Raw genomic sequence first — 57,671 nt, forward strand, 5'->3', positions numbered from 1 at the left:
CCATGGATCCGGTGGTGTTGACGCCCGATCAGGATGGGGCGCTGCGGTGGCCGGGTATGGGAGAGTAAACCACATATTTAGAGGAGTAAGCCTTGGGATGATTCTCAGGGCTTTTATTGTGCGCACAATGCGCAGAAAGGAATGTTTTTTTATGAAACTGAGACTTGTTAAACAGGGAGATTTCTTGGGAACGAAGTGTGATTTTTATACAGATGAAAGCGGAAACATTTTTATGAGTAGGACACAGGTGGGATATGCTTTACAGTATAGGCAACCTCAGCATGCAATCCTGATGGTACATCAAAGACATAAAGATAGGCTGGATAAATTTTCTATCGAAGTAAAGGGGTCACAGTTTGATACCCCTTATTTTAACAAGGACAAATCAGCCTCCGTTTGGATGTATAAAGAGCGCGGAATATATGAGGTATGCCGTTGGTCCAATCAGAAGGTGGCCGATGATTTCAACGATTGGGTGTATGATGTTATTCTCTCTATCAAGGAGAACGGCTATTACATAGCATCCGAAAAAGACGAGAAGTGGCTGGGCATCCGACAGGAGACAAAGGAAGTGCGAAAGGCTGAGACAGATCAGATAAAACTGTTTGTGGAGTATGCCCGAAAGCAGGGAAGCCAGCACGCGGATCGATACTATGTGCTACTGACGAAGCTTATTAACAATAGGCTGGGCATAGAGAGCGGTGGCCGGGATGAGGCAGACCAAAGAATGCTGATGCATCTAAAGTCTCTGGAAACGGTGGTAGAGCTGCACCTGACCACGCTGATGACGGAGGGGCTACCGTATAAGGAAGTGTACCAGGGCGTGAAGAGGTTCATTGAAGCGCTATAGAGCTAAGAGATAGGCGGGCGCCCGGATGTAGGGGGTAACAGAGGAGATGGGCCTAGCCCATAGGACCAGACCCATCCATATATAAAATATTTGAGGGGATGTAGATGATGTACATCTGCAAAAACATTATATCGACTAAATATGGACAAAGTATGAACAGGGAAAGTCGGTCCAGATGAACAGAGTCTGCCTTTTGAAATGTCCATAAAAATATCTTTGGTAACGAAAAACGCCTCTTGGCGCCCCACCCTACAGCTGACGACATTACATTCCGCTTAAACGTTAATTTGGTTACTCAAGTATATGCGTGAACTGAATAGAAATTGAAATAAGAAAAAATGAATGGGGAAAAATCCCGAAAAAAGCGTTTATATATAAAAATGGTGGGGAGGCATAAAGTCATGATTGAGGGAGCTTATGTACAATATCAGTCTGTCAGGGCAGCGGAGGACATGTTTAGCGAAATGAGATTACTCATAAATGAGATTACAATGAGGAATGTCCATTTCATTAGTGATGAAACTGCCGCTACTGTTTTGGAGCTGGCTCTTAAGATAGAGGAGGTGGAAGGCGAAGCGTAAGGAAAGGAGGCGCTAGAGATGTGGTGCCTGTTCCAGAAAAGAGGAGGGCCAGCAATGTCATGTTGGCCCTTAAAGAAGTGTATGAAAAGCACGAATGCTACATACGTAATCAATATAATAAAATATTATGAATAAAGTATGAACAAATAAAAGGGACCTGACAAAATGCCAGGTCCTGAATGTAGGAAAGTACGTGGACAGCGAGCATAGCTGTCCTCATATAAGTAAAGTTATCAATCAAATATGGATAGAATATGAACAAAGAATAAATAAAGGATAAAATGTTAGTGCGGAGCTGGGTGAGCGGTTCCGCCTAAATGATGGCCGACACTTGGAAAACGTAGCAATTATATAAATTTAAGTTAGACAGCTATTAGCAACAAATCTTTTAAAAACTACGTAAAAACGTAGGTCTATACATGCACTCTGCGTGTAAACAACCCATACTATATTTAGATTTACAACCACATAATTTGATTATCTGTAACGGCACGGTAAAACTAATCGATTTTGACCATGCTGCAAGCTGCCTGGATGCAAACCAGGAGGAGCAGCGTTACGGTACGGTGGGATGCGCTGCTCCCGAACAATATACATCTGACGGGATATTAGATCAAAGGACTGATGTCTATGCCATTGGTGCAGTCCTCCGTTTTATGCTGACCGGAACCCTGAAGCAGGGAGTATTTGCACCCCAAATAGTTACAGAACCGTTACAAAGTATAATTGAAAAATGTATGGAGCCTAATATGGACAGGCGGTATGAAAGCGCTAAGGAACTGAATTCAGTCCTGCGCCGCCTGTGTATCAGGGAATTGACCGTTAACAACGATCACAGGGCAGGTCCATCTCTTATTATAAACCTGGCGGGCGTGAGACCCGGAGCGGGTATTACCCATCTGTCATTGGGGCTGCTGCATTTTCTGACAATACAGGGCTATGAAGTACTGTACGAAGAGCATAACCGGTCCCAGGCAGTGCGGACATTGGCCCGGCAGGTGAATGCACGGCCGGACAGGCGGGGGATTTATTCAGTGAACGGCTGTTTTATGAAGCCATGGTACGGTCCGGCGGTCCGTTTGGAGGAGCCCCTTGATTTTTCTGTAGTGCTGAGGGACTATGGGACAGATTGGAAGCTCCTTTTGGAGGAATCCGCCCGGGATCATGTCCTTGTCACCGCGGTCACAGACAGTGCCTGGGAAGCATGTTATATACAAAGGGCTGTCTCGGCACTGATGGACCAGCAGGACCTTTATAAGGGCAAAAAGGCGGTTTTTATATTCCGCCATGCAGGACAGGGGTATTCGGGGAGAAGGTTTCACATCCGGGATTGGAACGGTCTGCTCAAACAGTCTTTGTTATACAGATCACCGGAATATAGGGATCCTTTCAGCCGGGACAGGAGTACCCAGCTGTTTTTCAGATCCTTATGGGACGGCATATCCGGCGAAGCCGGAACGGAGCGGAGCAAAAGGGGCTGGTTAAAGGGATGGGACACTGCAAAAGGGGCCGTTTTAAGGGCGGCCGGAACCCTGAGGCCAGATGCAGGATCATCGGGATCATCGGAGCGGGAAGGGGAACGGGGGTAACCCACCTCAGTGTGCTGGCAGCTAATTATCTGTCCAGCTCCCTGCAGCGCAGGACTGCAGTCATTGAGTGGAACGATCATGGAAGCTTTTTCCAGATAAAAGCCACGTTCAGGGACAGCTTGGAAAAAAGGGCGGGTTCTGCGGATTACGGATACAAAATTTTCGGGGTTGCATATTATATGCAGGGAGACCCGCGTGTACTGGCCCGCTGTATGGACGGTTCCTATGATGACATTGTCATTGACTTTGGTGAAATGAGGGCCTCCATCAGGGCGGAATGGCTCAGATGCACGGTAAAGATCATAACAGCATCCCTGAGTGAGTGGAAGCTGAAGGCATTTATGGAACTTTTGACAGAGGAAGATGAACGCAGAACGGGATGGATATATACGGCTGCGTTTGGCAGTGAGGACATCAGAAGAGAAATTGAAAGGCAGTTTCATATTCTTTTGAAGAGAGTACCTCTTTCAGTGGATGCATTTTCAGTGGACTACAGGGTGATGGAGTGGTTTGGGGGAATTTTGTGAATGAGAAAGCAGAGGCGGCGTTTTGCCAAAAACGGAGATATGTCACGGATACTTCTTTGAGGGGCAGAAGCTGGCTTATGCAGTTTTAGGAGGGTTTACTTTATGGCGAGAAGTATTGAATACGCTGACCATAAGAAGCACCAGAGGACTTATCTGGACGGACTGAAACGATATAAAAACAAAGGGGTCCGCATTATAATTGACGGGGAAGAATGCCCGGAGTCAGATTGGGAACGCATATTTGAAATGGGGGAAGACGGCGGATTCTATATGGGAGACTATGTGGGCGCTGAACAGGGATGCCTTAGGGAGATCCGGTTTGACAAGGTATACCTTTGCGACCCTCCTAAAAAGAAAAGGAAAGAGTAGGAAAAATTAGCTTAATAAAAGGGAGTTTTTATGGGCGTGCTGCCGGAAGTACCATTCCAGCCTGTGCAGCCAAAGCAGGCAGTGCGCCCGTGATGCTCCTGAGATAAACACGCCCCGGCATACTCTGGGGCGTGGCCTGGTAAATGACCATAAATTGTAAGCAATTAAATGTCCCAATCCTATTGTTTTGTGGTAGAATAAAAACAATCATAGGATACTGGAGGACAGGATGAGCAGAAGAAAAAAAGGTCACGGCTGCGGGATTACAGTGTTGGTCCTGCTGCTGCTTTTTATACTGGCAGGCGGGGCCGCCGGATGGATTTATGTTAAGAAATACATGCCAAGCAGTGAACTGTCTGATAAGGCCAAGGTATTTGGTATTAAAAGCGGGCAGGTGGCATTGCTTTTAGATAATGAACTGCAGGAAGAAAAGGGAATTTACGAGGACGGTCAGGTATACCTGCCGGTGGATTGGGTGAACCAGCACCTGAACCAGCGTTTTTACTGGGACGAGGGAGAAAAGCTGCTGGTTTATACGCTGCCGGAGTCCATTGTATATGCGGATGAAAGTACACAGGGGGAAAAGGGACCTCTGTTTAAGGTGACGGACCAGGGGATGTATTTATCCCTGGGACTGGTGGTAAATTATACGGATATCCGTACCCAGTCCTTTGCCACAAGCCAGATCAAGCGGGTGTTTATCGATACCATATGGGAGCCCTATGACACTGCTGTCATAAAGAAGACAGGGCGGGTCCGGGAAAAGGGCGGGGTTAAAAGCCCGATCCTCACAGAACTGTCCCAGGGAGAGTCCGTGGATGTTCTGGAGCCCATGGAAAAATGGTCCAGAGTGAGGACCGGAGACGGTTATATTGGCTATATTGAGAACAGAAAACTGGAGGCGGGAGAGCAGGTGATGCCTGAGAGCCTGTTTGAAGCCCCTGTATATACCAGCATTTCCATGGATGAAAAGGTCCGGTTGGGATTCCATCAGGTGACACGCCAGGAGGCTAACAGCACACTGGAAAGCTACGCGGGTGTCACAAAGGACATGAATGTGATCGTCCCCACCTGGTTTAATGTGGTATCCAGCGATGGGACCTATAATTCCCTGGCAAGTAAGGAATATGTAGAGAAGGCACATGACATGGGGCTTAAAGTATGGGCCATGGTGGAGAATGTGAGTACGGAGGAAAGTGTAAAAAACCTTAATACCAAGACTCTTATGTCCTCAACCAGCACAAGAAAGAAACTGATCGCCAATCTCATGCAGGAAGCTGAAACATATGGCTTTGACGGTTTTAATCTGGACTTTGAAAGCCTGAAGGCAGAGGCCGGTCCCCATTACGTGCAGTTTATCAGGGAACTGTCCGTGTCCTGCCGCCAGAAGGGGCTGGTACTGTCTGTGGATAATTATGTTCCATCCTCCTACACTGCTTTTTACAACAGGCGTGAGCAGGGAATCGTGGCGGATTATGTGATTGTGATGGGATATGATGAACACTATGCCGGCGGGGAGGCAGGAACTGTTTCCTCCATTTCCTATGTAAAGGACGGAATAGAGAACACGCTAAAGGAAGTTCCAAAGGAAAAGGTGATCAATGCTGTTCCCTTTTATACCAGGGTATGGACGGTGAATGACGGAAAGACCACATCCAAGGCCTATGGCATCAAGGATGCGCAGCAGTGGGTCAAGGACAACAATGTGGAATTGACCTGGGATGACAGCCTGGGACAATATTATGGAAGCGCGGTGAACAGCAGCGGTGAACAGCTGATATGGATGGAGGAGAATGAATCCATGAAGCTTAAGATCGACTTGATCAGGGAATATGACCTGGCAGGAGTGGCCTGCTGGAAGCTGGGATTTGAGACACCGGAAATATGGGACATTGTGTCCACGGTAAAATAGACGTAAAACCGGGGGATGGATATGAGAAGTAAGAAGTGGATGATCGGAATTGCCATGGCAGCCGGCATAAGCGCTGCAGCAGCCGGATGCGGCAGGGAGGCGGCAGTGGAGGAAAGCGCACGGCCCTCGGTGAGCCGGACAGAGGAACCCTCATCTGAGGAACAGACACAAAAGCCCACCTCCCCTCAGCCCTCTGAGATAGAGCCATTTCCAGGCGCTGAGAAGGAGACAAAGGCGGAACCGTTAAAAGGCGGAAAACGAATCGTGGTGATGACTGATATCCACTATCTGGCTCAGTCCCTGACCGATCAGGGGGATATGTTCCGGTCTATGGTGGAGCATGGGGACGGCAAGCTTACCAATTATGTGTGGGAGATCACAGATGCAGCGTTTGAGGAAATCCAGCTGCTGAATCCCGATGTGCTGATCATAAGCGGAGATCTGACGCTCCAAGGGGAAAAGAAGAGCCATGAGGAGCTGGCGGAAAAGCTGGAACAGGTGGAGAATGCCGGTATTACCGTGGTGGTCATTCCGGGAAACCATGATATTAATAATCCCAGTGCGGCCGTGTACTCTGGTTCGGACCGTTTTCCGGCAGAGCCCACTACACCGAATGATTTTGTAAGGATATATGACGAATACGGCTACGCGGAAGCGAACAGCCGGGATCCTAATTCACTGAGTTACACTTATGACCTGGGGCCTGCCATGCGCCTGCTGATGCTGGACACCTGCCAGTATGAGCCGCGCAACCGGGTGGGCGGTATGATAAAAACAGAAACCTATGAGTGGATAGACCGACAACTGGAGGATGCCCGGGATGACGGGGTGATATTGCTTCCTGTGGCACATCATAACCTGCTGGAGGAAAGTAAGGTGTATGTGGATGACTGCACTATTGAGCACAGTGAGGAACTGATCCAAAAGCTGGAGGGTGAGAATATCCCTCTGTTCCTCAGCGGGCACCTTCACGTACAGCATTATATGCAGAATAATGACATTGGGATCTATGAGATCGTCACCAGCTCCATGAGCACCCCGCCCTGTCAGTACGGGGTGCTGGAATACATGGAGGATGAATCATTTTCCTACCATACAAACCAGGTCAATATTGAGAAGTGGGCCAGGAAGCACAGGAGTACGGATGAAAATCTGCTGAATTTTAATACATACTGTCCTCCTACTCTGAACCGGATCTTCTATAATCAGGCATATGATGCCATGAAGGATTCGGCGGAGGAGGAGACGGGAAGCGTCTATGTCAAGCTGACAGAACCTGAGAAGCAGCAGATGTCCAAAGTCTATGCGGATATCAATGCGGCCTGCTATGCGGGCAAGGCATATGAAGTGGCGGGGCGGACTGTAAAGGAACCAGGATATAAGATGTGGCAGGAATATTGTTATCCCAGCATCCTTTATGAGTATCTGGAATACATTGTGGAGGATGCCGTGAAGGATTATAACAGCCTGGCAGTGGAATAAAACAGGTCTTTTTCTTGTGGATGGGTGAATATACTGGATTAAAGGTTATCAGGGAGCACCCATTGATGAAGCAATCAGCATGGCAGACTGTGATGGGGATCCTGCTGCTTGGAATCGTGGCCCTTATATCGTGGCAGGCCGGGACACTGGTGTCGGTGCAGAACCATAAGGCGGATGCAGACAAGGCGAAGCCGGTGGTGGTCATAGATGCAGGACACGGAGGGAACGATCCTGGCAAGGTGGGAATCAACGGACAGCTGGAAAAAGACATTAACTTAAAGATTGTACAGCGCCTTAAGGAGTATCTGGAGGCAGCCGATGTAAAGGTGGTGCTGACCAGGGATTCGGATCAGGGGCTTTACAACTCCGGCGACAGCCATAAGAAGATGGCGGATATGCGCAGGCGCTGCGAAGTGATTGATGAGGCAAATCCTGACCTGGTGGTGAGCATCCATCAGAACAGTTATCATGAGGAGTATGTGTCCGGCGGCCAGGTCTTTTACTATAAAACCTCAGAAAAAGGAAAATATCTGGCGGAACTTCTACAAAAAAGGTTTGATTATGTGCTGGGAGAAGCCAACAAACGATTGGCCAAGGCCAATGATAATTATTATCTTCTTCTTCACGTAAAGGCGCCCATTGTCATAGTGGAGTGCGGTTTCCTCAGCAACAGCAAGGAAGCGGCCCGCCTGGAAGAGGAGGATTACCAGGACAGGATGGCCTGGACCATCCACATGGGAATCCTTCAGTACCTGAACACGGTGGGGAACCAGACCGCCAAGCAGTAAGGCCAGCGCCAAAACGGAATAAGACAGGAAGCTGTTCGTCATATGAGAATCCCGGATTCTCATTTGACGAACATTTTTTATAGGCACAGCAGGGCCGTACACAGGGGGATGTAAATAAAAGCAATGCCTTGCTATTATGTGCCCAGCCACATATAATGAAAACAGGATGAGCGCAAAAGAACCAATGTGTTGGAAGGTTTAAAATGGAGGAGATATGGATCAGGATACGGGAAGTAAGATAACCGGAAGTAAGATAAGTGGAAGTAAGATAACCAGAAGTAAGGTAACAGAAGAAGAGACATGCCTGTGCCCGGATGTAAAGGAGTCACTGGTAGGTGCGGAAGGAGCCATCCATCTGGTTCCCATGAACCATGTGGGCGGATATGATGTACGGCCGGGCTTTTATGATATTTACGGAGCCACGGCAATTCCCGGGGGTGTGAATTTTACCATCCATTCCCACGCTGCCACCGGGGTGGAGCTTTTGTTATTCAGGCGGACCGAGGATGAGCCGTATGCCGTGCTGCCATTTCCGGAGCATTACAGAATCGGCAATGTCTACTCCATGATCGTATTCAAGCTGGACATTGGGGAGTTTGAGTACGCTTATCGGGTGGCTGGACCCTGGGAGCCGGAAAAGGGGCTGATCTTTGACCCATCCAAATACCTGCTGGACCCATATGCAAAAGCAGTAACCGGACAGAGCCTTTGGGGTCAGCCTTCAACTCTGGGCCAGCGTTACAAGGCCCGGGTGGTAAAGGATGACTTTGACTGGGGTGATAACCCCCAGCCGCTGATCCCCATGCAGGACCTGATCATATACGAGCTTCATGTGAGGGGGTATACAAAGCATGGGTCATCAGGCGTAAGATTTCCGGGCACATTTGAGGGGCTTAAGGAGAAAATCCCCTATCTGGTGGAATTGGGGGTCAATGCAGTGGAGCTGATGCCCATATTTGAGTTTGATGAAATGTTGGATTACAGGGAGATTAATGGGGAAAAATTGTACAATTACTGGGGATACAATACGGTCAGCTTCTTTTCACCCAATACCAGCTATACTGCCAGCAAGGAGTATAACCGGGAGGGAAATGAACTGAAGCGTCTGATCCACCTGCTTAATACCCATGGAATCGAGGTGTATCTGGACGTGGTGTTTAACCATACCGCGGAGGGAAATGAGAACGGACCTTATTTTTCATTTAAGGGGTTTGACAATAACATCTATTATATGCTTACACCGGAAGGGTTTTATTATAATTTCAGCGGGTGCGGCAACACTCTCAACTGCAACCATCCCATTGTACAACAGCTGATCGTCAGCTGCCTGCGCTATTGGGTAACAGCCTACCGGGTGGATGGATTCCGATTTGACCTGGCTTCCATTCTGGGACGCAATGAGGACGGCTCGCCCATGGATAAGCCTCCCCTTCTCCAACAGCTGGCCTTTGACCCCATACTGGGAAATGTCAAGCTGATAGCTGAGGCATGGGATGCAGGCGGCCTGTATCAGGTGGGAAATTTTCCTTCCTGGAACCGGTGGGCGGAGTGGAACGGGCGTTATAGGGATGACATGCGGCGGTATCTGAAGGGGGACGAGGGGATGGCCCAGGCAGCGGCCCTGCGCATAGCCGGATCCGGTGATATATATGAACCCTCTGTCCGGGAGAATGCTTCCGTCAATTTTATTACCTGCCATGACGGGTTTACACTGTATGATCTATATTCCTATAATGAAAAGCACAATGAGAGCAACGGATGGGACAACACGGATGGAAGCAATGACAATCACAGCTGGAACTGCGGGACGGAAGGGGAGACCAAGAATGAGGCGGTAAATGCCCTGCGCCGGCGGATGATACGCAATGCCTGCGCGATCCTGATGTGCAGCAGGGGGATACCCATGTTTCTGGCAGGAGATGAATTTGGAAATACCCAGTTTGGCAACAACAATCCTTACTGCCATGACGATGAGGTGTCCTGGCTGGATTGGAGCCTGCTGGATAAGAACTGGGACATATTCCGGTTTTTCCAGTTTATGATCCATTTCAGGAAGGAGCATCCGGTTCTGCGGTCCAATATAAGCGATGGGTTTGGCGGGCTTCCCGATATCAGTTTTCACGGTACAAGTCCATGGATTAAGGAGTTTTCCAGCTATGACAGATATATTGGTGTGATGATGGCGGGACAGATTGAGGGGAAGGCGCCGGAGGCTGTCTATATCGCCAGCAATGCGTATTGGGAACAGCTGGATGTGGTGCTTCCTGAGCTTCCGGAGAGCATGGAGTGGTCACTGGAGGTCAGTACCTGGGAGAATGACAGCAGGGAAGGAAAGCCTGTGGAAAGCTCTTTTGTGATACCTCCCAGGACCGTGATGGTATTTTGCGGGAAAATATAAGAAAAACTCCACATAAAACTTGATGGGGGAAGAGTAAATGGTTGAAAAAAGCGGCTTTACCAGAGATAATCCTTAAGACAAAGAACGCCCCGGTTTGCGGCATATTTGGTCCCGGTTCAGTCAGCGTAGACCACTACGCTAACTGAACCGGGGCCCGCTACGCTGGCTGCACCGGGACCAAAATTTCCCGTAAAGTGTGACGCACATCTGGCGAATAGTATCTGACGAACAGCATTTTACAAACACGTTCTAGTACTTTTCTGTCCGGGGGTATGAAGCCGGTTTCATAGGGGTTATACTGTACATAAAAAACAGCGGACCCTCTCTTCAAAGGCTTCCGCTGTAAATAAAAAGAGCGCGAGACGGGATTCGAACCCGCGACCCTCGCCTTGGCAAGGCGATACTCCACCACTGAGCCACTCGCGCATTATAACAGATATTTGATTAAAAAGCAGGTGATGGGAATCGAACCCACGTATCTAGCTTGGAAGGCTAGTGTTCTACCATTGAACTACACCTGCAATCTGCTGAATGCTTCTCAGCAGTGCCCAGAGCCGGAATCGAACCAGCGACACGAGGATTTTCAGTCCTCTGCTCTACCAACTGAGCTATCTGGGCATCGGTCTGCATAAAAACGCTGTAATTGCGTTGTTTCATCATGCCGACAACGCTAATATTTTACCTAGTTTTTGCTCAGTTGTCAAGAGATTTTTGAATTATTTTTATGAGTATTGAACGATTATTCAATTAATATTTTTTTCAGTCCTAATTTACACGTATTCCTTCCTGCCGCTGGCATCTGCAATTTCTTCCTCTTCCCGGTATTTTGCAACGGTCCTGCGTGAGATGGTAATGCCGCGCTCGCCCAGCTTTTCCCCCAGCAGGCGGTCACTGTAGGGCTTTTTTTTGTCCTCGGCATCTATGATCTCCCGAAGGGCCCGTTTGATATCCGCGGCAGTAACTGCCTGGGAGGACTGGGAGCCGGAAGCATTTTCCTGGACCGAAACCTGGCGGGAGAAGAAAAAGTTCATGGGATACACGCCCCAGGAACACTGTAGGTACTTTTTGCTTACAGCCCGGCTGACGGTGGACTCGTGGATATCCAGCTCCTGGGCAATGTCTGCCAGCTTCAGGGGAGCCAGGTGGGAGGGGCCGTAGGTGAAAAATCCTTCCTGGTGTTCCAGCAGGGCTTTGGACACCTGCATCAGGGTCTTGCCTCTCTGTGCCACGCACTGTTTCACCCATTCCGCCTGACGGATCTTGTTGCTCAGGTATTCCTTCAGCTCCGGGGAATCGGGGTTGCGGTTCATCTGACTGTAGTAACTGTTAACTTCTATATTAGGATACATGGATTCATTGAGAAGAATATCAAAGTGTTCCTTAAACTTTACAATGGTCACGTCCGGTATGATATACCTGAGTTTTTCCCTGCTGCTAAAGGAGACCCCGGGCTTGGGATTCAGGGATTTGATGATCTGGCAGTATCCGGCTGCCTCAGCAGGGGACAGGCGCAGTTTGCGTGCAATGGCGGGAATCTGGTTTTTTGCCACCATTTCCAGACAGTTATCAATAATGGCGGCCAGAATGGGAGTGAGCATCTCCCTTCGCTCCAGCTGAAGAGTAAGACACTCTTCCAGGTTCCTGGCGCACACCCCTGCGGGATCCAGTTCCTGTAAGGAGTACAGAAGCTTTTCTACCAGTGCGGCATCGGCCTTAAAATATGCGGCGATATCATCCGTGCTTTCGCTGAGATATCCTTTGTTATCCAGGGATTCCAGCATAAACTTTATGATCTCGGTCTCCTGTTGGGAAAAATCCTCTGTGACCAGCTGTGACCAGAGGTAATCCTGGAGTGTCTCACCGTCATCCGTGTTGATATTCCAGTTGCTCTTGAAATCGTAGTCATCATCATTATTCTGTCTCTGATAAAGATAGTAGTTTTCCTCATTGAAGGAGTTAAGCCACTGCTGTTCCTCGATGGACTCCCTCTGCTGGGTTTCGGCAGGAGGTTCCACAATATCGATTACGGGATTTTCCAGTGCCAGATCATTAATATATGTATTCAGCTCCTGGGATGTCATCTGAAGAATTTCTGCCGACTGTATCATACGCTGAGACAGTGCCTGAGTCTGTTTCACCTGCAGTTTTAAATCCATAGTACTTCCTTCTTTCATCATCAGTCCAATGTTTTTTTGCCCATACAATTATAACACAGAAGGCCGGCAAGTACAATCAGGGACTTGGACGGATTCCCCATTTGATTTCTTGCTTTTGATTCCCTGCTTAACGTCTCGGTCTTGTGGGAAAGGGGGTGGGCGTGGTATAATGTCCACTGAGGGTAGGCAATGAGCAGTGAGATAGAATATACTCCCAAAACCAATCCAGGAGGACCCGTTTCATATGCTGTTTAGCTCCATGATATTTTTATGGCTGTTTCTGCCGTTTGTCCTGATCGTAAATCTGATACTTCCCCACAGGATCAGTAACTGGTTCCTCATGGCAGCCAGTTTTATTTTCTATGCCTGGGGGGAGCAGGAATACATATGGCTGCTGCTGGTGTCGCTGCTGGTGAATTTTTACGGCGCCCATATCCTGGGATGCGTTGGCAGTCCCGCTCAGTCCCTGGGCTGCTTATCCCAGAGCCATGTATCCCAGCGCCATGTATTCCAGAACATCCGCCCGTTCTTTTTTGCCCTGCTCCTTGCAGTTAACCTGGGGTTCTTGGGATATTTCAAATATTTTGACTTTTTTACAGGGCTTTTGGGAAGGCTGGCAGGCCGTGAACTCATGGCGCCCAGGAACCTGCTGCTGCCCATCGGCATATCTTTTTACACATTCCAAATGATATCCTATATCGTTGATGTATACAGGGGCGACATTGAGCCGGAGAAAAAACTGTCCCATTTGGCGCTTTACATTTCTTTTTTTCCGAAAATGATCCAGGGCCCCATTGTGCGGTATCGGGGTTTTGGCGCATGCATAGAGACGCGTCATGTCACGCCGGAGACATTTGCCTACGGCGCCAGACGCTTTATCTACGGGCTGGCTAAAAAGCTGATCCTTGCCAATCAGTTCGGCAGTATCGTGGACAAGGTGTTGTCGAGCCCCATGGAGCAGATCAGCGGCGGTCTGGGCTGGTATATAGGGGTTCTCTACACCCTGCAGATTTATTATGATTTTTCAGGCTATTCAGATATGGCTGTGGGCATAGGGAAAATGCTGGGCTTTTATATTCCGGAAAATTTCAATTATCCATACCTTGCAAGGAATGTGGGGGAGTTCTGGCGCCGGTGGCACATTTCCCTGTCCTCCTGGTTTAAGGACTATCTCTATATACCCCTGGGAGGAAGCCGAAGGGGAAGGGCACGCACCTGTGTGAACCTGATGGCAGTGTTTCTCTGTACGGGATTCTGGCATGGGGCCGGCCTGTCCTTTCTTGCATGGGGGATCTATTATGGATGCCTGCAGATATTGGAACGCCTGTTTTTAAAAAAGTTCCTGGACCGGTTTCCGGGATTCTTTTCTTCTGTGATAAGCTATATTTATATGTTCTTTGTCACTGTGGTTGGATGGACCATGTTCCGTGCGGATTCTCTGACCAGGGGCATGACCCTTTTGCGTCAGATGTTTTTCTTAAAGCCCGGGATATATGACCTGTCCATGTTTGTCACCCATAAGACAACGGTATGTATGATGGTCGGTTTTCTGATCTGCGGCCCGGTGCAGAAAATGCTGCCCGGACTGGCCCGGCATATGCTGGATGAAGACAGCGTTTCCCTGACGGAAAGCATGGGGCTTATCCTGCTGTTTGCCTATAGTATGGCCGTGGCTGTGGGAAGTACATATAATCCGTTTATATACTTCAGATTCTAGGAAGGGGGCGCCGGATGAATAAACGTACAAAAGCATACATATTTGCAGCCATGTTCATGGGGATGATGGTGCTGCCCCGGCTTTTGTTCATTCCCCTGAAGGACTATGTTGACACGGAGAATTATGAAAACAGGGTCTACCAGGAAAAGCCTGTTCTTAGGGTCCGTGGAATAAAGACGTATCCGGGGTTGTATGACGCCTATTTTAATGACCACCTGGCTTTTAAGAATCCGCTGGTGGCATTTGTAAAGCTGGCGGATATCCGCGTATTCGGGGAGGTATCCTCAGATGCCGTACTGATGGGACAGGACGATTGGATGTTCTATAAGCTTAAGAACGAGAATGAGGACAGCCTGGCTGATTATCAGGGAACAAACCGGTATCCGGAAGAGAAGCTGGAGTGTTTTGCCCGGCTTTTGGAACAGGCGGACCATCATCTTGCCTCCAGGGACATAAAACTTATATTGTATATTGTGCCAAACAAAGAGCAGGTGTATAGTGAGTATATGCCTTCCGGCATAAAGGTTGTAAATGAGGAGTCCAAGGCGGACAGGCTGTTTGAATATCTGCGGGATCATACGGATGCGGACGTGTACTATCCTCTGGAGGAGTTTAAGAGGGCAAAGGATGACTGGTGTCAGATATACCGCAAGTATGATACTCATTGGAATGATATGGGGGCATTTCTGGCATCCCAGATGGTGATCAGAGATATTGACAATGAGAAATTCGGCCCTGAGTCCTATATGGAGTACCCCATTGAGAACAGGGGATCCTTTAGCGGGGATCTGGCCGTTATGCTGAACCTGCAGAACTATTATGATGACGATCCGTTTCTGAAGGTGGGAGGATACCGGGACGATATAACCATTTCCATGGATTATGAAAATGAAAGGGGCACCGTGACCCACTATTCATCAGATGTTCAGGATGACACCAGGAAAATATTGATCTGCCGTGATTCCTTCGGCGTCCATATGGCAGAATATTTTGCAAAGAATTACCCGGATGTGACCTTGCTGGATTACCGCACCGAGGATTGCGGGGCGGCAGTGATGGACCGGAAACCGGATGTGGTGGTGATAGAGGCCGCGGAACGGTATACGGATTATATGTTTGGGCTGCTGGACCAGCTGGCCGGTATATAGTGGGATCAGAGCAAAGAATGTGCATTGTGTTAAAAAAAGGAGGATTTTAACGATGAGATACAGGACAATGAGATTTGATAACGGAGAGGACAGGGTATCATTTCTGGGATTCGGATGTATGCGTTTTCCGAAGACAGAGGATGGGAGGATCGATGAGGCGCAGGCCGCGAAGATGCTGGACACTGCCATAAAAGCAGGAGTGAATTACATCGATACCGCATATCCCTACCATGACGGAGCCAGTGAGCCGTTTGTGGGCCGCGTGCTGTCAGGATATCCCAGGGATCAATTCTTTTTGGCCACCAAGCTACCTGTGTGGAAAGCAGATTCAGCCCAGGACGCCCAGGAGTTATTCGAGGAACAGCTGAACCGTCTCCAGGTGAAATATGTGGATTATTACCTTCTCCATGCCCTGAACAGGGAGCGGTGGGACAAGCTGGTCCGCTCCGATATCATTCCGTGGGCAGAGCAGTTAAAGAGGGAAGGGAAGATCCGCCATCTGGGATTTTCATTCCATGATGATTATGAAATGTTCCGGGAAATCATTACCTACAAACAGTGGGATTTCTGTCAGATCCAGTACAATTATATGGACAGGGATGTCCAGGCCGGGGACAGGGGCTATGCGCTGGCGGAGAAGATGGGGGTCCCCATGATCGTTATGGAGCCGGTTAAGGGAGGCACCCTTGCGAATCTTCCGAAAGAGGCGGAGGACGTGTTCCGGGCCGCAGACCCGGATGCCACCTGCGCATCATGGGCCCTGCGCTGGGTGGGGAGCCGTCCCAATGTTAAAGTCATCCTGAGCGGCATGTCATCCCCGGAACAGGTGGAGGACAATTTAAGGTCATTCAGTCCCTTTGTGCCTTTGGATGAAGAGGAAGAACAGGTGGTGAGCCAGGCTGCCCAGGCGATCCGAAGCCGGATCAAGAACAGCTGTACGGCTTGCCGTTACTGCATGCCCTGCCCTGCGGGGGTGGATATTCCCGGAAATTTTGCCATTTGGAATGAAGGAAGCATGTATGACATTGAAGAAAAGGCAAGAAAAGCATTCAGAGAAAAGCAGGAAGCAGGCGCAGGCGCTGAAGCGTGCATTAAGTGCGGAAAGTGCGAGTCGGTCTGTCCCCAGGGGATCCATATAAGGAAAGATCTGGAAACGCTGGCCGGGGAGCTTGGGATGGACCGGGTGAAGGAGGAAGCGCCAAAGGAAGTAGATCCCTGTCTTAAGATCAGGTGATGCGGAAACAATCGAAAATAGAACATAATAAGAAACGGAGCCGCTGCAGCAACAGGCTCCGTTTTGTCAATCCGCTGTAAGCGGATCAGTGATTCTATTGTTGCCGGCCTTTTAATTAGCCAGGAATCCTTTCCCGATAATTTCGCTGGAATTGGAGATCAGCATAAAGGCGGTTGGTTCAATGCCGCGTATATAATTTCGCAGCTTCAGGGCCTGGCTTCTCTTCATGGTGGTCATGATAACTGTCTTTTCGTTGTGGGAAAATGCTCCCTGGGCGTGGTAGACCGTGGCGCTTCTGTGAAGGGTGTTGATGATATAGTCACAGATCGGCTCCGGGTTGTCACAGATAATGTTAAAGCATTTGCACAGGTTCAGGTTCTGGATCACATCATCAATGACAAGGGACTTGGCAGCGAGTCCAATGGTAGAGAACAGTCCTGTCTCCGGTCCGAACACAAAGAATGAGGATGCCACTGCTGCCACATCCACCAGCATCAGGACCGTGCCTATGTTCAGGCTGGTATGCTTTTTTAAGATCATGGCTATGATATCCGTACCTCCGCTGGACGCCCCCAGGTTAAAGAGAATGGCAGTGCCCACTGCGGGGAGGAAGATAGCAAACATAAGCTCCAGCAGAGGTTCGTCAGTCAGAGGCCGCGCCAGCGGGCAGACACGTTCCAGGAGGGATAAGGTAAAGGACATAAGCATGCTTGCGTAAACGGTCTTAATGCCGAATCCTTTTCCCAAAAACATAAATCCAAGCAGCAGTAAAAGCGTATTCACAATGGATGTGAAATCGCCGGCAGACCACCTGGTAACCTCGCTGACCACAGTGGAAAAACCGGTCACTCCTCCAAAGGCAAAATGATTGGGAAACTTAAAAAAGTAAATGCCCACCACCATGATCCAGATACTCAAAGTTATGACACCATACTCGGCGGCTGTGCGCCGGAATGGATTTTTTATTTCTTTCATAATCCCTGCTTTCCGGTTGGAAAGCTTACCCCCTTTGCAGCCCGGGGCTGCATTGTTATTATCATTTCAATGTTACATTTCAACCATATAATAATCGCAAAATGTTACAAGTGCAATCACCTTTTTTGCTGAAACAAGTACAATGCAGGGGCTGTGGAAAGACGTTGAAAATTGAGGGAAATAAAAAATGGTAAATAAAGACAAAACACAGTATTTTGGGTATTTATGTAAAAATACGGCTTGTAACCACAAGATATATGGTTTATAATGGGTTTCGTGACCGTAAGGTCAGTACTGCGCTGCATGTATGGAAGGAGATAAAAATAACATCATGAATGATAGGGATATAGAGACAGGATTGGGGAAATTGGAAGGATGGGGAGACAAAGGCGCCGGTCTGGAGAGATGCCTGAGGGAAATACAGAGGGATTTCCCAAAAGAGGGGGAAGAGGACCGGTATGCTTTGGAGCATCTGTTTGAGCGGTACCGCGCATTTGAAAAAACGGATATGACGTTCCCGGAGCGGATGGATGCCCTGATCCGGTCCGCGGCCGAGCTTACCTCCAAGGAGAATCCCAGATGGGAATTTGTGGCGGCCAGGCTTAAATACTGCCAGTTTTCCATGGAGCTGCAGGACCGCCTGGATGACCTGGGGATCACCTGCCTGTATGAAAAGCTGCAATATCTCACAGAACAGGGGCTTTACGGGGATTACATCCTGGAGCATTATGGAAAGCAGGAGATTGAGCAGGCGGAAGGGTATTTGTGTGAGGACAGGAATCACCTGTTCACATACGCGGGCCTGGACCTGCTTTTAAAACGCTATGTGATCCAGGACCACAGCCGTCACGCCCTGGAGACACCCCAGGAAATGTATCTGGGCATTGCGCTCCATCTGGCCATGAAGGAGGACAGGAACGAGCGCATGGAATGGGTGCGCCGGTTTTACGATATGCTGAGCCTGATGCAGGTCACCATGGCCACGCCAACCCTTTCCAATGCAAGAAAACCATATCACCAGCTGTCCAGCTGCTTTATAGACACAGTGCCCGACAGTTTGGAAGGTATTTACAGAAGTGTGGACAACTTTGCCCAGGTGAGCAAGTTCGGTGGCGGCATGGGCCTGTATTTTGGAAAGGTCAGGGCAACGGGAAGCAGCATACGCGGATTTAAGGGCGCGGCAGGGGGAGTGATCCGCTGGATCAAGCTTGTCAATGATACGGCTGTGGCCGTTGACCAGCTGGGGATGCGCCAGGGCGCCGCGGCCGTGTACCTGGATGTGTGGCATAAGGATCTGCCGGAGTTTCTTCAGCTCCGCACCAATAACGGAGACGACAGGATGAAGGCCCACGACATTTTCCCGGGAGTCTGCTATCCGGATCTGTTCTGGAAAATGGCAAAAGAGAGCCTGGACCAGGACTGGTATCTGATGTGTCCCCATGAGATCGAGGCGGCAAAAGGGTATTGCCTGGAGGATTCCTATGGCGCGGAGTGGGAAGAACGGTACTGGGATTGCGTGAAGGACCGGCGCATTTCCAAGCGGACCGTGCTTTTAAAAGATGTGGTAAGGATGATCCTCAAGTCTGCGGTGGAGACAGGGACTCCCTTTGCTTTTAACAGGGACCTGGTAAACGGCGCAAACCCCAACAGCCATAAGGGAATGATCTATTGCTCCAATCTTTGCACTGAGATTGCCCAGAATATGGAGGCCATTGAAACAGTATCCACGGAAATCGTGGACCAGGACGGGGATACGGTGATCGTGAACACTACCAGGGCCGGAGAATTTGTGGTTTGTAATCTGGCCAGTCTTTGTCTGGGGAACATTGATGTCACAAGGGGCCGGGAGGTGGAGGAGATCGTATCCTGCGCGGTCAGGGCGCTGGACAATGTTATAGACCTGAATTTTTATCCCCTTCCCTATGCCAAGGTGACAAACAGGCGGTACAGAAGTATTGGTCTGGGAGTCAGCGGCTACCATCACATGCTGGCAAAGCATGGTATCAGGTGGGAGAGCGAGGAGCATATCGTATTTGCGGACCAGGTGTTTGAACGGATCAATTACGCCGCCGTCAAAGCAAGCAGCGCTATTGGTGCGGAGAAGGGAAGCTATGCATATTTTCAGGGAAGTGAGTGGCAGACAGGGGAATATTTTGAAAAACGGGGATATGTAAGCGGCAGGTGGCGGGAACTGGCCCGCACCGTGGCCGAACAGGGAATGCGCAACGCCTACCTAATGGCAGTGGCGCCCACCAGCAGCACCAGCATACTCTCAGGCACCACCGCAGGTCTGGACCCGGTGATGAAGCGCTTTTATCTGGAGGAAAAGAAGAACTCCATCATGCCAAGGGTTGCTCCGGAACTGACCATGGGCACGTTCTGGCTGTATAAGAGTGCTTATACCATTGACCAGACCTATACGGTGAGGGCGGCCGGCGCACGCCAGCGCCATATTGACCAGGCGCAGAGCGTGAACCTGTATATTACCAATGAATACACCATGCGTCAGCTTTTAAACCTCTATATTCTGGCATGGGAGCAGGGGGTGAAGACCCTTTATTATGTGCGCAGCCGGTCTCTGGAGGTGGAGGAGTGCGAAAGCTGCTCAAGCTGATTTCAAGGCTGTTAAACGCAGTTTGCAGAGCATGCCAAGGAAGGAAAGGACAGATATGACAGTACTAAAAACAAAACCCCTGTTTAATCCCCAGGGAGACACGGACAAGAACAGCCGAAGGATGATCGGGGGAAATACCACCAATCTCAACGACTTTAATAATATGAAATATACCTGGGCCAGCAGCTGGTACAGACAGGCTATGAATAATTTCTGGATACCGGAGGAGATCAATCTGAGCACGGATGTAAAGGACTATCAGATGCTCTCCGGGCCGGAACGGGATGCATTTGACAAAATACTCAGTTTCCTGGTGTTCCTGGACTCCATTCAGACAGCCAACCTTCCCTGCATCGGCCAGTACATAACGGCCAATGAGGTGAATCTGTGCCTGACCATACAGGGATTCCAGGAAGCGGTCCACAGCCAGAGCTACAGTTATATGCTGGACAGCATCTGCAGTCCTGTGGAGAGGGACCGCATCCTTTACCAGTGGAAGGAGGACAGCCATCTGCTGCAAAGGAATACATTTATCGGAGACCTGTACAACGAATTCCAGGAAAAGAAGGATGATGTGACGCTTCTTCGGGTCATGATGGCTAATTACATTTTGGAGGGCATATACTTTTACAGCGGGTTCATGTTCTTTTATAATCTGGGGCGCAACGGGAAAATGCCGGGAAGCGTCCAGGAGATCCGCTATATCAACAGGGACGAGAACACCCATCTGTGGCTGTTCCGCAACATGATCACAGAACTGAAAAAGGAAGAACCCGGTCTTTTTACCCGGGAGAATGTGAGCATGATGGAGGAAATGCTGCGGGAAGGGGTGAGACAGGAGATCCAGTGGGGATGTTATGTGATCGGTGATGAGGTGCCGGGGCTGACAAAGGATATGGTCACTTCCTATATCCGCTACCTTGGCAACCTGCGCTGGACCAGTCTTGGATTTGAGCCCCTGTACCCCGGATCTGAAAAGGAGCCGGAGTCCATGGCATGGGTCAATCAGTATTCCAATGCCAACATGGTGAAGACGGATTTTTTTGAGGCAAAGAGCACGGCCTATGCAAAGAGCGCGGCGATCATTGATGATCTATAGGAAGCATGTGCTGTAATATAGGATGGATGGAGGAAATGACAGATGGAAGCAGAAGAGTTGGAAGAAGAACGGGAAGGGAAAGAACAGAAAGGGAAAGAACAGAAAGGGAAAGAACAGGAAACAGGCAGGCAGAAGTTAAACCGGGAAGCCTGGGAGCTTACCAGGCAGCTGGTGGAGATAGACAGTTCCGATCCCGGAGCCTATGAAGGCGCCATTGAAAAATGGATTTTCCGGTGGCTTGAGCAGAGGATCGGGGAGTATGCCGGGGACCTGGCGGACCAGATCAGGCTGGAGGAATCTGAGGTGCTTCCCGGACGGTTTAATATAATGGCCCGCATACCGGGCAGGGAACCGGGCCCGGGTCTGATCTACATATGCCATATGGATACGGTGATGCTGGGAGATGGGTGGAATGCGGATACACCGGCCCTGGGAGCGGTGGTGAAGGAAAGACGTCTTTACGGCAGGGGAGCCTGCGATATGAAATCCGGCCTGGCCTGCGCCCTGACTGCATTTTCACAGGCAGTCAGACTTGGAGGAGAGACCGGACAGCTTCCAAAGCGTTCCTTTGCCTTTATAGGGACTGTGGATGAGGAGGATTTTATGCGCGGGGTGGAGACCGCTATCAGGGAAGGCTGGGTACACAGGGATGACTGGATCCTGGACACGGAGCCAACGGATGGGCAGATCCAGGTGGCCCACAAGGGCCGGACCTGGTTTGAACTTACCATGGACGGGATCACGGCCCATGCCAGCAATCCATGGAAGGGAGCGGATGCCATCGCGGCCATGGCCGAGGCGGTGAGCTTTATACGCAAGTCCATAGCGGGCTGTCCGTCCCATGCAGACCTTGGAAACTCTACCGTGACCTTTGGCCAGATAACCGGAGGATACCGTCCCTATGTGGTGCCGGATTCCTGTAAGGTGTGGATCGATATGAGGCTGGTGCCGCCCACGGATACCCGGGCGGCAGAAGCGATTATAAAACAGGCCATAGACCTGGCGCAAAAGGAGGTTCCCGGAGTAAAGGGGCATTATATCATAACAGGGGACCGGCCCTACGTGGAAAAGGATAATGGATCTCTGCTCCTGGAATTGCTGAAAAAAACATGCGATCAAGTCACAGGCAAAGATACGGTGATTGGTTCTTTTAATGGTTATACGGACACGGCAGTGATCGCCGGCACCCTGGGCAGCCATAACTGCATGTCCTATGGGCCTGGAAGCCTGGAACTGGCCCACAAGCCCAATGAGTTCGTGCCGTATGAGGATGTGTGCAGGTGCCGGGAGGTGCTGTGGCATCTGGCTGAAAACGCGGTGTTTTAGCAGATCATGACCGTTCCTGATTTCGGTTCATGTATCTCCACAGGGTGGTCCTGCTGATCCCCAGCTGTTTGGCGGCCGCGCTTTGGTTGCCGTTGTGCCTGGACAGCACCTGACTGATTATATCACAGGTAATCTCGTCCAGAGTGCGGTCCACATCCAGACCTGTATGACGGGTCTTTGCTGGCTGGCTGCTGCCGGCAGAAGAGGAGGCCTTTTCTTTTTCTAATAAGTTCCTGACATCCCGGGCGCTTATATAGGGCGTGGAGGTAATGACCGCCAGTTCGTTGACCACCCGCTTAAACTGAGTATAATTATAAGGCCAGTCATATGCCTCAAGCAATGCCATTGCCTCAGACTCAAACCCAATGATCTGCCGGGCCAGCTCCACGTTCAGGTTGCCAAGGTACAAACTGGAGATGGTGGGAAGCTCCTCGGCCCGTTCCCGCAGAGGCGGCAGATGGATGGTCATGCAGGAGAGGAGATTGACAAATTCCCTGGCAGCAGACGGCAGGGCTGTCTGGCTGGCGCTGACACAGGAGAATATGAGCCGGTTCCGCTTGTCCAGATTCATGTCCAGTATGATGGACAAAAGCTGTTTACGCCGTTCCGTGGGAAGTTCTTCAATATTTCTAAAGTAAATCGTATTGCTGTCGTCATTTAGAGGTGAATTGTAGTGATTGGTTAAAAAGCCCCAGCTTTTATCATTCACAAGGCTGCAATTAATGGCGATCAGTGGATTGTGCTGCAGTGCGCTCTGGGCGTAGATGGCCCGGGCAATCTGCTCCTTGCCTGTACCCTCCTCACCGGATATCATAACAGGAAAACTGCTCTGGCTGATCTGCTCCACCGTGCTTCTCAGGCCCTGCATGGAGCCGGTGATGCTGTAAAAACTGTTGTAGAAATGCTGCTCAGCCTCTCTTTTATTTGAAAACAGTATGCCATATTTGCTGGTGGCCATAGGCACCTTGGTGGATGAGACGTAAAATACAACATACCGGTGCAGGGGTTTTTCAATTACACGGCTGTTTATGGAGAAAAGGTTGCCGTCTATGTTGCGGAAAGCCTTGTAGTTATCCCCGTTCAGGGTTTCCGGTATCTCCCTGCGAAGAATGTCGGTGATTTCAGAGCCATCATTGTCCCAGGTGGTGAAATAAAGGTTTTGCTTTTCGTCAAATACAAATGTATCGGAATTTTCCCCCCGGATGATCTCGCCTAAAAGGGAGTTCTCTTCCTTAATATTGGCATAGCTGATACACAGCTTATATGCCTGGTCAAAGGCATTCTCAATGCTCTCGCTTCCTGAGGTGATCAGGATGGAGTTGAGGCCCAGCTTTTTGGCAGTGGTGTTGGCGATCATGTCACACAGGATCATGCGGCAGCCGTTTTTCTTTAAATCCCGCAGGGTGGCCTCCACCTCGCTTTCGCTGTGGATGGTAACAATGTCCAGTTTATACTGGAGCAGGTCGCAGAGCAGATGCGCGCTGCCTGTAATGCCGGGAAATCCCACAACTGCATATTTGTCAGAATAGTTTTCCGCCAGCTTCATGGCTCTCAGGATATCATATACGGACAGGCTGATTTCGATGACGGGTATGTGGGTAACCTTTCCGATCATCTCCGCTGTGCCTCCGCGGGATATGATCACATCATAGTTTGCCTGAGTATACTTCTGTGCAATATCAACCCCTTTCTTTAAATCTCCCACATAGACATCCAGATCCATCTGCGGCCTCTTTCTGGCCAGTTTTTCCATTATAGTTTTCATGGCCTCATAAGGGGCGATTCCAAGGACTTTGATCTTGGGCGAATCCATATGCAACACCTCCACTGTTTCTGTTTGAAACAATTGTAACATATTTGAACACTTAAGTCCAGACGAAAAGAAATGATGTTTCAAAAATATACAAAAAAGTACATGGGACCAGTTGAAAATCCTCTGATTATTTAGTAAACTGAAACAGAACTAAGAAAAAGCTAAAAGACAGAAACGATATGTTCATATATGTAACATAAAAGGAGACGGGTGGTGATTGAGTGATAACCTTACTGATAATAGCAGATGATTTTACAGGTGCCCTGGATACAGGAGTGCAGTTTGCAGCAGCAGGTGCAGGTGTCAGGGTGGTCACGGATATCAGGTATGACTACAGGAAGTCGCAGCCGGGTGTCAGGGTCCTGGTCATGGATGCGGAGACACGGCATCTTGACGGCAGGGAGGCATATGAAGTAGTATGGAATATCACGAAACGGGCCATGGCCTGCGGAGTGCCCTTTATCTATAAGAAGACGGACTCGGCCTTAAGAGGGAATATTGGCAGTGAACTCACAGCCCTGCTGGATGCATCGGGACAGGACAGCCTTCCGTTTATACCTGCGTTTCCCCAGATGGGGAGAATCACAAGGGAAGGTGTTCATTATATAAACAATATCCCGGTAAAGGACAGCGTATTTGGGCGGGATCCCTTTGAGCCGGTGACCTGTTCGTTTATACCGGATATCATCCACCAGCAGAGCAATATACAGGTGGAAGTGATGAGGGAAGAGGATGACAAAAGGGGTATGGACCGGATGGAGACTGCCCGGGAACCAAACAGGGGACAGCAATCTAAAATAGTGGTGTATGATGCCCAGTCACAGGAAAGCCTGATAACAGCTGCCTCTGACCTGTACCGTAAAGGCTGTCTGTCAATCATGGCCGGCTGTGCGGGATTTGCATCCGTACTCCCCAAGCTTTTGGGATTGGAGGGCGGGGAATCACATGTACCTGAATTCATATCCCGCTTCCTGGTGGTTTGCGGCAGTGTGAATCCCATTACAAAGAGCCAGCTGGATTATGCGCAGGCTCATGGGTTTACGAGAATCCGTCTGACCCCGCGTCAGAAGCTGGACAGGGGATATTGGGACTCGGAGGAAGGCCAGGGGACCTTAAGACGGTGGATGCTGCGCTGCCAGATCGAGAGCCGGTGCATTCTGGACAGCAATGATCCCGATGGTACGGATGAAACCTTGGAATATGCCAGGAAGAAGGGCATCAGCCTGGAGGAAGTGAGGACCAGGATCGCAGATGCCATGGGTTTTGTTTTGGGGAATATGGTGGAACGGGGGCTTAACAGTACGCTTCTGATAACGGGGGGCGACACGCTGATGGGATTTATGAATCAGATAAAGGTCTGTGAGATGGAACCGGTGTGCGAAATGGCTCCCGGAACCGTGCTTTCACGCTTTAGGATCAGCGATCATATGTATCAGGCTATATCCAAGTCGGGCGGCTTTGGCTCTGAGGATTTGCTGGTACAGCTGGCGGATACCATATTGGATAAGAAGGAGAGAGCATTATGTTAACACAGTATACATTAAAAATGCCCCATGGGGTATACAGCGGCCGGGGCGCCCTGGACCACGTGAAAGAGATCGTGGGAAAATGCGCAACAAAGGTGACGGTGTTCAGCGACCAGGGGATCATCGGAGCAGGCCTCCTTGAAAAGCCGTTATCCCTTATAAAGGAAGCGGGAGTGGAATATTCGGTTCTGGACGGACTTCCGGCAGAACCTGACTGCGACCAGGCACAGGCGGTTATTAATAGGTTTAAGGCTGAGAAATCTGATTTTATTGTGGCAGTGGGCGGAGGAAGCGTAATGGATATTGCAAAGCTTGCCTCTGTGCTTGCCACAGACGCATATACGGTGAGGGATCTGCTGGATAACCCCGGGCTTGCAGGTAAATGCGTTCCCACTCTTATGATACCGACCACGGCCGGCACAGGCTCGGAGGCCACGCCCAACAGCATTGTGGCCGTGCCTGAAAAAGAGCTGAAGGTAGGAATTGTCAATGATGCAATGATTGCCGACTACGTGATCCTGGACGGGGAGATGATCAGACATCTCCCAAGAAAGATCGCGGCGGCCACGGGAGTGGATGCCCTGGCCCATGGGATTGAGTGTTACACTTCCAATAAGGCAAACCCATTCAGCGATACCTTTGCCCTGGAGGCCCTGGACCTCATATTCAATCATATTGAGAGGGCCTGTGACGACCCCGATGCCCTGGATGCCAAGAACGCCATGCTGATCGCCGCATTTTACGCAGGGGCAGCCATCACAGCTTCGGGAACAACGGCCGTACATGCATTGTCCTATCCCCTGGGAGGCAAGTACCACATCCCCCATGGCGTATCCAATGCCATGCTGCTTACTCCGGTAATGAAGTTTAATGAACCTGCGTGCAGGGAACGTCTGGCAGCTGTCTATGACCGGGTGGCAAAGGGTGGACGGGAATCCGGATTGCCGCCGGAAGAAAAATCCGCCTGGATCATTAGACGCCTGGATGAGATCGTAAAACATCTGGAGATACCAAACAGCTTGAAAGAATACGGGATCGGGGATGAGGATTTGGATGTTCTGGTGGAAGCGGGAATGGATGTAAAGCGGCTTCTGGTAAACAATATGCGGGAAGTGACTGCGGAGGATGCAAGAAAACTGTATCTGGAGATCATGCGGTAAACATGGATAAATCAGCAGTTACGGATCTTAGCAAAAGGAGGAGAGGAAGAGAAAATGAAAAAAGTAGAGATTAGGGGAATCATCCCGCCGATCATAACTCCCATGAATGAGGACGAGACCATTAACGAAGGGGAACTGAGAAATCAGGTCAACCGTCAGATCAAGGGAGGAGTACACGGACTGTTTCCCTTTGGGACAAACGGAGAAGGATACATACTAAGTGAGGCGGAAAAGGAACAGGTGCTGAGTATTGTAATCGATGAGACAAAAGGACGCGTCCCTGTCTATGCGGGAACAGGATGCATCAGTACCAGGGATACCATCCGCCAGTCCGGGATGGCCAAGTCTCTTGGCGCGGACGTGCTGTCCATCATTACCCCGTCATTTGCAGCCGCTTCCCAGAATGAACTGTATGAGCACTACAAGGCAGTGGCGGAGGCGGTGGATATGCCCATCGTACTCTACAATATCCCTGCAAGAACCGGTAATTCCCTGGCTCCGGCCACGGTAGCCCGTCTGAGTAAAATAGAAAATATTGTGGGAGCCAAGGACAGCTCAGGAAACTTTGACAATATGCTCCAGTACATAGAACAGACCCGTGAGAGCGGCGATTTTGCAGTCCTTTCCGGCAATGATTCCCTCATACTCTGGAATCTCCTGGCAGGAGGCGCAGGCGGTATCGCAGGCTGCGCAAATGTATTTCCGGAGGTGATGGCATCTATCTATGATTCCTTTGCGGCAGGGGATCTGGAAGGCGCCAGAAAGGCGCAGGACAGCATCCGGTCCTTCCGCGCATGCTTTAAGTACGGCAATCCCAACACCATTGTGAAGACGGCTGTAGCCCTTCTTGGATATCCGGTGGGAAAATGCCGTGCGCCCTTTAACCAGGTTCCGGAAGAGGGAATTGAGGCATTAAAGAAAGTCCTGGCTGAAAACCACGAGAAAGGAATGTGCTGATGGAGATGGAGGAACGTCTGATCATAGGAATTACCATGGGCGATCCGGCCAGCATAGGGCCGGAAATAACGGTAAAAGCCCTGTCTTTAGAGGAGATATACCACAAGTGCCGTCCTCTGGTCATTGGGGATGCCAATGTAATGGAGGCAGCGGTCCGTATTGTGGGAAAAGACGGAATTAAGATCCACCCTGTACACTCGGTGGATGAAGCGCTGTTTGAACCGGGTACCATAGATGTATATGATATGGGCCTGGTAGATATGGACCAGCTGGAACGGGGAAAGGTTTCCGCCATGGCAGGGGAGGCTGCATTCCGCTATGTGGAAAAGGTGATCCAGATGGCTCTGGCAGGCGAGGTTGACGGTACTGTCACCAATGCGTTCAGCAAGGAGGCTATTAACCTGGCCGGTCATCATTATTCGGGGCATACGGAAGTGTACGCCGATATGACGGGAACAAAGAAATACACCATGATGCTTGCCCACGAGAATATGAGGGTGGTGCACGTTTCCACCCATGTGTCTTTGCGGGAGGCATGCGAACGGGTAAAGAAGGACCGGGTGCTGGAAGTGATCCGTATTGCATATCAGGCATGCAGGAATCTGGGCATCCAACAGCCTAAGATCGGTGTCGCGGGGCTCAATCCCCACAGCGGTGAGAATGGCCTTTTTGGCAGGGAAGAGATAGAAGAGATCATCCCCGCAATTGAGGCAGCCAATGGGGAGGGGATTTTCGCAGAGGGGCCGGTTCCGCCGGACACGGTTTTTTCAAAAGCCAGAGGAGGCTGGTATGATATGGTGGTGGCCATGTACCACGACCAGGGGCATATCCCCCTCAAGGTGGTAGGATTTGTATATAATCAGGAGCAGCAGAAATGGGATGCTGTTGCAGGCGTCAATATCACGCTGGGACTTCCCATTGTGAGAGCCAGTGTGGATCACGGAACCGCCTTTGACCAGGCTGGCCAGGGTGTGGCAAATGAGTTAAGTCTGATGAATGCCATTGACTATGGCATCCGTCTTTCAAAAAGCAACAGGGAAAAAACTGTCAAAAAACAATAAACGGAGGGATAAGTACATGAAAAAAACAGTGAAGAAATTATTGGCATTGAGTATGGCTGCTGTTATGGCAGCGGGGCTGGCAGGCTGTTCCGGTTCCGCAGAGACAACAACTGCGGCGGATTCCAAGGCGGAAACACAGGCGGAGGCAAAGACGGAGGCACAGGCTGGCGGAGGTGAAAGCCAGGCGGGCGGCGCTTACACGGTTACAGATCCGGTTGAGATCACATTTGCGACCCAGGATGTAGGAACAACCGCATATGTATATGCGTCCACCATGGCCAATCTTTTTTCAGATGCATTTCCAAGCAGTTCCGTCATAGATGTGACCACCACATCTCCGGGCGGTGTGGGATCTCCGGTCATTCTTGAGAATAAACAGTGTAATGTGACCATCAGCAATGGTGCTCCCGCAAAGTGGGCGGCTGAGACAGGCATTCTCGGAAATCCTCCCACAGAGAGCGTCAGGGGGCTGGCAGGCGGTCTGGATAAGGCCATCCTCAATGTGATCTTTACCCAGTCATTTGTTGACAAGACCGGTATTACCACGGTTGAAGAACTGGTTGCCCAGAAGTATCCGGTCCGCATTGCAGTTAAATCCTCCGGGGCATTCGGAGAGCTGGCCTGCAATAAAGTGTTTGAAGTACTTGGCGTAAGCTATGAGGATATTGAGTCATGGGGCGGAAGCGTTACACAGACCGGTTCCGATGCAATCGTCAGCCTGTTAAAGGATGGAAAGGCAGATATGACAATTGACCACATTGCTCCGGGACAGTCCGCCACATCCGAACTTTGTATGACGGCGAAGATGTATTTCCCGCAGTTAAGTGACGATACTCTGGAGAAGCTGACCAAAGAGGGGTTTGATTATACCGTGATTCCGGCCGGAACATGGTCGGGGCAGGAAACGGAAATCAAAACAGTCGGTTCACCCCAGGTCATACTTGTGTCTGCTGATCTGGATGACGCCACTGTCTACACCATGACAAAAGCCCTGTGTGAGAACACACAGACGCTGGTTAACGCAAGCGCTGCCCTGGAGGCATTTGACCCAGAGACAGCCTGGGAGCCGATCAAGCTGGGAGCTCCGATCCATCCAGGCGCTGAAGCATATTACAGAGAAATGGGATACATGAAATAGATGAAATTTGTCTGACAGAAAGGGGCAAATTATGGAAAAAGTAAAAGTACCGCCTAAGAAAATGGCCTATATTGCGATCGGTACGGCCTGGATCCTGTTTCAGCTGTATCTGGCACTGGTGTCACCGCTTCATCCCATGCTGCAGAGCCCGGTCCACCTGATGTTTGCGCTGTTTATTGTGTTTCTCAATAATCCGGCCGACAAAAAGTCCAAAAAACCTTGGATGAAGGTTTTTGATATCCCGATCTATGCAGGTATTGTTTTTATCCTGTATTATGTGATCGCCAATACTGCACGCCTGACATCCCGCGTGCAGTATGTATCACCTGTTACCATGATTGACAAGATTGCCATGGTAGTGTGTATTATCATACTTTTGGAAGCGGTCAGAAGAACACTGGGAACCATTTTGTTTGGGTTTATCCTGTTTTTCATTGTTTATTTCTGGTTTGGAAAATATTTTCCATCCATCTTCCGGTTTAAGGGAACCAACATGCAGCAGTTTACGGAGTTGATGACCATGGGTTCCAGCGGTATTTACGGCACGCCATTGTACACTTCGGCCAGCAGCTTATTCTACTTTATGCTTTTTGGAGTATTCTTCTCCGAGTGCGGAGGCGGACAGCTCCTCATAGATATGGGTATGAAGGTTTCAAAGAACGGCACGGGAGGTCCTGCAAAGGCTGCTGTTATCTCCTCCGGACTGATGGGGATGATTTCCGGAAGTGCGGTTGCCAATGTGGCAACCACCGGTGTCATGACAATTCCCATGATGAAGAAGATCGGCTATGAGCCGCATCAGGCCGGCGCCATCGAGGCGGTTGCATCCACCGGAGGGCAGATCATGCCTCCCATCATGGGTGTGGGTGCTTTCATCATGGCGGAAATGCTGGGCGTTCCGTATAAGACCATTGCATTTGCCGCATTGATTCCAGCCATCGCCTATTTTATGTCGGTGTTCCTTCTGGTCACATTCATGGCGGATAAAAAGAGCATGGTTGACGGGGCGCAGAAGGCGGAGGCGATCCAGACAGAGAAGATCCTTCCCAGGCTGTATCAGCTGATTCCCGCCATTGTGCTGGTGTATTTTATGGTTTCGGGCGCTTCCCTGATGAGAAGCGGAATGATGGGCATTTTTACCTGCCTGATCATAAATGTTGCAAGCAAATTCGTTTTAGACGGCAGGTATTGCGTCAGCCTTAAAAAGCTGGGTGAAACTGCGCTTCAGGGCGTAAAACAGGCGTCTGAGATCGCAGTCCCCACGGCAGCATGCGGAATTATTATCGGTGTTGTGATCCAGTCAGGTCTGGCTACCAAGGTTTCCAAACTTATCGCCAATGTGGGTTCCACCTATCTGATCGTAGCGCTTTTGATCACAATGTTGGGGTGTATGCTTTTGGGTATGGCCCTCCCCACAGTGGCTGCCTACCTGGTGGCAAATGTTCTCTTTGTGCCAACCCTGATCGGATTGGATATCCAGCCATTACAGGCTAACATGTTTGTATTCTACTTTGGCATTATGGCCCAGATCACACCGCCGGTTTGTGTGGCTTCGTTTACAGCGGCCGGTATAGCGGGGGCGGATTCCATGAAGACGGGTCTCACGGGGTTCGCATATGCCCTTGTGGCATTCCTTGTACCATTTATTTTCATTTACGATCCGTCCATATTGCTAATTGGCACACCCCTTGAGATCGTTAAGGGAACCCTGATCCTGTTCCTGGGAACCTACCTGCTGGCCTCGGGAATGGCCGGATTCTTCCTGGTACCGCTGAACCGGATAGAGAGGACCATCCTGCTTGCATCTGCAATCCTCATCATCCTTCCGGAGACAATAACGGATATCATAGGTATTGTAGTGGCAGTGGCATTTTTTGTGATCTGTTCGGCAAAAAAACGGAAATTCTACAGCAACAAACGAGAAGAAAATAAAGTCGTGGCGTGATGGAGAAGATGGACATGCTAAAAGGAAAAACAGCCATAGTTACTGGCTCCAGCAAAGGGATCGGCCGGGAAATAGCCCTTGCCCTGGCTGAAAATGGCGCTGATCTGGTGATCAACGGCAATAACCAGGAGCAGCTGGAACATGTAAAGGCACAGATAGAGGCCCTGGGTTCAAGATGCCGTGTTGTGAGAGGGGATATCTCTGACAGCAACACGGCTGCCAGGCTTGCGGCTGCCTGTATGGAAGCATTTGGGAAAATCGACATACTGGTAAACAATGCAGGCGTAAACAGCAGGATCCCCTTTCTTGAATTGACGGAAGAAGAATGGCACAGGATGATGGGGATTAATCTGGATGGTGTGTTTTACTGCTGTAAGGCCGTACTCCCCCACATGGTGCATCAGCAGTCGGGAACCATCATTAATATATCATCCACGGCCAGCAAAACGGCTCATGCCAATGCGTCCATATGTTACGGGGCATCCAAGGCAGCGGTCAACTCCATGACACAAAAGCTTGCATATGAAATGGGACCCCACCATATCCGGGTAAACGGCATATGTCCGGGACCCATTGAGACGGATATGTCGCTGCAGTGGACGGAGGAATACAGGAAAAATGTTGTAAAGAAAATCCCGCTGGGTCTGTTGGGAACAACTAAAAATGTAGCGGATGTGGCGGTTTTCCTGGCCTCCGATATGGCCGGATTCATTAATGGGGAGACGATCAACGTAAACGGCGGAAGCTACATGAATTAAAGGACGATCATATGGTAATTGACAAAATAGAAAACATATTATTTTATAAGCCCATGATTCCTGCTCTTGAAGCAGGAATCGCGGCAGTTAAGGCAATTGAAAAGCTGGAGCCCGGAAAATACAGATTTGACGGGGGATATTTTAATATACAGAAGGGTGAAACAAAGCCCATGAATGAGGGCACCTTTGAGGCACACCGCAGATATATCGATGTGCAGATCCTTGCAAAAGGATGCGAGGAAGTGGCTTGGGCCGATGTGGGGGATCTTAAGACCGTGATCCCATACGACAGGGAAAAGGATGCGGAACGTCTGTCCGGGGATACAAAGAACCATATACGTGTGGACCAGGGGATGTTTTATATCGCATTTCCCCATGACGGGCACAAACCGGTATCCCACACAGATGAGCCCCATTCTTTTACCAAGATCATTATAAAGATACCCGTACCAGAGCGTGTTTAGGCATATTCTGGCGGATAAAATGGAGGTAGTTATGGCAAAAAAGCATGACGTTATCATTGTGGGCATGGGGCTTGCATCCCTGGCAACAGCGGCCAGGCTCTGGGAGCTGGGGGTAAAGGATATTGGAATCTATACCACTGCCTATGGCGGAACCCCTTTTATTGCGGCAATCAATTTTGTCCTGCCGGATAACCCGTATAATGATACCACGGAACAATACAACGATGATATGATCCATGCGGGCTATGGGATCAACAACCGCGGGCTTGTAAAAGAGATGACCGACAGTACCATGGAGGGATATAACCTTCTGCGCAGATGGGGAGTGGAATTTGCCAGTAATGCGGACGGCACTACAAAGCTGAGACATCTGTCAGGGCATACTTATCCCAGATCCCTGTGCTGCACAACCCAGCTGATCGGTGTGGAGATGGTTAAGAAGCTGGTGGACGGACTGGAGGAAAAAGGAATCCCTGTACATATGGATCATGAATGCCTTCATGTTCTGACTGAGGACGGTCATGTGTGCGGCATTACCGTGAAAAATCCGGATGGAGATATTGAAAATGTGTATGCTCCCATTGTGGTGGCAGGCTGGGGAGGCGTTGGGAACCTGTTTGGTGTTTCCACCTATCCGGGTGACATTAAGGGGAATACCCTTGCCATTGCAAAAGAGGCCGGAGCCAAGCTGGTGGATATTGAATTCCTGGAATATGAGCCCATGGTGGTAATGAGCCCGCCGGGAGCAGTGGGAGAACCATGTCCCACCGCCATGCTGGGCGAAGGCGCGCATCTGCTCAATTCAGAAGGAGAGCGCTTCATGTTAAAGGTGAGGCCTCAGGGAGAAGGCGGTTCACCAAAGACCCTGATCAACAAACAGATCTGGAAGGAAGTGGATGCGGGCAGAGGCACACCTCACGGCGGAGCGTGGGCGGACCTGCGCCATATTGACAGGGAAGTGCTGAAAGCATATCCCTGGTTCTTTAACCGTCTGATGGATAACGGAGTGGACCCCAATGAGGAGCTGGTTGAGGTGGGACCCATGGCCCATAGTTTTTCCGGGGGTATTATGGTGGATGAACATTATGAATCCACGGTGCCCGGGTTCTACGCGGTGGGAGAAGCCTGCGGCGGCGTTCACGGAGCCTGCCGGTGCGCGGGCAATGCAGCCAGCCAGGCAACCTTATCCGGCCTTTTGTGTGCACAGGCCATTGCAGAATCAGGTGATTTCCCGGCCCGGGAGGTAGCTGTCCATGAACTTCCGGCAGAATATGCCAGGGATACAGATGTATATGGCAGATTTGTCCCGGAAGCTAAGGAAATCGCTGTGAAAGCCCTGGGGATCTACCGCAGGGGGGAGACACTGGAGCAGGCCCGGATACGTCTGGATGAGATGCTGGCCGATGAAGAGATAAAGAAAGATACACAGGCATGGCAGGTGGTGCAGTCCATCCGTCTTATGGTGGAGGCCGCGTGGAACAGGAAGGAGAGCCGTGGAACCCACATGAGACTGGATTACCCTGAATCGGCAGAAGAGTTTGAAAAGGAGTTTTCCATATAGATGCTTAGATGGTATGGCCGGACCGATTGTCCGGTCATATATATTTGGTATGACCGGGCATGTATGTTTTGATTTTTTCCGACAATTGTGCTATTATGTAACCAGTTTATATCAAAGGAGAAAAAAAGAATGAAAGAGACTGCGCTGGTCATTATGGCTGCCGGCATTGGAAGCCGGTTCGGGGGAGGAATCAAGCAGCTGGAGCCCGTTGGACCGGGAGGAGAGATCATCATGGATTATTCCATCCATGATGCAATGGAAGCCGGATTTAATAAGGTCATATTCATTATCAGGAAAGACCTGGAAAAGGATTTTAAGGAAGTGATCGGAAACCGGATCGAGAAGGTGGTGCCGGTGGAATATGCATATCAGGAGCTGGATGCCCTTCCGGACGGCTATGAGGTGACACCGGGACGCACCAAGCCATGGGGAACCGGACAGGCTGTGCTGGTGGCAAAGGGACTGGTGGACGGTCCGTTCCTTGTGATCAATGCGGATGATTATTATGGCAGGGAAGGCTTTAAGAAGATCCATGATTATATGGTAAATGATATGGACACAAAAGCCGGTGTCTATGATCTGTGCATGGGCGGCTTTGTCCTTTCCAATACCCTTAGCGACAATGGCACCGTGACCAGAGGGGTATGCCAGGTGGATGACAGCCATATCCTTAAGACGGTGAATGAAACCTATAATATCAGAATGACGGAAGACGGACTTCAGGCAACGGATGAACAGGGGAATCCTGTCCGGATCAGTCCGGACCAGCCGGTTTCCATGAACATGTGGGGTATTCCGGCAAGCTTTTTGGAGGAGCTGGAAAAAGGCTTTCCACGGTTTCTGGACAGCTTAAAGGAAGGCGATGTAAAGTCGGAGTACCTGCTTCCAAGAATTATTGATGACCTGGTACAGTCCGGGCGTGCCAGGGTGACGGTTCTCGACACCCCCGACAAGTGGTTCGGAGTGACCTACAAGGAGGATAAGCAGGCGGTTGTGGACGCTGTCAGGAAACTGATCGATGCGGGAGTATATAAAGAAAAGTTATATGATTAAGGTAACAGTTCAGAAGATTTCTATTATTAAGAGCACGCGGATGATGTCAATCCATGTGCTCTTTTTTTATGCATAATTTCAAAACCCCAAGCCTATACTATAAAAACAGCCCGTATCAACCGGAACATTTTCAAATACGTTCCAGGGCACGACATTATAATGAGTTTTGGGTGGACAACTTGGATATGAAATTATGGAAGACATTCAGCATACAAAAACGGGAAGATATTGCCTATTACAATACCCAGTCAGAGTTTGAGACAGAGCAGTTTGCAAGGCATCTCAACTGCCTCATCTGTCAGGAGATGGAGGCAAAGGGGAAAGACGGAGTTATGTTTCTGTGTATCGGTACAGACCGGTCGACAGGCGACAGCCTGGGACCGCTGGTCGGCCATAAACTGAGGGGAAGACGCCTGAAAGGGGCTGCAGTCATCGGTACACTGGATAAACCGGTCCATGCAATGAATCTGGACCTGTACGCAAGATATATAAGGCTTCACTATCCGGATTACGTGATCGTGGCCATTGATGCTTCCGTGGGCAGCCCGGACCATGTGGGTTACGCCACCCTGGGACGGGGAGCGCTGCAGCCCGGTCTGGGCGTATCTAAGGAACTGGAGGCAGTGGGGGATATTGCCATTACTGGGATCGTGGGAGGAGCCGGAAGCCGGGATCCCGTGATGCTGCAGAGCGTGCGCCTGTCCATTGTGATGAAGATGGCGGACTGCATTTGCGAAGGAATCTGCCTTGTCGAACGATTATGGGAAAAAAGCCTGTCTTACTGATAGAATCAGCACAAACAGGCTTTAAAAATCGTAGGTGATACTACTTTGATACTAATTGCTGTAATCTATCAGCTACCTCACTGTGGCGGTTAGGGTACAGGTGGCCGTATATATTATTTACCATGTCTACGGTATCCCCGATCCGCTCCGCAATCAAAAGAGGAGTAAAACCCATATCTATTAGCAAGGATACATGGCTGTGCCTGATATCATGTATGCGGATACGCTTGACCCCTGATAGAGTGCTGTACTTCCTCATAGCGGTGATCAGTTTGCTTTGAGTGGTCTGAAAGAACCGATCCCCTGGCCCCAGACCATAAATGCGTCCGGCGTAGTCCGCCAGGTGGCTGACCAGGAATGGAGGTATGGTAATATCACGGATACTATTTGCCGTTTTGGGTGACGTAATCATATCCTGACGGTTAACGCGGTGGTACGTTTTGGATATGTGGATATTTCCGGCGTTCAGATCCACATCCTCTAGGCTTAAGGCAAATAACTCACCGCAGCGCATACCTGTGTAATAAAGCGTCATGAAAGCAATATACAGATGGGGATTCTTTATCGGATCAATGAACCGATTAAATTCATCCAATGTCCAGAAGTCCATTCTGCTTGCCCTGGCCTTACCTATGGGGCCAGCAATGCCGCATGGATTGCGGGGGAGGCCATAATACCGAACAGCAAAGTTTAACACAGCATTGAGTTGATTGTATATCTGGCGTTGGTATGTGTCCTTTAAACCACTGGACAATATTTTGGTCTGCCATTGCCGCACATCTGCGGGGACTATCTCGTTAATAGGTTTGTCTTTGAAATAAGGGACTATGTGGCGCTCACAGGCCCCTTTTTTGTTCCTTATGGTGGAATACTTAAGCCTGGGCAGAATATCCTCCATATAGAGGTCATATAGCGCTTTGAAGGTCATATCAGGGCTTCCCTGCTGCTTTTGCAGGAAATCCCGCTCCCAGTCCTTTGCATCTCCTTTTTTGGCAAAGCCGCGCTTAAGCTTCTGTTTGCGCTGGCCTGTCCAGTCCGTGTAATAGAATTTGCAGTAATAGGTCTTTTTTTCTTTGTCATAATATGATGGCATAATTCATCTTCCTTTCATCCTGGCCGGGCGGGGCATTGGGATGGGCTGGAAGATATATTTTCGCTAACTAGTGGGCGAAAAGTTTTTTCACAGAATCCGTGAAAAGTATTATTTCTTTAACTCTCTGGAATCACTCAACAGCTTTTCAACATTATAGCGTATATCCTTATCACAGCGCTCTGCCATATCCGCAAAGTCATCACGATTGACAAGAAAGCTGAATCCCTGATGGTCTGTTATGATAAAATGGTGAATGTCTTTTTCTTCAACTTTGTAATTATGAGTTTTAAGAATTTCTATGATGAGTTCTTTTCTTTTTTCGTCATTACCATAAAATGTTTTTACAAAATCTTTTATATCTTTTTGCGTATGCTCATTAATGGCCTCTACAATTTTTGACATATCAAAAGTTTCTATTTGGCCATTTCTTTTTAGCGTGATTTTGTCTGCTTCGTTACCGGTCATTAAATAGTTTAGAGTTACGCCAAAGTAATCCGCTATTTTTTGCGCCGCTTCTATAGAGGGGGTGCGTTGACCTTTTTCCCAGTAATTTATTGATGCCTGGGCTACTTCTAAGCTTTGAGCCAATTCCTTTTGACTTAATCCGCGCTTAGTTCTAAGTGTATGAAGTACTTTTGAAAATTCCATGTTATCACCTCAATGTGATGATATCACAAAAATGAAAAAGAATAAAACACTTTTGTTATTGACAGATTAACACAATAGTGATAATATGTCAATGTAAAACACAATAGTGTTTAGGAGGTGATGATATTTTAATGAAGCTATCAAGAAAAAGGATTGAAATTAAAAGGGCCAACAAATGTATGACAGTTAGTGATTTGGCCTCCGCCTATGGAGTAAGCCGCGCCAGAATGAACGTTATTTTAAACCAGCGAGAAGTAACACCGCTTTGTGCTGGAAAACTTGCAAAGGCTTTATGCGTTGATGTAACTGAAATTTTAGAAGATGAATAAGATGCCGGGCGGGGCATTGGGATGGGCGAGAAGCCCAGGGTGATCCTTAAAGTGGACGCCATATCACATCACCCCTCATTCTGATGAAGGGTTCCTGATCGGGAGCATAAAGGGCCGTTCTGGCTTATGTGTAGTACTGAAATTATGATAATGGAAAGGAGCGTAAAAGAGTGAGTAAACAATACTTATCAGCCGCAGAGGTCGGCGAGATCATGAACTATTCAACCAGTCACAGCTATGCGATCATCAAGCAACTGAACGCAGAACTTAGGGCCAAGGGATATATAGTTCGGACAGGGCAGATCCCTAGGAAGTATTTTCTTGAACGGGTGGGTCTGGTGGAGGAACAGGAGGCAGAGGCTTGAATCTGGACACATACCGCTGCATAACTGATCAGGAACTTGCAGAGATAATGGTGGGTATGGATCAGGCGGAGCGATCCGGCATGTTTGATGGTTTGTTCAGCAAAGAGCAGCCGGGGCCAACTTTGGAGGGGGCTAGTAAAGAACAACTCCTACAAAGCATAAGCCCCATCATGAATCTGACGAAAAGTTTCTTTAAACGGGTATATGGCTATGAGTTGACATGGCCGGGGTTTGCAGATCAGGCCCTCATAGTATTGAAGGGAGCCGGATGCAGTCGGGCCAGGGAATATTATGATTCTATCGTGCAAAAATATGAATCCCAGTATGTGGCCGGGATGAAGTCAACACTCAAGTGGTATTGTGAAAAATGCGAAAAAGAATGGAGAGATAGAGAGAAAGGAAGTGAGGAGCAACGGTTACGGAAAATGAGCAACCAGGAGTTGCTGGAATTATTAAAGAACTCAGCAGCCGGGGCATAGCTGTAGAGTTTGTAAATGGAGGTTTTGCGAATTTTGCTATTTTTGCGAAACCAGATACAACGAAACTTCCATTATTTGAAAGTCGGTTCCTGCCCCATCTTTTACAGGTATATGCTGATTCAATCGCAGAGGCTTTACAAGTTCCAGTGGACATGGCCGGGGCGGCGGTGATTACGGTGGTTTCTATGGCCGTACAAACGAAATATGCCATTTGCCCAATTAAAGGATGGATAGAGCCGCTTAATCTGTATATGGTGGTAGTTGCCAGGCCATCTGAGAGGAAAAGTCCAGTCATGCGGGAGGTTATGGCAGTAGTTTACAGGTATACCAATGAATACAACGAGAAGAACCAGCAGCTTATAGAGGAATACAACACGGAAAAGGATGTGCTGTTAAAGAAGATCTCTAACATGAAGCAGGAACTTGCCAGCGTAAAAAAGAGTAAGAAAACGGTTACCATGGAGGATTTGAAAGCCTTGCAAAACGAATATGACGAGTTGGAGGAGGTAACGCCCTTAAGGCTCATAGCTGACGATATAACACCAGAAGCACTTGTAAGCCTTATGTATGAAAATGGTGGTAAAATGGCGATTGTATCAACAGAGGGCGGTATATTCGATATGGCAGCAGGACGGTACAGTGATAAGACTAACATAGATGTGTTTTTAAAGGCTTATTCAGGCGATATGATCATGGTGGACAGAAAAGGGCGATCCAGTGAATGCATACCGGATCCAGCACTTACCATTCTGCTAACAGTGCAGCCATCAGTTATTGAAGAAATCATGAATAACAAGGAAATGAGCGGCAGAGGATTTGTTGCAAGATTTTTGTATGCGCTACCGGTATCAAGAATTGGAAGGAGGAGTTATAGAGTGAAACCAATACCAGAAAAGGTAAAAGCGGATTTTGATGATTTGATATGTAGATTATTAGATATTCCCGACATTGGGGAGCCGCGAGTTTTACATCTAAGCAGGGAAGCGGACAAGCTGGCGGAGGACTTCTTTCACGAGATTGAAACGGGATTGACCGAAGATCTGGAAGAGATAGAAGGATGGGCAGGAAAACTCCATGGTCAGACAATGAGGATAGCAGGGGTATTTCATTGCTGTGAGCATGTGGAGAACGCCTACAATGTTCCTGTGAGTGGAGAGACAATGAAGAATGCAATTGGTATGGGGCGATATTTTCTGGAACACGCAAAGGCGGCATTTGCTATTATGGGCCTGTCAGATCCACCAGAAGTTAAAGATGCCAAGTACATATTGAAACGCCTAGATGAATCAGGGCTGCATGAGATCAGCAAAAGAGATCTGTTTGATTCGTGTAAGGGAAGAACAGGCATGGAGAGGGTAGAAGGAATGGAGCCGGGCCTGAATGAACTGATCCAGCGTGGATATATTCGACTTTTTAAAGCTGAACCTGAATCGCAAAAATCGCAAAATTCGCAAAATTCGCAAAAAAGGCGTGGCCGCCCCTCATGGATGATCGAGGTGAACCCGGTCTATGAGGCTTTGCGAGATGGCAAGAAACCGGAGACTGTACAGGAACCGGAGGATGCGGAAGGTGATGATCCCTATGGCTGGAATGCTCCAGAAGATGATCCTTGTGGCTTAACGGAAACGGTAAAACCATGGACGGCAGGAGAATTTTGAGAGGAGAAAAAAGGATGAAACCAATTTGTCAGCCGGATCCCTTAGAGCGCATAGTGGATGCTTTGGAGGCCATAAGCAGCACCCTGGACAGCGTGGATCGGTCACTAGAAGTGATATCGGATGTCCTGGCAGATTCACAGGTTAAAGGCCCTCGTGGCAGCGCGATCGCAGTGGCAGGAAACATTCAGCAGATATAAAAATATCCCCAGGAGGATAGTAGATGAAAGAATTAATCATATATTTTTTGGACAAGTTGAACGAGAAGCAACTGTATCGCATTTATAATTTAGTGATATACATGGCAAATAAGAATCTATGGTAAAAAAACGGCCCCCAGGAAGCACCACCTTCCCAAGGGCCAGGAGCAGCCGGAGCCGCTACAGAATTCACTTACATAGTAGCATAATCCGGCCCAAAAAGCAAAAGGAGGATTTTGTAAAATGACATTTCCAATTGACATTGAAGAATATACAAGGGATAAGATGAAACTGCTTGAAGATCCGGACATGGGGGATTATGCGGTATTCAGGGCAATGGCTATATTTGCGAACATGGCATATACCGCTGGCCTGGAAGCTGGCAGGAGGGAGGCCGGAATATGCAAAGAATGATATGTATCCCATCTGACCAGTATAACCGAATGCTTGAAAGCTATGACAAAGCCATGGAGGAATTGCAGGAACTTAGGGAGCAGCTGCGGACGGTCCAAGGTGATGCGGATGGAGTTGCACCGGTGCAAGCAGAAGCCGTTGCAAAAGAAGGATTACAGAATGCAGAGATTGAAATATATAAGAACGAGATACTTGCTCTAACACTAGGCACCGAAGATATGGAATATTTGCAAGGTGTATATTCGTTCGCTTACTATTATCAGCCTGGGGAAGTGGCAGAACTACGGCGAAGAAAGGTTGATAAAGACGAACAGCGGAGGATGGAGATGACCAACCAAATTATTAAGGTATTGCTGGGAATGGATCAAAAAACAGTCCGGCATGTGTATTTTATGATTTCGGGTATGCCGGGAGGGAATTGTGATGGATGACTGCAAACAGAAGATCATTGAACTGATAAATGGAGCTCAGGATGTAAGAAGGTTGGAACTGGTACTTAGGTTTGTAAGAAGGTTACTTGGGTAAAGGGGTTAAGTAATATGTCATGTGAAGAGTACAGGAAAGAAATAGCAAAGGCATTGGAGTGCATCAAGGATGAAAAGATTATTCGGCGCATTTACATAAGTACGTTAGTGACTACAAGCATGAAGGAAGGTGATAACCCTGTCAGTGAAGATTAAGGTATCCTATGAGCGCCCGGAGGAGTTGCAGCACATCCTGGAACGGCTGCGGCCGGATGTGAAGTCCTGGAGGAAGTCAGGGAACCGGGAAGGACAATACATGAAAGCTTACATATACCTGGATGAACAACGGGTGAACCACGAGAAATAATATTTAAGGGGCTGGTTTCGTACACATTTGTGCGAAGCTGGCCCCTCTTTTGTTGTATGAAAATGATACATAGAAATGCCGAGAAACCTATCAGAACCTTACTTTTCCCTTGCATACCCCCTACTAATTTGATATAATAGTTATAGAGCAAATAGAATATTGATGAGTACCCCAGGGGCAACCTCCTTCCCCTGGAAGCCTTAGAGATAACGGGCGCGGGAATAGGACGATCCAATTGTGGATTTTCCTGTTCCTGCGTTTTTTGTTTGCTCTCATTTTAATATCTCCTTTGACCCATGGGCAGTGGGGTAAACTGCCCGCAATATTGTCTACAGGACGTTAAACAGGAAGGATAAGAGAATATGGAAGAAAACACCAAAATGACAGAGCAGACCCAGGCTGAGAACATGGGGAGTGAATCAGAAGCACAGGGGACTGATCAGGCGGGTGACGGATCAGGGAAAGGACAGAAGCTTTTTACCCAGGAAGAGGTGAACAGCTTTGTACAGTCCCGGATTGCCCGGATGAAAGGCCAGATCGAGAAAGAATCTAAAGCAGAGTATACCCAGAAGCTTGCAGAACTGGAATCCAGGGAAATGAAGCTGCTGGTTAAGGAGCGGCTCAGCGACCGAGGGATGCCTAAGGAACTGGCCGACATTATCACATGTGCGGACGAAAAGGACTTAGATAGTAAGCTTGAGGCATTACAGAAGATATACGGAAATAAGACCGAAGAAAAAGAAAAGCCCATGAGTGGATTTAGGCCGTTAAGTAAGGGATTCATGCAAGTTGGTGCGCCATATCGCGATCACCATGATTATGAACCTTCTGACCCGGTACGCAAGGCCATGGGGCTCGAATGAAAGGATTGATAAAAGAATATGGCAATTGATTTAGTAACCCAATATCTTCCCTATGTGGACGAACTGTTTTCAACAGAGAGTAAGAAGTCACTTCTGACCAACCAGGACTTAAGCTGGACAGGGGCGCACACGATCAAGGTGTACAAGGTCACAACGGCCAGTATGAACGATTACGGGCGTTCTGGTCCGTCTGAGGGCGAATGGTCCAGGTATGGCAGGGTGCAGGGCCTGGATGCCACAACAGAGGAATTTACACTTAAGAAGGATCGTTCCTTTACCTTTGCGATTGACAAGCTGGATAAGGACGAAACGGGCGGACAGCTTGCGGCGGCCTCTGCCCTGGCCAGGCAGGTAAGGGAAGTAGTGTTCCCGGAAGTGGATACCTATGTGTACGGCGTGATGGCTGCGGGAGCGGGCCATAAGCCAACAGCGGAAGCCCTCACAAAAACGAATATCTACGAAATGATCATCACGGCTAACAATACGCTTGATAATGCGGAAGTACCGGAGACAGGCCGGATCATTGTTGTTACGCCGGATGTGTATCTGCTGATGAAGCAGTGCAAGGATATAGTGATGGAAACGGATATAGGCAATGATTTAAGGCTTAAGGGAGTGATCTCCAACCTGGACGGCGCCAACATCATAAAGGTGCCTAAGATGCGGCTTCCTGCTGACTTCGGTTTCATGATTGCCCATCCGGTGGCCTGCGTGGCCCCCACGAAGCTGGAGGACTACAAGACCCATCAGGATCCGCCAGGGATCAGCGGCGAACTGGTGGAAGGGCGCATCTGCTATGATGCATTTGTCCTGGAGAATAAGGCGAAAGCGATCTACTACCAGGCGCAGCCGACAACATAAGAAGGAGCGCCCCGGACTTTCCCCTACGGATTGCCTGGGGCGTTTTAATAGGTGAATATGGATAAGATAGATAAACTCTTGAAGATGGCAACAAACATAAAGATGGCTCCTGGTTGGGAATACGACTATTCCAGGCTCACCACAGAGGAGTTAAGGGAACTTCTGCGGGATGACATCACTGATGAGCGCATAGCAGAAATTATGGAGCCAGTGAAGCGCGAGGTGTGGCATGAATAAGATAGACCGATTGATTATCAAGGCCCAGCCGAGCCAGGAACCGTGGCAGCGTTTAGAACAGGATAACCCATATATGGAAAAGACCTGTGCAGAACTGTTAGACATGATGGGTCCCGATACGCCAGGGGAGTGTAATGCACCGCCTATGAGAACGCGGGAATGGGAGCATTTTATATATGCTTTGGTTCATTTCTCAAGCACGGGAGGACTGGAGGAAATCAGCTATAAAGCACTGGATCGCCTCCCAGCCAGAGAGACAGCAACGGATCGGCCGGAAGATGAACCAAAAGCAGATAGTAAGTTTATGACTGCCTATGAAAGGCTGTATGGAAGCGGAGGTGGATAAGATGGCCCAGATCAGATTAAAAACCAAAACAGCCACGGAGATACGCCGTACACTCTCCAGGGTGATGAACATGGTTGCTAATGGTGAGATGGATAATAAGACGGCGAACACGATCATACTGGGTTGCAATGCGGTATTGTCTGCTATCAGGACGGACGAGCAGCAGCGAAAGATAGATGAACTGGAGAGGATACTAAACAATGTCAGATAGGAACCATGAGGGCTACCATGATCCCACGGCCTCCCAGGCCATCAGGAGGGCAGACAGGAGCCATAAGGAGACGGCAACATGCCGTGGCCTTACATACCCATTGCAGGATGCCGGAGAATTACCGAACGTTTACAAAACAAACAAATAACAAACGTTCGCTAAGAATAGGGAGGATCGTATACAATGACCAATGAGCAGCTTGTGGCCCGGATCAGGGCCGGGGAGAATGTGGCTGGGAATATGGAGCAGCTTTACAGCCAGGTGCGCCGCTTTATCCATTCCATAGCCTGGAAGTACCGGAACAGCGGAGAACTGGAGGACCTGGAGCAGGAAGGGTATCTAGCCCTATATCCTGCCATTGATGGATACGATCCAGCCCAGGGCGTGAAGTTCCTGACCTATGCAGAGTATCACATCCGGCAGCGGATGCAGCGATACCTTCAAATGAACGGCAGCTGCTTAAGGCTCCCTGTTCACTGCCTGGAGAAGGTGCAGAGGTATAAGCGGTTCTGTAGTTCCTTTCAGCAGGAGTATGGACGGGAGCCGTCAGAATATGAATCAGCGGCCTTTATGGGCCTTACCCTGGAACAGATAAAGGATATAAGGCAAAGTGCCTGTATGGCCCGCCTGGGGAGCCTGGACAGCCCGGTGAAGGGCCTGGATGGCGGTGAGGATACAACAGTGGGGGACATGGTAGCCTCTGCTGAGAATATGGAAGCGGATGCCGTAGATCGGATTCAGAGAGCGCAATTGTGTGCTGTCCTATGGGCTTGTGTGGATGATCTACCGGGGGAACAGCCGGCAGTGATCCGGCAGAGATATGAGGGAGGCATGACACTGGGAGCCATAGGGCAGAAACATGGAACCACACCGGAAGCTGTTCGCCAGATTCATGCCAAGGCTCTGCGGGAGTTGCGTAAGCCCAGGTATGCTAAACGGCTGCGGCCATTCGTACCGGATGACGAACGGATTTACAGCAGGGGCATAACTGGTAACGGGGCGGATCGGTTTAACCGTACCTGGACGAGCAGCACAGAGCGTGTGGCCCTGGACGTGATAGACTGGGAGGGGCGCCGCCGGATGCATTTGGAACTATTGGAACGGGTGCGGCATAGTGTTGCGATCTCGCAATAGACAGAGGCATGATATAGGGTTGAGATATCATCCTTTTGTGATACTGGTATGATACTAGAATTTTTCATAAAGCATATTAAAACGGATAAAATAAGTATGAACCAGGCGGAAAACAACGGCGATACGAGAAAAAATAGAAAAGAAAATAGTGGTCGCTTGTCGAACGATTATGGGAAAATGCCGCCATAATATGACAGAAACTGCACATGGAATCTGCTATGCTTGTACAGATTAAAGACAGCGGGGTGATTCTATGGGAGAATTATATGAACCCTTTCCCAAGCTGCCGAAAAATATTCGGCAGATAGGGGAACGGGACCAGGTTTTAAAGTTATATTTGGAAGACTATGTGAATACTTATTTAAAACGCCTCCAGCCGGCCAAGGGGGCTGATCTGCGTGTGGGTCTGCTCCTTGGAAGCAGGGAAACCCATGAGGACACGCCCTATGTATTTGTGGACGGCGCCCTGGAAATGGATTCCGTCACCGAGGAAGGCGAAAAGGTTGTATTTACCGAGGATGCCTGGAAAAAGGCATACCAGGATGTGGAGCAGATGTTCCCGAAGAGGACTGTACAGGGATGGTTCCTGTGCGGAGGTCCGGGCTGTACCTTAAGTCCCCTTAATTACTGGCGCCAACACAGCCAGTACTTCACAGGCAAGAACCAGCTGATGTACCTCAACTGCGGCCTGGAAGGAGAAGAATCAGTTTACATAACATCATCCGATGGCTTTTACAAGCTTCGTGGATACAGTGTATATTATGAACGCAACCAGATGATGCAGGATTATATGATACAGCGCAAGGATGCGCCCAGGGCGGAAACGGAGGTAAACGACAAGGTGATCCGTGATTTTAAGCAGCGCATGGACGAGCGCAAGCATGAGGTGGGACGTCACAGAAGCACCGTGGGCGTATTGTCCGGCCTTTGCAGCGCCCTTGCGGTCACTGTTTTGGCAGGCGGTGTTGCCATGTTTAATAATTATCAGAAAATGCACCAGATGGAGAGTGTGATCGCCTCTGTGATGCCCGATGGAAGTGTTAAGGACGGGCTTTTGGCATCCTCCGGAAAACGGCCGGGAATTGCGGAAAATTCTTCAGGCAAAGGATGGTCCGCGGTGGACGAGCCGGACTATGTGATCGAGGAAGCAGCCGGCAAGGTCTATCCAACCACCGCTCCTGCGGCGGAAAGTGGAAAAGAACAGTCCTCTGAAGTGAAACCGGAAACCATGCCCGCGGCAGAGACTAGCGCCCTTGACGGCACGGCCGGAGGAGAAGCTGAAAGAGAGGCGGCAGGAGCGGCTAAAACAGAAGACGCCGGAGGGACGTCAGCCGGGTCAGGAACGACCGAAACAAAAGCGGCCGGAACAGAGAACTCCGGGACAGGGACAGACGGAACAAAGGCAGAGGGGACAACGGCAGCCGCAGGAGATGGAAGCGGTCAGGCTTCCTCCGGCCAGGCCGATCCTGCAAAACCGTCCGGTGACACATCCCCCACAGAGGAAACAACCCTTCCTCCCACCGGAGGCAGAGACGGATCCGCCGAAACCGTGTCCGCTGTCAACTACAGTGTGTACACAGTGGCGGACGGAGAGACATTGTACGGCATTTGTTTTAAGCTGTATCATAACCTGAAACATATTGACGAGATCTGCCGGGTAAATGCCCTGACGGATGAAAACAGCATCTATGCAGGCCAGAAGCTGCTTGTCCCTTAAACTTAATCCATTTCACAAAGGGGAAAGTCCGTCATCCGGAAAAAGATAATGCGTTTTGCCAAAAATTGTTGTATACTATTGCATATATGCGATAGTGGATTGTTGGGAGAACGTAAGATGGGCAGTACCAGTTCAATGAGCCGAGAAAATAAAAAAAAGCAGTTAAAGCGACAGATTGTTCCTCCAAACAGCCGGCACCAGGAAGAGGAAGACAGCCGAGAGATCGTCCATAAGGCCCATAAGCGTGTGGTACGGAAGCGGCTGGCCATATTTTTGGTGCTGGTTATTCTTGCGGCAATTGCAGCCTTAGTGCTGTTCAGATATGACAGGTATCACCAGTTTACGGATTACCAGGTCATATGGGAAAAGAATCTTACCAGCGAGGCCCAGGAAGCCGCCGTGCAGGGAGAGGGCAGCTTTTGCGCGTACAGGGACTATGGAGACGGTGTGTTAAAATACACCAAGGATGGAGCATCCTATATTGATGCCCAGGGCAAGGTGGTCTGGATCCAGAGCTATGAGATGAAGTCACCGGTGGTTTCCATCAACGGAGAGTATGTTGCCATTGGCGACCAGCAGGGCAATAGTATCTACATATGCAATAAGAGCGGCAAGGTGGGACAGGCCACCACCCTGCTCCCCATCCTCCGGGTGACTGTGTCGGCAAAGGGTGTGGTGGCAGCCCTGCAGGAGGATTCCAAGGCCAGCTACATTTATCTTTATAAAAAAGATGGAAGTACCCTTGACCTCAGTATCAAGTCTCTGTTGTCCGGTGACGGCTATCCTGTGGATATGAGCCTGTCACCCAATGGAACTCAGCTGATCACCTCTTACATGTATCTGGACCAGGGGATCATTAAGTGTAAGATTGTGTTTTATAACTTTGGACTGGGTAAGAATGATCCCAGACGAGTGGTGGGGATCTTCTTTCCCCAGGATCTTGGCGATGCAATGGCAGGAAGGGTCAGATTCCTGGACGAGAGCCATGCCGTGATATTCACGGACAAGGGCATGCAGCTTTTCTCCACCCGTGTGGAGACATCGCCGGAATCCGTGAAGCAGATTCCCATAGAGGAGAATATCCGCAGCATTGCCTATACGGAGGAATATGTGGGACTTGTGACAGATAATGTGGAGGGCGGAGATCCCTATTCCCTGAAGATTTTTGACAAAGAGGGAAATCCTGTATTTGACCGTACCTTTAATTACCAATACACTGGATTTGACATAGACGGAGGGCTTGTACTGTTGTATAATGACAGTTCCTGCAAGGTGTTTAATATGACAGGAACGGAAAAATATAACGGGACCTTTGAGTTTACGGTGTCCAAGGTATCGGCCGGCAGGTTTCCGGGAACCCTTCTGGTCATGGGACCGCAGATGATGATGGAAATAAAACTGCAATAATTAATAAACGGAAAGGATGTATGTACCATGGGGATGAAGTGTATCGGAGTTGACATTGGAGGCACATCTGTAAAGATCGGTCTGTTTGAGGTGACCGGTGAACTGCTTGACAAGTGGGAGGTAAAGACCCGCAAGGAAGACGGGGGATCCCAGATCCTTCCGGACGTGGCTGCCTCCATCCGGGAAAAGATGAAGGAACACGGGCTGGACCTTAAGGCGGACCTGGCAGGCGTGGGAATGGGAGTCCCAGGCCCTGTGCTTCCCGATGGATATGTGGAAGTCTGCGTGAACCTGGGATGGCATGATCTGAACCCTCAGGAGGAGCTGAGCAGACTTCTGGATGGGATTCCGGTAAAGAGCGGCAATGATGCAAATGTGGCCGCCCTGGGCGAGATGTGGCAGGGAGGCGGCAAGGGCTACAGCGACCTTGTTATGCTGACACTGGGGACAGGCGTGGGCGGAGCTGTTATCATTGACCAGAAGATCATCGCAGGCAAGCACGGCCTGGGCGGCGAGATCGGACATATCCATGTCCGGGATGAGGAGTGGGAACACTGTAACTGCGGCGGCGTGGGATGTGTGGAGCAGATCTGCTCCGCCACGGGAATCGCCAGGGAGGCAAGGCGCAAGATGGCTGCCAGCGAAAAGCCCTCCCAGCTGCGCGGGTTTGGTGATGCCGTGACAGCCAAGAATGTGCTGGATGCCGCCAAGGAGGGCGATGAACTGGCCATGGAGGTGATGGAGGTGGTAGGCCGTTATCTGGGCCTGGCGCTGTCCATGGCAGTCATGACAGTGGATCCGGAGATCTTTGTTATTGGAGGCGGTGTCTCCAAAGCGGGACAGTTCCTGATCGATGTTGTGCAGAAGCATTATGACCACTTTACGCCCATTTCCAAACATAAGGGAAAGCTGGGCCTGGCTACACTGGGCAATGATGCGGGAATCTATGGAGCCGCAAGGCTGATCCTGTAAGTGGGATGTGTGGAGCGGTACGGGACAGGGTAATGTATGGGACAATAATATAGAATAACATAAAAGAGGCAGACCGCCGGTTGTGATTGAAACCGGGGGGCTGCCTCTTTTTATGATTAAGTAAAATGTCATGAATAAATCATCCCCGCCCTCTTTCATCTTGTGCATTTAAATGTTATTCTGAGAATATATCCGGACATAAACCACTTCGGAAATTACATGTTACACACAATAGGGAAAAGGCAGGGGACATATGAAGGGGATACGAAAATACTGGAGTAAACAGTCATTTACAAAACAGATATCCGTTGTATTTATCTTGTTATTTACAGCGCAGATCGTATTTCTGGCCGGTATAAGCAATACGTATCTGACGGATATTATTGAGAATAAGATCATTGGTTTTTTTAGTATAGCAGTGGGACAGGCAGCATCCAATATTGCGGCAACCCTGAACGGATATGAGGAAGCAGTGAATCAGATGATTATAGATGAAAAATTTCTGGATCAGATGGAGCGGTTTGAAGAAGCCCAGGGGCAGATGGAGCTGAGTGTAAAGCAGGAACTGAGAAAGCAGATGCGGACCTATATGTCCTACCGGCCTCAGGTATGGTGCATGGCCGTTGAGACTGAGAATGGAAAAATATTCAGTTCGGACAGGCTTCAGATCGATTCTTTATACCAAAAAAGTCCGGAACTGTATGTCCGGTATTTTTCACAGGTGGCAAAACAGGAGATCCTTAAGGGGGAGTGGATTCCTACAGAGTATTATGACAGACAGGGAACCTCGGATTATTATCTTTTCACATACCGGAAGCGGCTGATGGATTTCTACACGACCAAGTATGTGGGAACCTTTCTCATGGGCGTTAATGAGCTGGTACTTTCAGATATCTGCCAGGAGGCTCAGATCACACCGGACAGGGATACGAATTATAATTTTATCGTGGACCGGAACAACCGGATCGTTTCTCATTATGACAAGTCCAGGATAGGCACGGATATTACTGATATGGACGGATGGGAACAGCTGGTTTTGGGAGACGGCCGGAATGTGCATCTGGTAAAAGATAACCATGAGGAAAAAACAGTGGTGCTGGTGGATATTCCAAAGACATCCTGGCGCCTGGCCGGTGTTCTGGATAATGACTACATACTGAAGGAAATCAGAAATTTCCAAAAGATCATATGGATGATAACCATTTGTCTGATGGTACTGGGTGGATTCTTCATATGGATCCTGTCCCGAAGGTTGTCGGCTTCTGTTAAGCAGGTTGTAAACACCATGAAGGAGGTAAGGGCCGGGGAAATGTCCGCCCATATGGAGATGGAAGGCAAAAATGAAATATCCATCATAGCCAATCAGTTTAATAAGATGATGAAACAGATCAATAATCAGATGGACGAGATCAAGCAGGTAAGTGAAATGAAAAAAGACGCGGAGATCAGGGCCCTCGAAGCCCAGATCAATCCTCATTTCATCTATAATACCCTGGATTCCATCCATTGGCTTGCCATAGAAAACGGGGAGGATGAGATCAGTGAAATGCTCAGTGAGTTTGCCCAGATCCTCAGGTACCAGATCAGTGGAAGCAATGCTGTGGTTAAAATAAAGGATGAGATGGAGTACCTGAAAAAGTACCTCTTTCTTCAAAAAATCCGATTCATGGATAATTTTGAATATGCGATTGACTGTGAGGAAGGAATCCTGGATTGTCATATCCATAAGATGATATTCCAGCCTTTTATTGAAAATGCGATAATCCATGGATACGCAAACATACGCCATGGAGGACTCCTGCGCATAAAGATTTATCATATAAATGAAACCGAGATCTGTTTTTCCATTATGGACAATGGACGGGGAATGTCGCCGGATAAATTAGGGGAAGTTTTTGGGAATGATGGAGGTACTCCGTCTATTGGCGTATCAAATGTATTGGCCAGGCTGAAGCTTTATTATGGGGATAACTACAGGCTGGAAGTACACTCAGAGGTAAACAGGGGGACTTCCATTAAAATTACCATACCAAAAATGTGATGCAAAAGAGGATGATGAGATGAAGATCATAATTGTGGAGGATGAAAGAAAGTCATTAATGGGACTTACAGCCCTGATCAGCCAGCTGGAAGAAAGATGGAATATCGTAGGGACCGCCGGGAATGGAGAAGATGGGACACGGCTGATCGCCAGGGAACAGCCGGATGTGGTCATCACGGATGTCATGATGGAGCAGATGGATGGATTGGAAATGATGGAGGCGGTGAGGAATCAAGGCAATGAGTGTAAATTTATTGTTTTAAGCGGGTTTGCTGATTTTAAATTTGCCCAGAAAGCAATTCAGCTTGGGAGTGTGGACTATCTCTTAAAACCCGTAACTAAAAAAACATTGAGGGAAGTGCTGGAACGGGTGGAACAAAAGATCAGGGAAGAAAAGCATCAGATACGGCCGTCCACCTTTTCTGAGCAGGAATTATGGGAGCGGTTATATTCAGTTCCTGAAGATGCAGCCGAGAGTTACCGGAGGGAGCTGGAAACCAGGATGGCGGGCAGAGGCGTATATCTGCTGATGCTGAAAGGGGATACTGGTTTTACCGTATCAGAAGAAAAAAAGTGGAAGGAAATCATGAAGTATTACCTGGCAGACTTGGTATTCCATTCTTTTTCCGGAGATAGGCATAAACTGTTTTATGCAATTGAGCCACAAGGGTTTTCATGCCCTGAAACGCGGATACGGGAAGCGCTGAAGCGCGGGAAAAGCCTGTTCCACAAGCCCGTTGTAGCGGTATCATACCCACTTGGGAGGTTAAGTGAATTTTACAGAGCGCTTAAAGTGATGGAGGATAATAGTAACTGGGGACTGTCCGTTATACAGATGGATATTGTAAATGAGGAAAACCTTAAGACAGTGGCCTGCAGTAAGTTTATTTATCCAATGGAGATTGAACGGAATATGATCTGTCATATTGCGGACCTGGACATGGAAGCAGTCCGGGAGGATCTGCGGGAATTTGAGGAGTATCTGAAAAAACAGGTTTACCATTATGCTGATATACGTGAGGCAATGCTGTGTATGACAGTTGCTATTTTGTATGAAATCCGAAAAACAAGCTATGGAATATATGAGGAGATCAGTCATCTGAATGTACTGGAGTGGGTAAAAACCAGAATATCCACGGACACCTATGCAACCATGATGTTGAATATTCTGAGCGAATTTAAACGTTATAAAGATAATGTACATCACTGTGATAATGCGGTGATTAATGAAATATTAAATATTATTGAAAAGGAATACAAAGAAAATATTCTTGTGGAGGAAATGGCGCGCCGTTTTAACCTTACTCCTGAGTATCTGAGCACTCTGTTTGTACGGGAACTGGGAATCAAGTACACGGCATACTGCACCCAGGTTAAGATCGAGCATGCAAAAAAGCTTTTAAGAAACAACAATATGAAGATTTACGAAGTAGCTGAACAGAGCGGATACCTGGATGTAAAATATTTTTGTAAGGTGTTTAAAAAGTATACGGGAAAAAGCCCCAAGGAATATATCCAGATGTAACGTTTGTTTTGGACACCTTTCTTAGAAATGTAGAATGGGAAAAAAGATAAGGAGATGGTATTCTTTAATCAGAAAATAAACAGGGAGGGATTTCAATGAGAAAAGAACACAAATGGTTATGGGCGGCGGCAGCGGTCGCAATGGCGGCAGGAATCTGTATGGGGTGTGGCGCAAAGTCTGACGGGGGAAAAGACCAGGCCGCTGTGCAGGAGGAAAAAGGCCGGGAGGAAAGCACAGAGCAGGCAGCTGCATCACAGAATGGGGGGGATCAAAAGATCACATTACTTTTAACATATCCCAAAGAAAAGGCGGTTCTTTATCAATGCATCGAGGATTTTACAGCTGAAACCGGGATACAGGTGGAGATTCAGTATATGCCTCTGGCGGATTCCAGGAAGCAGATCAATATCATGGTGGCCAGCGACAGTCTTCCGGATGTAATGGATGTGGACAACACAGATACCGCTACTTATGCAAAAATGGGAATCCTGGCAGATATCACGGACCATGTTAATTCAGAACTGGAGCTGGACCAGTATTATAGCAGCATCCTGGGGCAGAACCAGTATGAAGGAAGGTATTATGGCCTTCCATTTACATCCAATAATCTGTGCCTTTATTATAATCAGGAATTACTTGATAAAGCAGGTGTGACAGAGGTCCCGGCAAGCTGGGATGAGGTTCTTGAGGCATGTGGGAAACTAAAGGAAATTGGGGTCAATGGATTTGGTGTGGCGGGAAGCCAGACAACAGATACCACGTTCCAGATGTGGCCCTTTATATGGGGATCCGGCTCTGATGTAGACCATATTGATTCTCCCGAGACAGTAGAAACGCTGAAATTCTATGAGACAATGGTGGAAAACCAGTACATGAGTACGGAAGTGGTGAACTATAATTCCGGTGATAATGCAAACCAGTTTATTGCAGGCAAAACCGCAATGATCGTTGACGGTCCATGGCGTCTCAGTTCGATTCAGGCTGATGCCGGTTTTGAATTTGGCGTGGCCAAGATCCCTGAGGGAAACGCCGGATTTAAGACCGTTCTGGGAGGCCATAATTTTGCAATTTCCAATACGGGAAATGTGGATCTAAGCTGGGAATTTGTCAAATATATGAACAGGCCGGAGGTCATGGTAAAGTACAGTGAGGCCGAGAATTATATTCCGTCCAGAAAAGATGTAGCTGCAGAATCTGAGTATTTTGCTAAAGAACCTATACGGACATTTGTGGAAATGCAGGATTATGCAGTGGCAATGCCGGTGGAAAATTATAATAAGATCAGCGATATTCTGATCGAGATGTGGCAGTCGGTTGTGCTTGGAGCCAAGGATCCGGAACAGGCAGCCAAAGATGCAGGTGCATCCATAGCAGGATTATAATAAAACAAGATATATAACAAAGCGCTGCAAACACATGGCAATTGTGCTTTGCAGCACTTTTTATGCCAAAAATCACGTTAAATGAGTTGGAAAGCGGTGATCATTGATGATAAGAAAGAAAAAAGTTCCCATTTATAACAGATATACAAAGCGGGAGATTATGGCCGGATACTGTTTTATTCTTCCAGCAGCAGTGTTTCTGGCACTGATCGTAATATATCCGTTAATATACAACTTGAGTATGAGCTTTCATGAAGTAACGCTGGAAACCTTCCGGGGAGGACAGCCCTTTATCGGCCTTGAGAATTACAAGGAAGTCCTGGCCATGCCAATGGTGAGAAAGGCCATATGGAACACGATCTATTTTACGGTAATGTCCATTATATTTCAGTTTGTAATAGGGTTTGCCCTGGCCCTTCTGTTTTCCAAGGCATTCAGGCTCAGCAAGATATCCAGGGGCCTCTTGATGGTGTGCTGGCTGGTTCCTGTTATTGTATTTGCCTCTGTATGGAAATGGATATTTGCAGGGGACGGTTCCGGCATTTTGAATTATTTCCTGACACAGCTGCATATTGTTAAGGCGCCGGTTTCCTGGCTGACCACGGAAAGGGGAGCCATGACAGCCCTGATCATTACCAATATCTGGAGAGGCGTGCCCTTTAACATGCTTTTGCTTGCCACAGGGCTGACTACATTGCCGGAAGAGCTGTTTGAGGCAGCTGCCATTGACGGGGCAAACCGCATCCAGAGATTCCGCCATATTACACTTCCACTGCTTAAGCCCACCATCCTCAGTGTGGTGACACTTGGGTTTATCTATACATTTAAGGCATTTGACCTGATCTACATTATGACAAATGGAGGTCCCTTAGATTCCACACAGATACTGGCAACAGCCTCTTATAAACTGACATTCTCCAATTTTGAATTTGGACAGGGGGCAGCAGTGGCCAATATTATGCTGATCCTCTTACTGGTAGTTGCCATATTTAATTTGAAATTAATGGAGAAAGATGAGGTGATGTAACATGGATAAACGGAAAAAACGGGAACAGGTACTGTTTAATCTGATCGCACTTGCTGTTCTGATCTTATTTTTGTTTCCCATCTATTGGATGGTGATCACCTCCCTCAAATCTTCCAGAGAAATTTTTGCTGAGGTTCCAACCTTTTTTCCTAAGAAGATTGAACTTGAGGGATATATTTCCCAGTTGTTTGTCAGAGGAAGCGTACCTATCTGGATCAGCTTTAGGAACAGTTTTGTTATAGCAGCAGCCACAACTGTCATATCTACACTGCTGGCCACCCTGTCCGCGTATGGTCTGGCCCGCTTTAAACTGAGTATCAACCGGGCGGTACTGCTGGCGATCCTTATTACACAGATGCTGCCCACCGTGCTGTTCCTCTCCCCTCTTTTTATGACATTTAAAAAGATAGCAATATTAGACACCCTGGCAGCGCCTGTTATTTTTACCTGCCTGCACAGTATTCCTTTCTGTATCATTACACTCCGGCCATATTTTCTGGATATTCCAAAAGAGCTGGAGGACGCCGCTATTATTGACGGGTGCGGCCGGTTCCAGGTGTTCTGGAGAGTCATGGTACCCATTACGTATCCCGGCATTGTAGTCTCGGCTGCATTTACCTTTCTCTGGGGATGGGGGGACCTGATGGGAGCCCTCACCTTTATTAAGACAGACCGCCTATATCCTCTGACTGTTAATATGTATAAGGCAATAGGGGAATATGGGATCGAGTGGAACAGCCTGATGGCATTTGCGGTTATTTTGACCATACCTGTGCTTTTGATATTTATATGTCTTCAAAAGTATCTTATCACCGGTATTACGGCTGGTGCGGTAAAAGGATGAGTGCGCCCAGACAAGGAATATGAAAGGATGAATATATGAATGAGAGATGGCAGAGATCCCTCCCTGTAAGCTGGAAAAAGGTAAGATTTACAGGAGGGTTCTGG

General features: G+C 48.8%; 54 protein-coding genes and 3 tRNA genes (1 of these 57 running past the window's edge). 49 read left to right on the top strand and 8 right to left on the bottom strand.

Annotation, left to right across the window (positions count from 1 at the left end):
* The 9 genes from CLFS41_RS11740 to glgX all read left to right on the top strand — a co-directional run.
* The coding region (locus CLFS41_RS11740; RefSeq protein WP_242856825.1) for a BRO family protein at positions 1-850 on the top strand (850 nt) is incomplete at its 5' end.
* Between the two features lie 401 nt (positions 851-1,251).
* Complete coding sequence (locus tag CLFS41_RS11745) at positions 1,252-1,431, top strand: hypothetical protein (protein WP_045092390.1); 180 nt, start codon at positions 1,252-1,254, stop codon at positions 1,429-1,431.
* Between the two features lie 419 nt (positions 1,432-1,850).
* On the top strand, positions 1,851-3,020 hold the full coding sequence (locus tag CLFS41_RS11750; protein WP_278280063.1) for a serine/threonine protein kinase: 1,170 nt from the start codon (positions 1,851-1,853) through the stop codon (positions 3,018-3,020).
* On the top strand, positions 2,921-3,547 hold the full coding sequence (locus tag CLFS41_RS11755; protein WP_227161430.1) for a hypothetical protein: 627 nt from the start codon (positions 2,921-2,923) through the stop codon (positions 3,545-3,547). The genes CLFS41_RS11750 and CLFS41_RS11755 overlap by 100 nt, the downstream gene beginning before the upstream one ends.
* 102 nt (positions 3,548-3,649) lie before the next feature.
* A complete protein-coding gene (locus CLFS41_RS11760) occupies positions 3,650-3,916 on the top strand; it encodes a hypothetical protein (RefSeq protein WP_007865682.1) in 267 nt (88 codons plus the stop codon).
* Between the two features lie 229 nt (positions 3,917-4,145).
* Positions 4,146-5,828 carry a glycosyl hydrolase family 18 protein gene (locus tag CLFS41_RS11765; protein WP_007865683.1) on the top strand — a complete coding sequence of 561 codons (1,683 nt, stop codon included), beginning with the start codon at positions 4,146-4,148 and terminating at the stop codon, positions 5,826-5,828.
* A gap of 21 nt (positions 5,829-5,849) precedes the next feature.
* Entirely contained in the window at positions 5,850-7,310 is a 1,461-nt protein-coding gene (locus CLFS41_RS11770) for a metallophosphoesterase (protein WP_045092391.1), read from the top strand.
* 65 nt (positions 7,311-7,375) lie between these two features.
* Positions 7,376-8,098, top strand: coding sequence for an N-acetylmuramoyl-L-alanine amidase (locus CLFS41_RS11775; RefSeq protein WP_007865688.1), 723 nt, complete (start codon positions 7,376-7,378; stop codon positions 8,096-8,098).
* 214 nt (positions 8,099-8,312) lie between these two features.
* On the top strand, positions 8,313-10,496 hold the full coding sequence (gene glgX / locus CLFS41_RS11780; RefSeq protein ID WP_152649038.1) for a glycogen debranching protein GlgX: 2,184 nt from the start codon (positions 8,313-8,315) through the stop codon (positions 10,494-10,496).
* 354 nt (positions 10,497-10,850) lie between these two features.
* On the opposite strand, the gene CLFS41_RS11785 is transcribed toward glgX, so the two are convergent.
* The 4 genes from CLFS41_RS11785 to rpoN all read right to left on the bottom strand — a co-directional run bounded on the left by CLFS41_RS11785 (position 10,851) and on the right by rpoN (position 12,652).
* A tRNA-Gly gene (locus CLFS41_RS11785) sits at positions 10,851-10,922 on the bottom strand.
* 24 nt (positions 10,923-10,946) lie between these two features.
* Positions 10,947-11,017: transfer RNA gene (locus CLFS41_RS11790), tRNA-Gly, on the bottom strand.
* Between the two features lie 24 nt (positions 11,018-11,041).
* A tRNA-Phe gene (locus CLFS41_RS11795) sits at positions 11,042-11,114 on the bottom strand.
* A 152-nt stretch (positions 11,115-11,266) separates the two neighbouring features.
* The gene (rpoN, locus tag CLFS41_RS11800) at positions 11,267-12,652 is read right to left on the bottom strand and encodes an RNA polymerase factor sigma-54 (protein ID WP_007865726.1); all 1,386 of its coding nucleotides are present in this window, start codon (positions 12,650-12,652) and stop codon (positions 11,267-11,269) included.
* A 244-nt stretch (positions 12,653-12,896) separates the two neighbouring features.
* Between rpoN and CLFS41_RS11805 the strand changes: the two genes are divergently transcribed.
* From CLFS41_RS11805 to CLFS41_RS11815, 3 genes are read left to right on the top strand one after another with little or no spacing between them, the layout of a single operon-like run.
* Entirely contained in the window at positions 12,897-14,369 is a 1,473-nt protein-coding gene (locus CLFS41_RS11805) for an MBOAT family O-acyltransferase (protein WP_045092392.1), read from the top strand.
* A gap of 14 nt (positions 14,370-14,383) precedes the next feature.
* On the top strand, positions 14,384-15,517 hold the full coding sequence (locus tag CLFS41_RS11810) for a hypothetical protein (RefSeq protein ID WP_007865737.1): 1,134 nt from the start codon (positions 14,384-14,386) through the stop codon (positions 15,515-15,517).
* A gap of 52 nt (positions 15,518-15,569) precedes the next feature.
* On the top strand, positions 15,570-16,751 hold the full coding sequence (locus CLFS41_RS11815; protein WP_045092393.1) for an aldo/keto reductase: 1,182 nt from the start codon (positions 15,570-15,572) through the stop codon (positions 16,749-16,751).
* Positions 16,752-16,862: 111 nt separating this feature from the next.
* Here the strand turns inward: CLFS41_RS11815 and CLFS41_RS11820 are convergent, their stop codons facing one another.
* A complete protein-coding gene (locus CLFS41_RS11820; RefSeq protein ID WP_007865739.1) occupies positions 16,863-17,726 on the bottom strand; it encodes a YitT family protein in 864 nt (287 codons plus the stop codon).
* Between the two features lie 331 nt (positions 17,727-18,057).
* Between CLFS41_RS11820 and CLFS41_RS11825 the strand changes: the two genes are divergently transcribed.
* Genes CLFS41_RS11825 through CLFS41_RS11835 form a run of 3 tightly spaced genes read left to right on the top strand, consistent with a single transcriptional unit; the run spans position 18,058 to position 22,765 of the window.
* A complete protein-coding gene (locus CLFS41_RS11825) occupies positions 18,058-20,340 on the top strand; it encodes a ribonucleoside-diphosphate reductase subunit alpha (RefSeq protein ID WP_242856829.1) in 2,283 nt (760 codons plus the stop codon).
* Positions 20,341-20,395: 55 nt separating this feature from the next.
* Complete coding sequence (locus CLFS41_RS11830) at positions 20,396-21,439, top strand: ribonucleotide-diphosphate reductase subunit beta (RefSeq protein ID WP_007865741.1); 1,044 nt, start codon at positions 20,396-20,398, stop codon at positions 21,437-21,439.
* Positions 21,440-21,481: 42 nt separating this feature from the next.
* Complete coding sequence (locus CLFS41_RS11835; protein WP_082082568.1) at positions 21,482-22,765, top strand: M20 family metallopeptidase; 1,284 nt, start codon at positions 21,482-21,484, stop codon at positions 22,763-22,765.
* Positions 22,766-22,769: 4 nt separating this feature from the next.
* On the opposite strand, the gene CLFS41_RS11840 is transcribed toward CLFS41_RS11835, so the two are convergent.
* The gene (locus CLFS41_RS11840; RefSeq protein ID WP_007865750.1) at positions 22,770-24,578 is read right to left on the bottom strand and encodes a sigma-54-dependent transcriptional regulator; all 1,809 of its coding nucleotides are present in this window, start codon (positions 24,576-24,578) and stop codon (positions 22,770-22,772) included.
* A 221-nt stretch (positions 24,579-24,799) separates the two neighbouring features.
* Here CLFS41_RS11840 and CLFS41_RS11845 point away from each other — a divergent pair, with 221 nt between their 5' ends.
* The 11 genes from CLFS41_RS11845 to yyaC all read left to right on the top strand — a co-directional run bounded on the left by CLFS41_RS11845 (position 24,800) and on the right by yyaC (position 36,986).
* Positions 24,800-26,107 carry a four-carbon acid sugar kinase family protein gene (locus tag CLFS41_RS11845; protein ID WP_007865753.1) on the top strand — a complete coding sequence of 436 codons (1,308 nt, stop codon included), beginning with the start codon at positions 24,800-24,802 and terminating at the stop codon, positions 26,105-26,107.
* Positions 26,101-27,264: an iron-containing alcohol dehydrogenase gene (locus CLFS41_RS11850; RefSeq protein ID WP_007865756.1), complete on the top strand. Its 1,164-nt coding sequence runs from the start codon at positions 26,101-26,103 to the stop codon at positions 27,262-27,264. The genes CLFS41_RS11845 and CLFS41_RS11850 overlap by 7 nt, the downstream gene beginning before the upstream one ends.
* Before the next feature lie 54 nt (positions 27,265-27,318).
* Positions 27,319-28,221, top strand: a complete 903-nt coding sequence (gene dapA / locus CLFS41_RS11855) for a 4-hydroxy-tetrahydrodipicolinate synthase (RefSeq protein WP_045092394.1) — start codon at positions 27,319-27,321, stop codon at positions 28,219-28,221.
* Positions 28,222-28,226: 5 nt separating this feature from the next.
* Complete coding sequence (gene pdxA, locus CLFS41_RS11860; RefSeq protein ID WP_040416957.1) at positions 28,227-29,282, top strand: 4-hydroxythreonine-4-phosphate dehydrogenase PdxA; 1,056 nt, start codon at positions 28,227-28,229, stop codon at positions 29,280-29,282.
* A gap of 16 nt (positions 29,283-29,298) precedes the next feature.
* Positions 29,299-30,420, top strand: a complete 1,122-nt coding sequence (locus CLFS41_RS11865) for a TAXI family TRAP transporter solute-binding subunit (RefSeq protein WP_045092395.1) — start codon at positions 29,299-29,301, stop codon at positions 30,418-30,420.
* Between the two features lie 31 nt (positions 30,421-30,451).
* Complete coding sequence (locus tag CLFS41_RS11870; RefSeq protein WP_045092396.1) at positions 30,452-32,365, top strand: TRAP transporter fused permease subunit; 1,914 nt, start codon at positions 30,452-30,454, stop codon at positions 32,363-32,365.
* A 14-nt stretch (positions 32,366-32,379) separates the two neighbouring features.
* Positions 32,380-33,123, top strand: a complete 744-nt coding sequence (locus CLFS41_RS11875) for an SDR family NAD(P)-dependent oxidoreductase (protein WP_045092439.1) — start codon at positions 32,380-32,382, stop codon at positions 33,121-33,123.
* A gap of 11 nt (positions 33,124-33,134) precedes the next feature.
* Complete coding sequence (locus CLFS41_RS11880) at positions 33,135-33,587, top strand: YhcH/YjgK/YiaL family protein (protein ID WP_045092397.1); 453 nt, start codon at positions 33,135-33,137, stop codon at positions 33,585-33,587.
* A 31-nt stretch (positions 33,588-33,618) separates the two neighbouring features.
* Positions 33,619-35,148, top strand: a complete 1,530-nt coding sequence (locus CLFS41_RS11885; RefSeq protein ID WP_152649040.1) for an FAD-binding protein — start codon at positions 33,619-33,621, stop codon at positions 35,146-35,148.
* A gap of 129 nt (positions 35,149-35,277) precedes the next feature.
* On the top strand, positions 35,278-36,201 hold the full coding sequence (locus CLFS41_RS11890; protein WP_045092399.1) for a sugar phosphate nucleotidyltransferase: 924 nt from the start codon (positions 35,278-35,280) through the stop codon (positions 36,199-36,201).
* A 185-nt stretch (positions 36,202-36,386) separates the two neighbouring features.
* On the top strand, positions 36,387-36,986 hold the full coding sequence (yyaC, locus tag CLFS41_RS11895) for a spore protease YyaC (protein WP_045092400.1): 600 nt from the start codon (positions 36,387-36,389) through the stop codon (positions 36,984-36,986).
* A gap of 40 nt (positions 36,987-37,026) precedes the next feature.
* On the opposite strand, the gene CLFS41_RS11900 is transcribed toward yyaC, so the two are convergent.
* Both CLFS41_RS11900 and CLFS41_RS28980 read right to left on the bottom strand, forming a co-directional pair.
* Positions 37,027-38,079, bottom strand: a complete 1,053-nt coding sequence (locus CLFS41_RS11900; RefSeq protein ID WP_045092401.1) for a site-specific integrase — start codon at positions 38,077-38,079, stop codon at positions 37,027-37,029.
* Positions 38,080-38,187: 108 nt separating this feature from the next.
* Complete coding sequence (locus tag CLFS41_RS28980) at positions 38,188-38,727, bottom strand: helix-turn-helix transcriptional regulator (protein ID WP_052665709.1); 540 nt, start codon at positions 38,725-38,727, stop codon at positions 38,188-38,190.
* 131 nt (positions 38,728-38,858) lie between these two features.
* On the opposite strand from CLFS41_RS28980, the gene CLFS41_RS11910 reads away from it, so the two are divergent.
* From CLFS41_RS11910 to CLFS41_RS12010, 23 genes are all read left to right on the top strand, one after another.
* Complete coding sequence (locus CLFS41_RS11910; protein ID WP_045092402.1) at positions 38,859-39,056, top strand: helix-turn-helix domain-containing protein; 198 nt, start codon at positions 38,859-38,861, stop codon at positions 39,054-39,056.
* A gap of 170 nt (positions 39,057-39,226) precedes the next feature.
* Positions 39,227-39,421: a hypothetical protein gene (locus CLFS41_RS11915; RefSeq protein WP_045092403.1), complete on the top strand. Its 195-nt coding sequence runs from the start codon at positions 39,227-39,229 to the stop codon at positions 39,419-39,421.
* On the top strand, positions 39,418-39,900 hold the full coding sequence (locus tag CLFS41_RS11920; RefSeq protein WP_045092404.1) for a hypothetical protein: 483 nt from the start codon (positions 39,418-39,420) through the stop codon (positions 39,898-39,900). Before CLFS41_RS11915 ends, CLFS41_RS11920 begins: the two co-directional genes overlap by 4 nt.
* Before the next feature lie 146 nt (positions 39,901-40,046).
* Positions 40,047-41,558, top strand: coding sequence for a YfjI family protein (locus CLFS41_RS11925; RefSeq protein WP_152649041.1), 1,512 nt, complete (start codon positions 40,047-40,049; stop codon positions 41,556-41,558).
* A 14-nt stretch (positions 41,559-41,572) separates the two neighbouring features.
* Positions 41,573-41,755, top strand: a complete 183-nt coding sequence (locus tag CLFS41_RS11930; protein ID WP_045092406.1) for a hypothetical protein — start codon at positions 41,573-41,575, stop codon at positions 41,753-41,755.
* Between the two features lie 243 nt (positions 41,756-41,998).
* Positions 41,999-42,169, top strand: coding sequence for a hypothetical protein (locus CLFS41_RS30070; protein WP_161797487.1), 171 nt, complete (start codon positions 41,999-42,001; stop codon positions 42,167-42,169).
* The gene (locus tag CLFS41_RS30255; protein ID WP_045092407.1) at positions 42,157-42,600 is read left to right on the top strand and encodes a hypothetical protein; all 444 of its coding nucleotides are present in this window, start codon (positions 42,157-42,159) and stop codon (positions 42,598-42,600) included. The genes CLFS41_RS30070 and CLFS41_RS30255 overlap by 13 nt, the downstream gene beginning before the upstream one ends.
* A gap of 238 nt (positions 42,601-42,838) precedes the next feature.
* The gene (locus CLFS41_RS30075) at positions 42,839-43,000 is read left to right on the top strand and encodes a hypothetical protein (RefSeq protein WP_161797488.1); all 162 of its coding nucleotides are present in this window, start codon (positions 42,839-42,841) and stop codon (positions 42,998-43,000) included.
* 362 nt (positions 43,001-43,362) lie between these two features.
* Positions 43,363-43,863 (top strand): hypothetical protein, encoded by a 501-nt coding sequence (locus CLFS41_RS11940; protein WP_045092408.1) that lies wholly within the window; start codon positions 43,363-43,365, stop codon positions 43,861-43,863.
* An 18-nt stretch (positions 43,864-43,881) separates the two neighbouring features.
* Positions 43,882-44,724, top strand: coding sequence for a hypothetical protein (locus CLFS41_RS11945; RefSeq protein WP_045092409.1), 843 nt, complete (start codon positions 43,882-43,884; stop codon positions 44,722-44,724).
* A gap of 57 nt (positions 44,725-44,781) precedes the next feature.
* Positions 44,782-44,961 (top strand): hypothetical protein, encoded by a 180-nt coding sequence (locus CLFS41_RS11950; protein WP_045092410.1) that lies wholly within the window; start codon positions 44,782-44,784, stop codon positions 44,959-44,961.
* Complete coding sequence (locus CLFS41_RS11955) at positions 44,954-45,307, top strand: hypothetical protein (protein WP_045092411.1); 354 nt, start codon at positions 44,954-44,956, stop codon at positions 45,305-45,307. Before CLFS41_RS11950 ends, CLFS41_RS11955 begins: the two co-directional genes overlap by 8 nt.
* A 1-nt stretch (position 45,308) precedes the next feature.
* Positions 45,309-45,518, top strand: a complete 210-nt coding sequence (locus CLFS41_RS11960) for a hypothetical protein (RefSeq protein ID WP_045092412.1) — start codon at positions 45,309-45,311, stop codon at positions 45,516-45,518.
* A gap of 183 nt (positions 45,519-45,701) precedes the next feature.
* On the top strand, positions 45,702-46,652 hold the full coding sequence (locus CLFS41_RS11965) for a sigma-70 family RNA polymerase sigma factor (protein WP_045092413.1): 951 nt from the start codon (positions 45,702-45,704) through the stop codon (positions 46,650-46,652).
* A gap of 253 nt (positions 46,653-46,905) precedes the next feature.
* The gene (locus tag CLFS41_RS11970) at positions 46,906-48,369 is read left to right on the top strand and encodes a LysM peptidoglycan-binding domain-containing protein (RefSeq protein ID WP_045092414.1); all 1,464 of its coding nucleotides are present in this window, start codon (positions 46,906-46,908) and stop codon (positions 48,367-48,369) included.
* Positions 48,370-48,486: 117 nt separating this feature from the next.
* Positions 48,487-49,776 (top strand): DUF5711 family protein, encoded by a 1,290-nt coding sequence (locus CLFS41_RS11975; RefSeq protein ID WP_045092415.1) that lies wholly within the window; start codon positions 48,487-48,489, stop codon positions 49,774-49,776.
* Between the two features lie 27 nt (positions 49,777-49,803).
* Positions 49,804-50,748 carry an ROK family glucokinase gene (locus CLFS41_RS11980; RefSeq protein ID WP_045092416.1) on the top strand — a complete coding sequence of 315 codons (945 nt, stop codon included), beginning with the start codon at positions 49,804-49,806 and terminating at the stop codon, positions 50,746-50,748.
* A 253-nt stretch (positions 50,749-51,001) separates the two neighbouring features.
* Positions 51,002-52,789, top strand: a complete 1,788-nt coding sequence (locus CLFS41_RS11985) for a sensor histidine kinase (protein ID WP_045092417.1) — start codon at positions 51,002-51,004, stop codon at positions 52,787-52,789.
* Between the two features lie 19 nt (positions 52,790-52,808).
* Positions 52,809-54,314: a response regulator gene (locus CLFS41_RS11990; protein ID WP_007865799.1), complete on the top strand. Its 1,506-nt coding sequence runs from the start codon at positions 52,809-52,811 to the stop codon at positions 54,312-54,314.
* 95 nt (positions 54,315-54,409) lie between these two features.
* Positions 54,410-55,696, top strand: coding sequence for a sugar ABC transporter substrate-binding protein (locus CLFS41_RS11995; RefSeq protein WP_227162503.1), 1,287 nt, complete (start codon positions 54,410-54,412; stop codon positions 55,694-55,696).
* Between the two features lie 106 nt (positions 55,697-55,802).
* Complete coding sequence (locus CLFS41_RS12000; protein WP_007865803.1) at positions 55,803-56,723, top strand: sugar ABC transporter permease; 921 nt, start codon at positions 55,803-55,805, stop codon at positions 56,721-56,723.
* Between the two features lies 1 nt (position 56,724).
* Positions 56,725-57,567 carry a carbohydrate ABC transporter permease gene (locus CLFS41_RS12005; RefSeq protein ID WP_007865806.1) on the top strand — a complete coding sequence of 281 codons (843 nt, stop codon included), beginning with the start codon at positions 56,725-56,727 and terminating at the stop codon, positions 57,565-57,567.
* A 35-nt stretch (positions 57,568-57,602) separates the two neighbouring features.
* On the top strand, positions 57,603-57,671 hold the beginning of the coding sequence (locus CLFS41_RS12010) for a beta-L-arabinofuranosidase domain-containing protein (protein ID WP_045092418.1). Its footprint extends 2,052 nt past the window's final position; 69 of the gene's 2,121 nt are visible here — the first part of the coding sequence; its start codon is at positions 57,603-57,605; its stop codon lies off the right edge, out of view.

The organism is Clostridium sp. FS41, assembly GCF_000954015.1.
Lineage (GTDB): Bacteria > Bacillota > Clostridia > Lachnospirales > Lachnospiraceae > Enterocloster > Enterocloster citroniae.

Coding starts and splice junctions, on each gene's coding strand:
- CLFS41_RS11890 (WP_045092399.1), top strand. CDS start 35,278: ATGAAAGAGACTGCGCTGGTCATTATGGCTGCCGGCATTGGAAGCCGG.
- CLFS41_RS11830 (WP_007865741.1), top strand. CDS start 20,396: ATGACAGTACTAAAAACAAAACCCCTGTTTAATCCCCAGGGAGACACG.
- CLFS41_RS11850 (WP_007865756.1), top strand. CDS start 26,101: ATGTTAACACAGTATACATTAAAAATGCCCCATGGGGTATACAGCGGC.
- CLFS41_RS11775 (WP_007865688.1), top strand. CDS start 7,376: ATGAAGCAATCAGCATGGCAGACTGTGATGGGGATCCTGCTGCTTGGA.
- CLFS41_RS11820 (WP_007865739.1), bottom strand. CDS start 17,726: ATGAAAGAAATAAAAAATCCATTCCGGCGCACAGCCGCCGAGTATGGT.
- CLFS41_RS11765 (WP_007865683.1), top strand. CDS start 4,146: ATGAGCAGAAGAAAAAAAGGTCACGGCTGCGGGATTACAGTGTTGGTC.
- dapA (WP_045092394.1), top strand. CDS start 27,319: ATGAAAAAAGTAGAGATTAGGGGAATCATCCCGCCGATCATAACTCCC.
- CLFS41_RS30255 (WP_045092407.1), top strand. CDS start 42,157: ATGCAAAGAATGATATGTATCCCATCTGACCAGTATAACCGAATGCTT.
- CLFS41_RS11805 (WP_045092392.1), top strand. CDS start 12,897: ATGCTGTTTAGCTCCATGATATTTTTATGGCTGTTTCTGCCGTTTGTC.
- CLFS41_RS11745 (WP_045092390.1), top strand. CDS start 1,252: ATGATTGAGGGAGCTTATGTACAATATCAGTCTGTCAGGGCAGCGGAG.
- CLFS41_RS11865 (WP_045092395.1), top strand. CDS start 29,299: ATGAAAAAAACAGTGAAGAAATTATTGGCATTGAGTATGGCTGCTGTT.
- CLFS41_RS12000 (WP_007865803.1), top strand. CDS start 55,803: ATGATAAGAAAGAAAAAAGTTCCCATTTATAACAGATATACAAAGCGG.
- CLFS41_RS30070 (WP_161797487.1), top strand. CDS start 41,999: ATGACATTTCCAATTGACATTGAAGAATATACAAGGGATAAGATGAAA.
- CLFS41_RS11965 (WP_045092413.1), top strand. CDS start 45,702: ATGACCAATGAGCAGCTTGTGGCCCGGATCAGGGCCGGGGAGAATGTG.
- CLFS41_RS11990 (WP_007865799.1), top strand. CDS start 52,809: ATGAAGATCATAATTGTGGAGGATGAAAGAAAGTCATTAATGGGACTT.
- CLFS41_RS11995 (WP_227162503.1), top strand. CDS start 54,410: ATGAGAAAAGAACACAAATGGTTATGGGCGGCGGCAGCGGTCGCAATG.
- CLFS41_RS11960 (WP_045092412.1), top strand. CDS start 45,309: ATGGCCCAGATCAGATTAAAAACCAAAACAGCCACGGAGATACGCCGT.
- CLFS41_RS11760 (WP_007865682.1), top strand. CDS start 3,650: ATGGCGAGAAGTATTGAATACGCTGACCATAAGAAGCACCAGAGGACT.
- CLFS41_RS11770 (WP_045092391.1), top strand. CDS start 5,850: ATGAGAAGTAAGAAGTGGATGATCGGAATTGCCATGGCAGCCGGCATA.
- CLFS41_RS11955 (WP_045092411.1), top strand. CDS start 44,954: ATGAATAAGATAGACCGATTGATTATCAAGGCCCAGCCGAGCCAGGAA.
- CLFS41_RS11975 (WP_045092415.1), top strand. CDS start 48,487: ATGGGCAGTACCAGTTCAATGAGCCGAGAAAATAAAAAAAAGCAGTTA.
- CLFS41_RS11980 (WP_045092416.1), top strand. CDS start 49,804: ATGGGGATGAAGTGTATCGGAGTTGACATTGGAGGCACATCTGTAAAG.
- CLFS41_RS11835 (WP_082082568.1), top strand. CDS start 21,482: ATGGAAGCAGAAGAGTTGGAAGAAGAACGGGAAGGGAAAGAACAGAAA.
- CLFS41_RS11900 (WP_045092401.1), bottom strand. CDS start 38,079: ATGCCATCATATTATGACAAAGAAAAAAAGACCTATTACTGCAAATTC.
- CLFS41_RS11930 (WP_045092406.1), top strand. CDS start 41,573: ATGAAACCAATTTGTCAGCCGGATCCCTTAGAGCGCATAGTGGATGCT.
- CLFS41_RS11970 (WP_045092414.1), top strand. CDS start 46,906: ATGGGAGAATTATATGAACCCTTTCCCAAGCTGCCGAAAAATATTCGG.
- rpoN (WP_007865726.1), bottom strand. CDS start 12,652: ATGGATTTAAAACTGCAGGTGAAACAGACTCAGGCACTGTCTCAGCGT.
- CLFS41_RS11875 (WP_045092439.1), top strand. CDS start 32,380: ATGCTAAAAGGAAAAACAGCCATAGTTACTGGCTCCAGCAAAGGGATC.
- CLFS41_RS11940 (WP_045092408.1), top strand. CDS start 43,363: ATGGAAGAAAACACCAAAATGACAGAGCAGACCCAGGCTGAGAACATG.
- CLFS41_RS11815 (WP_045092393.1), top strand. CDS start 15,570: ATGAGATACAGGACAATGAGATTTGATAACGGAGAGGACAGGGTATCA.
- CLFS41_RS11840 (WP_007865750.1), bottom strand. CDS start 24,578: ATGGATTCGCCCAAGATCAAAGTCCTTGGAATCGCCCCTTATGAGGCC.
- CLFS41_RS11750 (WP_278280063.1), top strand. CDS start 1,851: ATGCACTCTGCGTGTAAACAACCCATACTATATTTAGATTTACAACCA.
- CLFS41_RS11985 (WP_045092417.1), top strand. CDS start 51,002: ATGAAGGGGATACGAAAATACTGGAGTAAACAGTCATTTACAAAACAG.
- CLFS41_RS11755 (WP_227161430.1), top strand. CDS start 2,921: ATGGGACACTGCAAAAGGGGCCGTTTTAAGGGCGGCCGGAACCCTGAG.
- yyaC (WP_045092400.1), top strand. CDS start 36,387: ATGAAATTATGGAAGACATTCAGCATACAAAAACGGGAAGATATTGCC.
- CLFS41_RS28980 (WP_052665709.1), bottom strand. CDS start 38,727: ATGGAATTTTCAAAAGTACTTCATACACTTAGAACTAAGCGCGGATTA.
- CLFS41_RS12005 (WP_007865806.1), top strand. CDS start 56,725: ATGGATAAACGGAAAAAACGGGAACAGGTACTGTTTAATCTGATCGCA.
- CLFS41_RS11825 (WP_242856829.1), top strand. CDS start 18,058: ATGAATGATAGGGATATAGAGACAGGATTGGGGAAATTGGAAGGATGG.
- CLFS41_RS11885 (WP_152649040.1), top strand. CDS start 33,619: ATGGCAAAAAAGCATGACGTTATCATTGTGGGCATGGGGCTTGCATCC.
- CLFS41_RS11945 (WP_045092409.1), top strand. CDS start 43,882: ATGGCAATTGATTTAGTAACCCAATATCTTCCCTATGTGGACGAACTG.
- CLFS41_RS11870 (WP_045092396.1), top strand. CDS start 30,452: ATGGAAAAAGTAAAAGTACCGCCTAAGAAAATGGCCTATATTGCGATC.
- CLFS41_RS11810 (WP_007865737.1), top strand. CDS start 14,384: ATGAATAAACGTACAAAAGCATACATATTTGCAGCCATGTTCATGGGG.
- CLFS41_RS11950 (WP_045092410.1), top strand. CDS start 44,782: ATGGATAAGATAGATAAACTCTTGAAGATGGCAACAAACATAAAGATG.
- pdxA (WP_040416957.1), top strand. CDS start 28,227: ATGGAGGAACGTCTGATCATAGGAATTACCATGGGCGATCCGGCCAGC.
- glgX (WP_152649038.1), top strand. CDS start 8,313: ATGGATCAGGATACGGGAAGTAAGATAACCGGAAGTAAGATAAGTGGA.
- CLFS41_RS11910 (WP_045092402.1), top strand. CDS start 38,859: ATGAAGCTATCAAGAAAAAGGATTGAAATTAAAAGGGCCAACAAATGT.
- CLFS41_RS11880 (WP_045092397.1), top strand. CDS start 33,135: ATGGTAATTGACAAAATAGAAAACATATTATTTTATAAGCCCATGATT.